At 65.2% G+C, this 57671-nt stretch carries 46 protein-coding genes and 1 pseudogene (2 of these 47 running past the window's edge); 23 read left to right on the forward strand and 24 right to left on the reverse strand.

The window, feature by feature from the left end; genetic code table 11:
- From HH302_RS01260 to HH302_RS01295, 8 genes are all read right to left on the reverse strand, one after another.
- Positions 1 to 259: the 5' end (the start) of a NarK/NasA family nitrate transporter gene (locus tag HH302_RS01260; protein ID WP_172197004.1), read on the reverse strand. The gene continues 956 nt to the left of window position 1, outside the view; the window shows 259 of its 1215 coding nt (coding positions 1–259); it begins with the start codon at positions 257 to 259; its stop codon lies beyond the left edge, outside the window.
- 4 nt (positions 260 to 263) lie between these two features.
- Positions 264 to 1073 carry a type IV pili methyl-accepting chemotaxis transducer N-terminal domain-containing protein gene (locus HH302_RS01265; protein ID WP_172197006.1) on the reverse strand — a complete coding sequence of 270 codons (810 nt, stop codon included), beginning with the start codon at positions 1071 to 1073 and terminating at the stop codon, positions 264 to 266.
- A gap of 21 nt (positions 1074 to 1094) precedes the next feature.
- Positions 1095 to 1403: a nitrite reductase small subunit NirD gene (gene nirD / locus HH302_RS01270; protein ID WP_343073499.1), complete on the reverse strand. Its 309-nt coding sequence runs from the start codon at positions 1401 to 1403 to the stop codon at positions 1095 to 1097.
- 189 nt (positions 1404 to 1592) lie between these two features.
- Entirely contained in the window at positions 1593 to 4037 is a 2445-nt protein-coding gene (gene nirB, locus HH302_RS01275; protein WP_172197010.1) for a nitrite reductase large subunit NirB, read from the reverse strand.
- 342 nt (positions 4038 to 4379) lie between these two features.
- Entirely contained in the window at positions 4380 to 5123 is a 744-nt protein-coding gene (locus HH302_RS01280; RefSeq protein ID WP_216661733.1) for a hypothetical protein, read from the reverse strand.
- 80 nt (positions 5124 to 5203) lie between these two features.
- Positions 5204 to 5716 carry a disulfide bond formation protein B gene (locus tag HH302_RS01285; protein ID WP_172197012.1) on the reverse strand — a complete coding sequence of 171 codons (513 nt, stop codon included), beginning with the start codon at positions 5714 to 5716 and terminating at the stop codon, positions 5204 to 5206.
- Positions 5717 to 5861: 145 nt separating this feature from the next.
- Positions 5862 to 6836 carry a DNA-binding protein YbiB gene (gene ybiB, locus HH302_RS01290; RefSeq protein ID WP_172197014.1) on the reverse strand — a complete coding sequence of 325 codons (975 nt, stop codon included), beginning with the start codon at positions 6834 to 6836 and terminating at the stop codon, positions 5862 to 5864.
- Between the two features lie 130 nt (positions 6837 to 6966).
- Entirely contained in the window at positions 6967 to 9702 is a 2736-nt protein-coding gene (locus HH302_RS01295) for a nitrate reductase (protein WP_172197016.1), read from the reverse strand.
- Positions 9703 to 9962: 260 nt separating this feature from the next.
- Here HH302_RS01295 and HH302_RS01300 point away from each other — a divergent pair, with 260 nt between their 5' ends.
- Positions 9963 to 11573: a methyl-accepting chemotaxis protein gene (locus HH302_RS01300; RefSeq protein WP_172197018.1), complete on the forward strand. Its 1611-nt coding sequence runs from the start codon at positions 9963 to 9965 to the stop codon at positions 11571 to 11573.
- 99 nt (positions 11574 to 11672) lie between these two features.
- On the opposite strand, the gene ybiB (HH302_RS01305) is transcribed toward HH302_RS01300, so the two are convergent.
- The gene (gene ybiB, locus HH302_RS01305) at positions 11673 to 12584 is read right to left on the reverse strand and encodes a DNA-binding protein YbiB (protein WP_172197020.1); all 912 of its coding nucleotides are present in this window, start codon (positions 12582 to 12584) and stop codon (positions 11673 to 11675) included.
- 88 nt (positions 12585 to 12672) lie between these two features.
- Here ybiB (HH302_RS01305) and HH302_RS01310 point away from each other — a divergent pair, with 88 nt between their 5' ends.
- Genes HH302_RS01310 through HH302_RS01320 form a run of 3 tightly spaced genes read left to right on the forward strand, consistent with a single transcriptional unit; the run spans position 12673 to position 14959 of the window.
- Entirely contained in the window at positions 12673 to 13560 is an 888-nt protein-coding gene (locus tag HH302_RS01310) for an NAD(P)-dependent oxidoreductase (RefSeq protein WP_172197022.1), read from the forward strand.
- A 2-nt stretch (positions 13561 to 13562) separates the two neighbouring features.
- Positions 13563 to 14069 (forward strand): LEA type 2 family protein, encoded by a 507-nt coding sequence (locus tag HH302_RS01315; RefSeq protein WP_172197024.1) that lies wholly within the window; start codon positions 13563 to 13565, stop codon positions 14067 to 14069.
- Between the two features lie 53 nt (positions 14070 to 14122).
- Positions 14123 to 14959, forward strand: coding sequence for a bile acid:sodium symporter family protein (locus HH302_RS01320; protein WP_172197027.1), 837 nt, complete (start codon positions 14123 to 14125; stop codon positions 14957 to 14959).
- A 106-nt stretch (positions 14960 to 15065) separates the two neighbouring features.
- On the opposite strand, the gene HH302_RS01325 is transcribed toward HH302_RS01320, so the two are convergent.
- The 4 genes from HH302_RS01325 to HH302_RS01340 form a co-directional block, all read right to left on the reverse strand.
- Positions 15066 to 16007 carry a prolyl oligopeptidase family serine peptidase gene (locus tag HH302_RS01325; protein ID WP_172197030.1) on the reverse strand — a complete coding sequence of 314 codons (942 nt, stop codon included), beginning with the start codon at positions 16005 to 16007 and terminating at the stop codon, positions 15066 to 15068.
- A 445-nt stretch (positions 16008 to 16452) separates the two neighbouring features.
- Positions 16453 to 17091: a class II aldolase/adducin family protein gene (locus HH302_RS01330; protein ID WP_172197033.1), complete on the reverse strand. Its 639-nt coding sequence runs from the start codon at positions 17089 to 17091 to the stop codon at positions 16453 to 16455.
- A complete protein-coding gene (gene mtnA / locus HH302_RS01335) occupies positions 17088 to 18128 on the reverse strand; it encodes an S-methyl-5-thioribose-1-phosphate isomerase (RefSeq protein ID WP_172197036.1) in 1041 nt (346 codons plus the stop codon). The genes HH302_RS01330 and mtnA overlap by 4 nt, the downstream gene beginning before the upstream one ends.
- Before the next feature lie 60 nt (positions 18129 to 18188).
- Complete coding sequence (locus tag HH302_RS01340; RefSeq protein ID WP_216661734.1) at positions 18189 to 20411, reverse strand: EAL domain-containing protein; 2223 nt, start codon at positions 20409 to 20411, stop codon at positions 18189 to 18191.
- A 144-nt stretch (positions 20412 to 20555) separates the two neighbouring features.
- On the opposite strand from HH302_RS01340, the gene HH302_RS01345 reads away from it, so the two are divergent.
- From HH302_RS01345 to HH302_RS01370, 6 genes are all read left to right on the forward strand, one after another.
- The gene (locus HH302_RS01345; RefSeq protein ID WP_172197039.1) at positions 20556 to 21710 is read left to right on the forward strand and encodes a methionine aminotransferase; all 1155 of its coding nucleotides are present in this window, start codon (positions 20556 to 20558) and stop codon (positions 21708 to 21710) included.
- A gap of 58 nt (positions 21711 to 21768) precedes the next feature.
- The gene (locus HH302_RS01350; protein WP_172197042.1) at positions 21769 to 22008 is read left to right on the forward strand and encodes a PP0621 family protein; all 240 of its coding nucleotides are present in this window, start codon (positions 21769 to 21771) and stop codon (positions 22006 to 22008) included.
- 11 nt (positions 22009 to 22019) lie between these two features.
- Positions 22020 to 23555, forward strand: coding sequence for a PAS domain-containing sensor histidine kinase (locus HH302_RS01355; RefSeq protein WP_253945976.1), 1536 nt, complete (start codon positions 22020 to 22022; stop codon positions 23553 to 23555).
- Positions 23552 to 24934, forward strand: a complete 1383-nt coding sequence (locus HH302_RS01360) for a sigma-54 dependent transcriptional regulator (protein ID WP_172197049.1) — start codon at positions 23552 to 23554, stop codon at positions 24932 to 24934. Before HH302_RS01355 ends, HH302_RS01360 begins: the two co-directional genes overlap by 4 nt.
- A gap of 75 nt (positions 24935 to 25009) precedes the next feature.
- Entirely contained in the window at positions 25010 to 25540 is a 531-nt protein-coding gene (ampD, locus tag HH302_RS01365; protein ID WP_206256520.1) for a 1,6-anhydro-N-acetylmuramyl-L-alanine amidase AmpD, read from the forward strand.
- A 245-nt stretch (positions 25541 to 25785) separates the two neighbouring features.
- Positions 25786 to 28641: a ribonucleoside-diphosphate reductase subunit alpha gene (locus HH302_RS01370; RefSeq protein ID WP_172197052.1), complete on the forward strand. Its 2856-nt coding sequence runs from the start codon at positions 25786 to 25788 to the stop codon at positions 28639 to 28641.
- On the opposite strand, the gene HH302_RS01375 is transcribed toward HH302_RS01370, so the two are convergent.
- Positions 28635 to 28877, reverse strand: coding sequence for a hypothetical protein (locus HH302_RS01375; protein ID WP_172197055.1), 243 nt, complete (start codon positions 28875 to 28877; stop codon positions 28635 to 28637). The genes HH302_RS01370 and HH302_RS01375 overlap by 7 nt on opposite strands.
- A gap of 136 nt (positions 28878 to 29013) precedes the next feature.
- On the opposite strand from HH302_RS01375, the gene HH302_RS01380 reads away from it, so the two are divergent.
- The 3 genes from HH302_RS01380 (at position 29014) to HH302_RS01390 (ending at position 32807) form a co-directional block, all read left to right on the forward strand.
- On the forward strand, positions 29014 to 30129 hold the full coding sequence (locus HH302_RS01380) for a ribonucleotide-diphosphate reductase subunit beta (RefSeq protein WP_172197058.1): 1116 nt from the start codon (positions 29014 to 29016) through the stop codon (positions 30127 to 30129).
- Between the two features lie 138 nt (positions 30130 to 30267).
- Positions 30268 to 31599, forward strand: coding sequence for a hypothetical protein (locus HH302_RS01385; protein WP_172197061.1), 1332 nt, complete (start codon positions 30268 to 30270; stop codon positions 31597 to 31599).
- Between the two features lie 470 nt (positions 31600 to 32069).
- Positions 32070 to 32807 (forward strand): transglycosylase SLT domain-containing protein, encoded by a 738-nt coding sequence (locus HH302_RS01390; RefSeq protein WP_172197064.1) that lies wholly within the window; start codon positions 32070 to 32072, stop codon positions 32805 to 32807.
- Positions 32808 to 32898: 91 nt separating this feature from the next.
- Here the strand turns inward: HH302_RS01390 and HH302_RS01395 are convergent, their stop codons facing one another.
- Positions 32899 to 34083, reverse strand: coding sequence for a pyridoxal phosphate-dependent aminotransferase (locus tag HH302_RS01395; RefSeq protein ID WP_172197067.1), 1185 nt, complete (start codon positions 34081 to 34083; stop codon positions 32899 to 32901).
- Between the two features lie 76 nt (positions 34084 to 34159).
- Complete coding sequence (locus HH302_RS01400) at positions 34160 to 35992, reverse strand: phosphoenolpyruvate carboxykinase (GTP) (RefSeq protein WP_172197070.1); 1833 nt, start codon at positions 35990 to 35992, stop codon at positions 34160 to 34162.
- 301 nt (positions 35993 to 36293) lie between these two features.
- On the opposite strand from HH302_RS01400, the gene HH302_RS01405 reads away from it, so the two are divergent.
- From HH302_RS01405 to pbpG, 3 genes are all read left to right on the forward strand, one after another.
- Positions 36294 to 38573 carry an NADP-dependent malic enzyme gene (locus HH302_RS01405; protein WP_172197073.1) on the forward strand — a complete coding sequence of 760 codons (2280 nt, stop codon included), beginning with the start codon at positions 36294 to 36296 and terminating at the stop codon, positions 38571 to 38573.
- Positions 38574 to 38663: 90 nt separating this feature from the next.
- Positions 38664 to 39902, forward strand: a complete 1239-nt coding sequence (locus tag HH302_RS01410) for a patatin-like phospholipase family protein (protein WP_172197076.1) — start codon at positions 38664 to 38666, stop codon at positions 39900 to 39902.
- 75 nt (positions 39903 to 39977) lie between these two features.
- Positions 39978 to 41015, forward strand: coding sequence for a D-alanyl-D-alanine endopeptidase (gene pbpG, locus HH302_RS01415; RefSeq protein ID WP_172197079.1), 1038 nt, complete (start codon positions 39978 to 39980; stop codon positions 41013 to 41015).
- Positions 41016 to 41080: 65 nt separating this feature from the next.
- On the opposite strand, the gene HH302_RS01420 is transcribed toward pbpG, so the two are convergent.
- Entirely contained in the window at positions 41081 to 41845 is a 765-nt protein-coding gene (locus HH302_RS01420; RefSeq protein ID WP_172200603.1) for an IclR family transcriptional regulator, read from the reverse strand.
- A 210-nt stretch (positions 41846 to 42055) separates the two neighbouring features.
- Here HH302_RS01420 and HH302_RS01425 point away from each other — a divergent pair, with 210 nt between their 5' ends.
- Genes HH302_RS01425 through HH302_RS01435 form a run of 3 tightly spaced genes read left to right on the forward strand, consistent with a single transcriptional unit; the run spans position 42056 to position 47042 of the window.
- On the forward strand, positions 42056 to 43009 hold the full coding sequence (locus HH302_RS01425) for a D-2-hydroxyacid dehydrogenase (protein ID WP_172197082.1): 954 nt from the start codon (positions 42056 to 42058) through the stop codon (positions 43007 to 43009).
- Positions 43009 to 45705: an HAD-IC family P-type ATPase gene (locus tag HH302_RS01430; protein WP_172197085.1), complete on the forward strand. Its 2697-nt coding sequence runs from the start codon at positions 43009 to 43011 to the stop codon at positions 45703 to 45705. Before HH302_RS01425 ends, HH302_RS01430 begins: the two co-directional genes overlap by 1 nt.
- Positions 45702 to 47042: a citrate transporter gene (locus tag HH302_RS01435; RefSeq protein ID WP_371814542.1), complete on the forward strand. Its 1341-nt coding sequence runs from the start codon at positions 45702 to 45704 to the stop codon at positions 47040 to 47042. The genes HH302_RS01430 and HH302_RS01435 overlap by 4 nt, the downstream gene beginning before the upstream one ends.
- Positions 47043 to 47077: 35 nt before the next feature.
- Here the strand turns inward: HH302_RS01435 and HH302_RS01440 are convergent, their stop codons facing one another.
- From HH302_RS01440 to HH302_RS01455, 4 genes are all read right to left on the reverse strand, one after another.
- The gene (locus HH302_RS01440; protein ID WP_172197088.1) at positions 47078 to 48250 is read right to left on the reverse strand and encodes a GGDEF domain-containing protein; all 1173 of its coding nucleotides are present in this window, start codon (positions 48248 to 48250) and stop codon (positions 47078 to 47080) included.
- On the reverse strand, positions 48247 to 49395 hold the full coding sequence (locus HH302_RS01445; RefSeq protein WP_172197091.1) for a diguanylate cyclase: 1149 nt from the start codon (positions 49393 to 49395) through the stop codon (positions 48247 to 48249). Before HH302_RS01445 ends, HH302_RS01440 begins: the two co-directional genes overlap by 4 nt.
- A gap of 36 nt (positions 49396 to 49431) precedes the next feature.
- Positions 49432 to 50448: an AI-2E family transporter gene (locus HH302_RS01450; RefSeq protein WP_172197094.1), complete on the reverse strand. Its 1017-nt coding sequence runs from the start codon at positions 50446 to 50448 to the stop codon at positions 49432 to 49434.
- A gap of 77 nt (positions 50449 to 50525) precedes the next feature.
- Positions 50526 to 50981 carry a ferritin family protein gene (locus HH302_RS01455; protein ID WP_172197097.1) on the reverse strand — a complete coding sequence of 152 codons (456 nt, stop codon included), beginning with the start codon at positions 50979 to 50981 and terminating at the stop codon, positions 50526 to 50528.
- Positions 50982 to 51239: 258 nt separating this feature from the next.
- On the opposite strand from HH302_RS01455, the pseudogene HH302_RS22260 reads away from it, so the two are divergent.
- From HH302_RS22260 to HH302_RS22400, 4 genes and pseudogenes are all read left to right on the forward strand, one after another.
- Positions 51240 to 51584: pseudogene (locus HH302_RS22260) on the forward strand (FKBP-type peptidyl-prolyl cis-trans isomerase); the annotation flags it as partial.
- A complete protein-coding gene (locus HH302_RS22265) occupies positions 51570 to 51911 on the forward strand; it encodes an FKBP-type peptidyl-prolyl cis-trans isomerase (RefSeq protein ID WP_206256517.1) in 342 nt (113 codons plus the stop codon). The pseudogene HH302_RS22260 and the gene HH302_RS22265, both read left to right, overlap by 15 nt.
- Entirely contained in the window at positions 51908 to 53923 is a 2016-nt protein-coding gene (locus tag HH302_RS22395; RefSeq protein ID WP_371814543.1) for a pseudouridine synthase, read from the forward strand. Before HH302_RS22265 ends, HH302_RS22395 begins: the two co-directional genes overlap by 4 nt.
- 177 nt (positions 53924 to 54100) lie before the next feature.
- Positions 54101 to 54583 (forward strand): glycine zipper domain-containing protein, encoded by a 483-nt coding sequence (locus HH302_RS22400; RefSeq protein WP_172197103.1) that lies wholly within the window; start codon positions 54101 to 54103, stop codon positions 54581 to 54583.
- 47 nt (positions 54584 to 54630) lie between these two features.
- On the opposite strand, the gene HH302_RS01475 is transcribed toward HH302_RS22400, so the two are convergent.
- The 3 genes in view from HH302_RS01475 to HH302_RS01485 are tightly spaced (at most 54 nt apart) and all read right to left on the reverse strand, a layout consistent with a single transcriptional unit that may run on beyond the window.
- Positions 54631 to 56334, reverse strand: a complete 1704-nt coding sequence (locus tag HH302_RS01475) for a TrkA family potassium uptake protein (RefSeq protein WP_172197106.1) — start codon at positions 56332 to 56334, stop codon at positions 54631 to 54633.
- Positions 56335 to 56347: 13 nt separating this feature from the next.
- A complete protein-coding gene (locus HH302_RS01480; RefSeq protein ID WP_172197109.1) occupies positions 56348 to 56731 on the reverse strand; it encodes a DUF6394 family protein in 384 nt (127 codons plus the stop codon).
- A gap of 54 nt (positions 56732 to 56785) precedes the next feature.
- A protein-coding gene (locus HH302_RS01485; protein ID WP_172197112.1) for a tetratricopeptide repeat-containing diguanylate cyclase crosses the window boundary here: on the reverse strand, positions 56786 to 57671 show its 3' end. The gene runs 986 nt beyond the window's last position; the window shows 886 of its 1872 coding nt (coding positions 987–1872); its start codon lies off the right edge, out of view; the stop codon is at positions 56786 to 56788.

Consider the following 57671-nt stretch of genomic DNA (forward strand, 5'->3'; position numbering starts at 1 on the left):
CAACCTGACCGATCGCGCCGGCCATCTTGGGCTTGAGTTGGTCCACCAGCACGCCCATCACGATGCGCAGGAAGGCGCCGGTCAGGAGCGGTGTGGCGACCATCAGACCTTTCTGCGCAGGCGTGAGCGCGAGGTCCTTGGCGATCTGCACGCCGAGCGGGCCGAGCAGTACCCACACCATGAAGGCGAGATCGAAGTAGAGGAAGGCGGCGAGCAGTGTCGGCGTGTGGCCGGCCTTGAGGAATGCAGTCTTGTTCATGATCTCAGCCCAGTTGGGTGTAGAGCGCGGTGAGTTTGTCCATCGCGTCCAGAATGTTCTCGGAGGTGGTCGCGACGTTCTGGTCGTGCTCGCGTGAGTCACCGGTTTGCGAAATCGCCTCGTCGAAGAACTGCCACTGCGTGTCCGCCAGCGCGAGCCAGTTGCGCACCTCGGCGCTGTTCTGCGGTGCGGCCTTCAATTGCGCAAAAGCGGCGATGAAATCGGCACGCGACTTCTTCAGGGCGGCGGTGGTCTCTGGCGCATTGAGGCCGGCGCGTTCGAAGAAGTAGAACTTCGCCATGCGCTGCGAGAGCATCCGCTGCCGCCCCGAGAGGTTCACCAGCGTGCCGATCGGCGTCGCCTGCAGCTTTTCAAGCTGCTGCGTGCCCTCATGCGCGGTGGCGAGCACCTGCTCGTTGAGCTTGGCGACGGTGGCGAGGCCTGCGGCGTTCGGTGCGGCGGTGACGGCCGCGCGGTAGCTGCCCCAAAGCGCGGCGAGCTTTTCGTAGGTGGCGGCCGCCTCGGCACGATCCTTGGCCGCGGTGAAGCGGCGCAGGTTCGCGAGTTGCTCATCGAAGCGGGTCGCCGACGCTGCGAGCAACTGCTGCGCTTGATCCACCTTCACGCCGAGCAGTTGCTGTGCGTAACACTTGGCCATGCGCTGCGACAGCATGCGCTGGCGCCCAGCCTGGTTGATGGCTTCGAGCATCGAGAGGCCGCTGTCCTTCGGGGGGGCGGCCATCGCGTTCGACAGGAGGGCGGCCGGCGCGAGGCTGGCCGCGGCGATGATCAAGTGGCGACGCGTGCGATCCATGTGCCGTGTCTCCGCTTTCGATCAGGCGTTGAGCCAGACCACGCCGTCTTCGAGTTTCGCGGCGAAGGGGCGGGTGCAGCCCACATCGGGCGCCACCGCTTCGCCACTGTCGAGCCCGATCTTCCAGCTGTGCAGCGGGCAGGTGACCGTCTTGCCATGCACGATGCCCTGCGACAGCGGGCCGCCCTTGTGCGGGCACTTGTCGTGCAGCGCGAAGACTTCGTCGTCCGAGGTGCGGAAGATCGCGATGTCGCCGTGCTTCGTGCCGCGCACCACGCGCGAGCCGAGCACCGGGATTTCGTCGAGCGTGCACACACGCTTCCAGTCGATTGCTGTGTCCATGACGGCTGTACTCATGAATGAAGATCCTCTCTGGCGCCACGGCCCGTGGGGCGCGAGGCGCGGTGCATTCGGGTGGGGACGGGCGCAGGCCTGCTCGGCTGCGTCGTCGCTCACGGGCTCACTCGCCCGTGTCGTCACATTCAAACCAGTCTTCCCATTCGCTCATGGCGGCTCTCCTTACGCGACGACGGCAATCGGGATGTAGGGGCGCTTGAGCGCACCCTCGGTACGTTCCTGCCACGGGTCCTTGTAACCCTGCAGGGCAAACAGCAGGCGCTCATGCAGCGCGCGGCGGTTGGCGGCGTCTTCGACGACCTTGCTCTTGACGTAATCCAGCCCCACGCGCTGCACGTAGTGCACCGTGCGCTCGAGGTAGTAGCCCTCTTCGCGGTAGAGCTGCAGGAAGGCGCCGGAGTACTCCATCACCTCCTCGTCGGTCTTCACCTTGGCGAAGAACTCGGCCACCTCGGTCTTGATGCCGCCGTTGCCGGCGACGTAGAGCTCGTAGCCGGAATCCACACCGATCACGCCGACGTCCTTGATGCCGGCTTCGGCGCAGTTGCGCGGACAGCCGGAGACAGCGAGCTTCACCTTGTGCGGGCTCCACATGCCGAACAGCATCTTCTCCAGCTTCACGCCCATGCTCATCGAGAGCTGCGTGCCAAAGCGGCAGTGCTCGGCGCCGACACAGGTCTTCACCGTGCGGATCGACTTGCCGTAGGCGTGGCCGGAGACCATGCCGGCCTTGGCGAAGTCCGCCCACATCAGCGGCAGGTCTTCCTTCTTCACGCCGAGCAGGTCGATACGCTGGCCGCCGGTGACCTTCACCGTGGGCACCTTGTACTTGTCGGCGGCGTCGGCGATGGCGCGCAGTTCGTCCGGCGTGGTGATGCCGCCCAACATCCGTGGCACGACCGAGTAGGTGCCGTCCTTCTGGATGTTGGCGTGAGCGCGTTCGTTGATGAAGCGGCTCTGCGGGTCGTCCTGCGCTTCGTGCGGCCAGGTCGAGATCAGGTAGTAGTTGAGTGCCGGACGGCAGCTTGCGCAGCCGTTCGGCGTCTTCCACTCCATGAAGTGCATCGCCTGCGGAATCGTCAGCAGCTTGTTGTCGCGGATCGCCTTGCGCACTTCGCCGTGGGACAGATCGGTACAGCCGCAGACCGCCTTGTTGTTCGAGTCGGCCGGCGTGTAGGCGCCACCCACGGTGGAGGCCAGGATCTGCTCGACCAGACCGGTGCAGGAGCCACAGGAGCTTGATGCCTTGGTGTGCTTGCGCACTTCGTCCAGCGTGAAGAGGCCCTGCGTCTTGATCGCCTTGACGATGGTGCCCTTGCACACGCCGTTGCAGCCACACACCTCCGCCGTGTCCGGCAGGCTGGCGGCGCTGTTGGCGCCCTTGTGGCCCACGTCACCCAGATGCGATTTGCCGAACAGCAGGTGGTCGCGGATGTCATGCACATCCTGCGCATCCTTCATCAGCTGGAAGTACCAGGCGCCGTCGGCGGTGTCGCCGTACATCACCGCGCCGACAATCCTGTTCTCCTTGATCACCACCTTCTTGTAGATGCCCATGCCGGGGTCGTGCAGCACGATGTCCTCGGTGCCTTCGCCGCCCATGAAATCGCCAGCCGAGAACAGGTCGATGCCGGTGACCTTCAGCTTGGTGGAGGTCACCGAGCCCTGGTAGCGGCCGATGCCGAACATCGCGAGGTGGTTCGCGCAGACCTTGGCCTGCTCGAACAGCGGCGCGACGAGGCCGTAGGCGGTGCCGCGGTGGTTCGCGCATTCGCCCACCGCGTAGATGCGTGGGTCGTAGGTCTGCAGCGTGTCGTTGACGACGATGCCGCGGTTGCAGTGCAGGCCCGCCTTCTCGGCCAGTGCGGTATTCGGGCGGATGCCGGCGGCCATCACGACCAGATCGGCCGGGATCGTCTCGCCATCCTTGAACTTCACCGCCGCGACGCGGCCCGACTCCCCGGCGATCAGCTCGGCCGTGCTGGCGGCAAGGCGGAACTGCATGTTCTTCGCCTCCAGCGCCTTCTGCAGCATGCGCGCCGAGGTCGGGTCCATCTGGCGTTCCATGATCCATTCGCCGATGTGCACCACGGTCACGTCCATGCCGCGTAGCGCGAGGCCGTTGGCCGCCTCCAGGCCGAGCAGGCCGGCGCCGATCACCACCGCGTGCTTGTGTTTCGCCGCGGCGTCGATCATCTCGTCGGTGTCCTTGATGTCGCGATACGCGATCACGCCCGGCAGATCCTTGCCCGGCACCGGCAGGATGAAAGGCGTCGAGCCGGTTGCGAGGAGCAGGCGGTCGTACTCGGCTTCGGTGCCGTCGTCCGCGATCACCTTGCGGTTGATGCGATCGATGGTGACGACGGTCTTGCCGGTGTGCAGGGTGATGCCGTTGTCGCGGTACCAGTCCCAGTCGTTGAGGATGATGTCCTGCACGGTCATCTCGCCGGCGAGCACCGGCGAGAGCAGGATGCGGTTGTAGTTCGGGTGCGGCTCGGCCCCGAACACGGTGATGTCGTACATGTCCGGTGCGAGCTTGATCAGCTCTTCGAGCGTGCGGCAGCCGGCCATGCCGTTGCCCACCATCACCAGTTTGAGTTTGCGCATGTTGCATCCCTCGACGAAACGCGCACGGCCAGCGGCCATGCAGAAAGTGTTTGCGTTCGTGGGGATCTACGCTGATCCGTGCGGCGGCCGTCGTTGGCCGCGCTTGCCACCCGGAAGGCCATCGTGGCCCTGCGGTGGATCATCGCGAAACTGCAGCGGCGGCCTTCGGTGGCGCCCGGCATGCGGCGGATGATCCGGTCGGTACTTCCCTAGCAATGCGCGTGCCTGACGCACGGCGCCCGCCGGATCGGGCTTTCCGTCCAGCCAACGGAATGTCAGCGGGCCGCCACGGCGCACTTGCGGTGCGCCGTGGTCGATTGTGGTGCAGCGCGGTTGCGGCGATCAGCGCGGGGGATCTGCGACAAATCCGGGGAAGGCCTGCGGCGTCGTTGGCGTGACATACGCGCGCCGGATCACGCCGGCGGCAAGCAGGTTGGCGTAGCTGTCGTAGCGGATCTGCACGATCTCGTCGGGTGTGCTGCGCGCGCGTACGAACTCGGTGTAGCTGCTCGGTGCGTATTCACGCTCACCGTGTCCGGTGCCGAGGCTTTCGGCCTTTTGCGCGCCCATGTCGCTCGCCGCTGGGGCGGCGGATTCGGCGCTGCGGGCGGTTGCGGAGGGCATCGCCAGCGGCGGTGGCGCGACGCGCTCGCGGAACACGGCCGCACCGATCACACCCACGTTGTCCGGGCGGCCGGTGCGGGCTGCGTACGATTCCGGCAGGGCCGAGAAATAGAACGCCGCCGTCTCGGCCATGTTCTTGCGCCAGCCGACAATCTCTGCGCTTGCCCAGGGTTCCAGCACATAGCCGGTCTGGGCGACTGCGGCGGTCTCGCCGCTGATCGCGTTGACGCCATCGACCGACAGCACGACCAGCACCCGGTTGCCGCTCTGATTGATCAGGCGTAGCGCATAGCGCTGGCCGGGCGTGCCGGCAACGTAGCGCACGCCGCGGTGAGTGTGGGTCTGGATCGGTGTGGCCCGCTCGCGGTCGATGACTTCAAGTTCGACCAGCGAAGCAGTGGCGCTGTGGCACCCGAGAAGGGCCCACAGCAACAGGGTGGGGGTGAGGCGTGGGATGGTCATGATGCAGCTCCGGTGGGTGGTGACACCCACTTGAACGGAGCTGCATCGGAATTCGGGTTAGCGCGTGTGCTGCGTTCGCGTCAGTTTGCGAAGCGGCTGCGTTCGCGGCGCTGCAGCAGCACCGTCAGCGCCATCACGAAGATGGCGGCAAACCACAGGCCTGCCCAGTTCGCGATCGACAAACCGAGGAAGGTCCAGTCCACCTTGGCGCAGTCGCCGCTGCCCTGGAAGATCATCGGCAGTGCCTGCCCGAGCGGGAAGCTGTTCATCATGAACTCGAGATCCGGCCCGCACTCCACATACTTGGGCGGAAACCATTGCAGCCAGCTCTGCCGCGCGGCGATGCCGAAGCCGGTCGCAGCGGCGAGCCCAATCAAGCCGGCATACAGCTGCCCGCCACGGCCACGTGGGTTATGCAGCGCGGCGATGAGCGCGAACAGCCCGACTACGACAAAGGCGTAGCGCTGCATGATGCACATCGGGCAGGGCGCCACGTGTTTGAGCGTTTGCAGCACCAGACCGGTGCCGAGCAGGCCGAAGCAGAGGAGCGCGATAGCGGAAAAGCGCTGGCGTTGCGAGAAGCGGGTGATCATGGCGGGGGTGGTTTGTACGGTTTGGCCGAAGCAAACCGTGGATTGTACGACGCCTTGCGCAACGGCGCGGATTTGTCATATTCGGCAAATCCGCGCCGTTGTCGGGGCGTGTCGGGCCTGGCGACGGGGTCGCCGGGTGACCGGCTCAGGTCAGGCCGATGCCTACGGCGACCATGGCGCGCGCGTGCATCAGGTCGCGTGCATGGCCGGTGGCATACAGGCAGGCCGCCAGCTGGTTCGAGAGCGGCGTCGGCGTTGCGCGCCGGCCTTCCATGATCTCCCGGATCAACTGCGCAACTGCGTCCGGATCGTTCGGGTCGCAGCGCAGCGGCAGCGGTGCCCAGCCTGTCGGCTCCTCGTCGTAAAGCACGTTGGCTTCACCGTGCCGCAGCCAGGCGATGCGGGGGCGGCGCTCGGCGCTGGCGCAGGACTCTCCGTCCGGCGCGTGCATCAGCATCGCCTCGGCGCCCATATCGAGCAGCAGGTCGTGCAGCGACGAGATCGCTTCAGGCTGGCTGGCGCAGATCAGGCGCAGGCTGTGGTCCGGCATCGGATCGATCAGCTTGGCGACCAGGTGGCCGACGTGGCGGGCGCCCAGCTCGTCCCGCAGCAACAGCAGCGCGTCGAGTTCCGGCGCGAGCAGGCGGGTCGGCACGACCGCGAGGTTGTGCAGCGCAAGCGATTCGGCCGCTTCGGCGAGCGTGGTGGCATGCGGCCGCCCGAGCCTGCGCAGCACATCGAAGCTGGGCGGCAGGCGCCCCTCGCCGAGCGAGCCATGAACCAGCACCGGCACGCCGGTTTGCGCGAGTCGCAAGGCGAGCGCGGGCATCAGGTTGGGCTGGCTGTGGCGGCTGGCGTAGGTCGGGATGATCGCGACGCGGCGCGAGCCATGCGGCGCCTGCATCGAAATCGTGTGTTCGCCGAGTGCTTCGGCGAAACCGAGCAGTTCGTCGATCGTTTCGCCCTTCCAGCGCAGCGCCATCAACAGGGCGCCGAGCCGCACCGGCGACACGGTGCCGGACAGCATGCGTTTGAACAGGGCGTAGGCTTCGTCGCGTGCGAGGTCTTCGCACAGCGTTGGACCGCGCCCGATTTTCGTGAGCGCGTTGGCAACATCCATCACGCGAACCTCCAGGGGTAGAGAGTGCTTGGCGAGCGTTCTTGTTGTTGTCGATGCGGACTGCCGGGATCGCCGGCAGCCGCACCGGGGAACGGCGTCGTCCGGGGTAACCGTGCGACGCCGCGGCATTTCATTCGGGCTGCCCCATCGAGGCCAGCCGCTTGAGTTCGGGTACGCACGAGCCGCAGTTGGTGCCGCAGCGTGTGCGCGTCTGCAAGGCTTCGAGCGATTCGCCGGCCTTGAAGGCCGCAACGATGTCGCGCTCGGCTACGTCGAAACAGTTGCACACCACCTTGCCGCGCTGCTGCTGCCCGGCGGGCGGTTGCGTCAGCGGCGCGAGCAGCCACTTGCGCGCTTCGCCGGCCGGCGTGCCCTGGGCCATCATGTCCTGCAGCCAGCCGGCGGCTTTCGCTTCGCCGACCAGGCGCACGGCACTGAGCGTATCGCCATCGATGCGCGCGCGTTTGGTGATGTCGCGGCGCGTGTCGCGGTAGATCAGCGCGAGCGGATCGTCCAGCGTGGTGGCGGCATCCAGTGCGGCCATCGCCGCGTCTCGGGTCTCCGGCACACGGGCTTTCAGCACTACCACCGGCGCGTCGCGGCCCGCGAGCGTGAGGCTCGCGTAGCTGGCTTCCGGCATCTCGCGCTGCAGGGCGTCGCGCATGCGCGCCATCACCGCCATCGCACCATGCTCGGCATCGGCGTCCGCCTCGACACGACGCAGCGCCACGACCTCGCGCCCTTCGGCGTATTTCTCGACCTGCACCGCCGCGTGCTTGAGCTCCGGCTGCTTCGAGTAAGGATCGAAGGCTGCCACCGTGAGCACGTTCACGCCGTGGCCGCCCATCGTGTTTGCGCCCCAATGCATCGGCAGGAAGGCTTGGCCCGGCCGCACCGAATCGCTCGCGGCGACCTTCACGATCACCGCGCCGCGCCGGCTGGACACGCGAACCAGATCACCCTCGGCGAGCCCGCGGCGTTCCAGATCGGCCTGGTTCAGATGCAGCAGCGGTTCTGCCTCATGGGCGAACAGGCGCGCCAGCGTGCCGGTGCGGCTCATGCCGTGCCACTGATCGCGTAGCCGGCCGGTGGTCAGCGCGATCGGGTATTTGGCCGACACCGGTTCGGCGACGGGCAGGTGTTCGGCGGCGACAAACTTCGCGCGGCCGGAATCGGTGGGGAACACGCCGTCTTCGTAGAGCCGCGTCTTGCCGCTGCGGGCGCCGCTCGGGAAGGGCCATTGTTGCGGACCCTCGGTTTCAAGCGTCGCGTACGACAGGCCGGTGATGTCCAGGTCGCGGCCGCGTGTGGTCTCGCGATGTTCGTTCCAGATCGCCTCTTCGTCCGCATAGGGAAACAGGGCGTCGGTGAGCGGGTTGCCGAGTGAGTGGCCGAGGCGGCGCGCGAAGTCGACAGCGATTGCCCAGTCATGGCGGGCTTCGCCCGGCGCCGCGACGGCAGGGCGTACGCGCGAGATGCGCCGCTCGGAGTTGGTTACGGTGCCGGTCTTCTCGCCCCAGGTGGTGGCGGGCAGCAGCAGGTCGGCGTAAGCGGCGGTTTCGGTCGTCGCATAGGCTTCCTGCACCACGACGAACTCGGCCTTGGCCAGCGCGCGGGCAATCTGCGCCGCGTCCGGCATCGACTGCGCGGGGTTCGTGCAGGCGATCCAGACGGCCTTGATTTCACCCGATTCCAGCGCGCGAAACAGTTCGACGGCGCTCTTGCCGGGGGCGGCGGGCACGTCCGGCACGCCCCACAGGGCGGCGACTTCTGCGCGGTGCTGCGGGTTGGCCAGATCGCGGTGTGCGGAGAGCAGGTTGGCAAGGCCGCCCACCTCCCGCCCGCCCATTGCGTTGGGCTGGCCAGTCAATGAAAAGGGGCCAGCGCCAGGCCGGCCCAAGTGCCCAGAGGCGAGGTGGAGGTTGATCAGCGCGGCATTGTTGTGGGTGCCGTGCGAAGACTGGTTGAGGCCCTGGCAGTACATCGACAGGGTCGCTTTCGAGGTGGCGAACCATTGCGCGGCGCGCTCGATGTCCGCCGCCGGTACGCCGCAGATGCCCGCCGCCATCTGCGGCGTGTAGGCACGGACCACCTTGCGCAGCGCATCGAAGCCCTCTGTGTGCGCGGCGATGTAGGCCTCGTCCACCCAACCTTCCCACAGCATCACATGCAGCATCGCGTTGTAGAGCGCGATGTCGGTGCCGGGCAGGATCGCCAGGTGCAGGTCGGCCGCCTCGGCGGTGTCGGTGCGGCGTGGATCGACCACGATCAGCTTCATCGCCGGGTTGGCCTTGCGCGCGTCTTCGATGCGGCGGAACACGATCGGATGCGCGAATGCGGTGTTGCTGCCACTGATGAAGAGGCAGTCGGTGTGGTCGATGTCTTCGTAGCTGGCCGGCGGCGCGTCGGCGCCGAGCGTCTGCTTGTAGCCTGCCACCGCGCTGCTCATGCACAGGCGCGAGTTGGTATCGACGTTGTTGGTGCCGATCAGGCCCTTGGCCAGCTTGTTGAAGACGTAGTAGTCCTCGGTCAGCAGCTGGCCCGAAATGTAGAAGGCGACGGCGTCTGGGCCGTGTTCGCGGACGATTGCGGCAAAGCGTTCGGCCGCATGGTCCAGTGCGCCATCCCAACTGATGCGGCTGCGCGCTTCGTTGCGCGTGGCGCGTAGTTCCGGGTACAGGGCACGCGCAACGCGGGTGTTCGGCGCCGCCGTCAGGTGAAGGGTCGAGCCCTTCGTGCACAGGCGGCCGAAATTCGCTGGATGTTGGGGGTCGCCACGCACGCCGGTAATGACGCCTTCATCGTGTTCGATGATCACGCCGCAGCCGACGCCGCAATAGCAGCAGGTGGATTTTGTTTCAGCCATTTTTTCCTCGTCTCCGGGGACGGGTTAGCAATGCCTGTGCCATGACGGTGCGCGCCTTGCGGGCGGCGACTTCGACAGCCAGACTGAACGAAGCACGCCGGCCGCAGGCACCAGATTGATGCGGCGGGGCGCCGCCTTGGGGCGGATTCGGCATGGCTGCTTGAGCTGTTTCGTGATGCACCGCAATAGGGCGAAAGCGGGGGCTCAAGCCTTGCTTGGCGCTGCCGTAGTCCTGATGTCGTTCCGACCGGAGGAAAGCCATGCCAAGACGTAGGCTGTCGATACAGATGCTGCTGCTGATGCTGGCAGCGGCCGGCATCCTCGCGGTGTTGCTCAATGCCTTGCTCGCGCAAACGGGGGTGCGACAAGTTGCCGGCGGCATCGACGCGATCCTGCGCACCCAGCAACAGGTATTGCGACAGACCGACGTCGACATGATGCACGACGCGATTCGCGGTGATGTGCTGCGCGCGCTGCTGGCGTCGAGCGGAGGTGGTGACGACAAGGCCGCGGTGCAGAAGGACTTCGCTGAGCACGCCAAGCGACTGCGCGAGAACTTCGATCGGAATCGACAGAGTCTGCCCGTCGACGCGCGGGCGGCCGCGGATGCGGCGGCGCCGGTGGTCGATCGCTATCTGAAGGCTGCGGAGGCGCTGCTGGCCAACCCCTCGCCGCAGTCGGCGGAACTCACCGGGTTTACCCAGGACTTTGAAGCGCTCGAGGGCAGCCTTGAGAAGCTCACCGACCTGATTGCGGCCGCCGCGGAGCAGGAGCGCGTCGCGGCAGCCGCCGCCGTGCAGGCCAGCGTGTGGCGTAGCGCCGCGGTAGGTGTGCTGGCGGCCATCGTGCTGATCGCCACCGCATTGTTCGTCTATCGGCGCATAGGCCCGCCCTTGCGCCGCGTGGCCCGCGAGGCCGCTGCGATTGCAGCATCCGGCGATCTTTCAAGGCGTATCGACGGCGCCGTGGGGGACGAAATCGGCGATGCGATCGCGGCCTTCGATCGCCTGCTCGCGGTGCAGCAGGGCGTGGTGCGCGATGCCCTGCTCGCGACGCAGGAAACCGCGTCGGCGGTGGAGGCGTTGCAGGCGGTGGGGGCTTCGGTACGAGAGGAGGCTGGCTCGCAACAGCTCATGGCCGAACGCGCGAGCAGCGACTTCGCCGCGGTACGCGACAACATCGCCACCGTCGCCTTGAGTGCAGGGCAGGCGCTGGACCGCGCACGTGTGTCGGGTGAATGCGCGCGCGATGGCGCGCAGCAGGTGCGCGAGGTGGCGGGCGACATCCGGGCGATTGCCGAGTCGGTACATGAAACCGCTCGTGTGGTGTCCTCACTCTCTGACGAGGCGGTGCAGATCGCCACCGTCGTGGGCGAGATCAAGGCGATCGCGGATCAGACCAACCTTCTCGCGCTCAACGCCGCGATCGAAGCGGCGCGCGCTGGCGAGCAGGGGCGTGGTTTTGCGGTGGTGGCCGACGAGGTGCGCAAGTTGGCCGAGCGCACTGCGCATTCGACCGAATTGATCGTAGGCACGGTGGGCCGTATCCGTAACACCATCGATACCGCGGTCGGCGCGATCGACCAGAGCGTGTCGGGCGTGCAGGCGAGCGTGGCGCGAGCCGAACAGGCGGGCGCCGCGGTGGATGAGATCCCGCGCGCAGCCGGCGAGGTGGAATGCGGCATGACGGGGATCCAGCAAGCGCTCGCCGAGCAGCAGGCCGCGACGCAGCGGCTCGATGCGCTGATCGGCGATATCGCTGCTGCGGCGGGGCGCAACGCCGCCAGCGCCGCACGTGCGGCTGCGCTGGCAGAGGATGCGGGCGGCGCAATGAGCCGGCTGGCCGGGTCGGTCGGGCGTTTCACCGTTTAAGCGAATCGCCGCGATTTAGCGGCGGGGCCCGTTGCAAGCTGTTTTCCCCTGCAAGGGGCGCGTGCCACGCGCGTTCAGCGGTCTCCAGCGCGTGCTGCTTCAGGCCCGTGCCAGTTGGGCCAGCGCGCTGACCTGATCGAGGATCGGTTGTGGCACCGCTTGCGCGCCGTCGAGCATTGCGCGGATCTGCGCCGCATTGTCGGCCACCGCGCAGCCTTCGCCGGGCTCGCGCGTCGGATCGCCATCTTCTTGATCGAACAGCACGCGCGCCGCACCATCGACATAACCCAGCAGGCGGGGCCGACGCCGCGGGTGCGCGTAGGCCTCACCCTCGGTCGCCCGCATCAGCAGCGCGCAGGCGTGTTCCCGGTCGAGCTGCTCGGCCATGCGCTCAAGGTATTCCGGATGGGTCACCGCGATCACGCGCACGCTGTGGCCGCGGCAGGGGTCCAGCAGCTTGGCAAGCGTGTGCCCGCTGTTGCGCAGGCCGACGCGGCGCCGCAGGGCGAGCAGCGCATCCAGCCCGGGGCACAGTGTCGCGACCGGCAGGCACGCGAGGCGACGATCAGCCAGTTGGCGCGCGGCGTCGTCGGTGTCCGCCGCCGGGGTGATACCGAGGGCGCCCAACAGCTCGAAGGGGCTCACGCGGCTCTCGAAGTCGTGCCGCCCCTGGATCAGCACCGGCACGCCTTCGCGCGCGAGCAGCAGCGCCACCAGCGGCATCAGGTTGGCCTGCTTGCGCCCTCCGTTGTAAGTCGGCAGCACCACGCAGCGCGGCCCGGCAGGCACCGCGACCTGTGCGGTGCGCGCGTCCATCGCGCGTTTGAAGCCAGCAAGCTCGTCGGCATCTTCGCCTTTGATCCGCATCGAAAGCAGGATCGCGCCAAGCTCGAGGTCGGGCACGCGCTGGTCTAGGATGTCGCCGAACAGGCTTTCGGCCTGCGCTTCGGTCATTGGCCGTGCGCCCTTGGCGCCTCGTCCGATTTCCTTGATGATCGGGGCGTATTGCATGGAGCGTATCTTTCGTTCCGTGGCTTGGATTTTCTCGCCGGCGGCGCACGCAAGCGCCATGCCGGTGGCGGCATTCTACGGAGGAATCATGAGAGTCGGATTTGTCGGTTTGGGGATCATGGGGCGGCCGATGGCGCTCAACCTGCTCAAGGGCGGGCATGAGGTGGCGGTATGGACCCGCCGCGCAGAGTCGATGCAGCCGCTCCTGATCGCCGGCGCCAAACCCGCCGAATCGCCCGCCGCGCTGGCGCGCGACTGCGACGTGGTGATCAGCATGGTGGCCGACGCGCCGGATGTTGAAGAGGTGGCGCTGGGCGCGCGTGGTGTCGCCGAAGGGGCGGAGGCCGCCAACCGGGTCGATCTGGTGTTCATCGACATGAGCACCATCGCGCCCTCTGCCGCGCGCTCGATCGCCGCCCGAATGGCCGAACGCGGCGTGACGATGCTCGATGCACCGGTGTCGGGCGGCGAGGTCGGTGCGATCGCCGGCAGCCTGACGATCATGGTCGGCGGCCATCAGGCCGCGTTCGAGCGGGCGCGGCCAGTGCTGGAAGGCATGGGCAAGACGGTTACCTGGATTGGCGAGAGCGGTGCCGGGCAGGTGGCCAAGGCGTGCAACCAGATCCTTACCGGCGCGGGCGTGGCAATCGTGGCCGAGGCGCTGCATTTTGCGCGCGCCTCCGGCGTTGATCCGGCGCGGGTCCGCGAAGCGATGCTGGGCGGCTTTGCCTACAGCCGCATCCTGGAGAACCACGGCCAGCGCATGCTCGACCGCAACTTCAAGCCTGGCTTCAAGGCCTGGATGCACCAGAAAGACCTGCGCATCGTGCTCGACGAAGCGCACAAGATGGGTGTCTCGCTGCCCAACAGCGCGGCCACTGCGCAAATGCTCAACGGCGCGGTGGGCTGTGGCATGGGCGAGGACGATTCGATCTCGCTGTTGCGTCTGCTCGAAAAACTCTCGGGGCGGGAGTGATCATGCGTGCGATCGCCCGCCTGCTGGCCCTCGGCTGGCTGTTGCTCGCGGCCGGCTGCGCGATCATGGCGCTTGGCCTGCAGAAGCCTGAGGTCAGCGTCGAGGATGTATCGCTGCTGCCCGGCGGCGGCATGCTGCAGCAGCGCATGCATCTGACGCTGCGCGTCAGCAATCCGAACGAAAAGGACATCACCGTTGATGGAATGACCTTCGGTTTCGAGATCAATGGACAGAAGGTCGCCACCGGCATGACTGGCCAGTCCGTGGTGCTGCCACGCCTCGGTGAGACGACTGTCGGCGTGGACGTGTCGGCCTCGCTGATCGAATTGCTGGCCAAGCTGCCCAAGGTGTTCGAGGGGGGCAAGGCTTTTGGCTACCGGGTGCACGGCGAAGTGCTGACGCGCGACTACGGTCGCCTGCCGTTCGACCGCAAGGGGGAACTGTCGCTCGACAAACTCGCCGAGAAGGCTGGCACCACCGCGCCGGCTGGCCAGCGCGGGCAGTTCTGAACCTTGACGCGCCGGCACGTGGCGTCGGCATGTTTGGCTGACTGGAGGCCGCCTTGCTGGCGATCTTTTTCGGTTTGCTGAAGGGCGCCGTGGCGGTCATGTTGCTGGCCATCGGCGCAGCCTCGTCCGTGCGGCAAGTCGCTTACCTGTGGCAGCGGCCGGCACTGCTGTCGCGGGCATTGCTCGCGATGTATGTGCTGGTGCCGGCTGCGGCGGTGCTGATCGACGAGTTCGTGCCGCTCGGCAAGGTCGCGCGCGCAGCGCTGCTGGTGCTCGCGGTGTCGGCCGGTGCGCCGATGCTGCCGCGCAAGCTCGGCGCCATCGGGCGCTCGCCTTACGTCTTCAGCCTCGTCGTGACCTCGTCGTTCCTGGCCGTCGCATTCGTGCCCGTTTGGGTGATGGTGCTCGGCCCGCATTTCGAGCTCGATCGGCAGGTCGAGCCGCTTCAGATCGCGATGTCGGTCGCGCAGACCATTCTTTTGCCCTTGCTCGCGGGCATGGCGCTGCGCGCGATCTGGCCGGCGATCTGCGAGCGCTGGGCGGATCGCCTGATTGCTGCGCTGGGGTCCTTGCTGATGCTGATGGGCCTGGCGATGCTGCTGATGTTTGGCCACATGCTTCTGGATGTGCCGCCGCGGTCCTTCGTCGCCATGACCGGCTTGCTGCTGATCGCACTCGTGATCGGCCATCTGTTGGGCGGCCCGGATCCGCACGAGCGCACCGCCTTGGCCATCACCTGCTCGACGCGGCATGTCGGCCTCGCGGTACTGGTTGCAGCCTCAATGCCCGGCCCCTACGCGGTGCTGCTGATCACCGCCTACCTGCTGTGTTCACTGATCGTGACCGTGCCCTACCTGATGTGGCGTCGGCGAAGCGCCGCGCCAGGCTGACGCGATGGCGGCCGGGCGGTAAGCGGTGGGGGCTCTGTCGCCCGGCAGCGTATGCAGGCGGCACACCCGGGCTTGCCTGCCCCAAGTTGCCGCCATGCGTGATGCGTCAGTTCTGCGGCCCGTATCCGCAAGTGGCCGCGTGTTCGGCGTCGGTGTAGATCGGCGCGCCCCAGAACGTCCCGATCCAGTACATGCAGCTCATGCGCCCGTCCGCATTTCGAACCATGCGGTAGAACATTGAATTGCTGACATACCGGTCGTCACCGATCGGGTAGTAGGCCGTCGTGGTTGCGAAGGTCTCGTTTTCGACAATCAGTCGCCCTTGCGTGTCGACGCTCAGGTGCAGCACTTGCGGGCTCCCCGACGTGCTTGCGAACTCGTAGCGTCCTACGAGTCGGTCTGCATGGTGAATGTGATTAGTCTCGTCGTCGAGACGTTCACCGCGTTGCTTGATCAGCGCGCCGAGACTCTCCGCGTTGAAGGCGTAGTTCGTGCTGCCGAGATGATCGACGCCTGGCATTCGGTCATATGTCACTGTCACCTCTGCGTTGCGCAGAGCCTTGACGGCGTTGTCGGCGACCGCGACAGGCACGTTCATGTCGGCGTCACCGTGCACGACATGGAACGGCGTGTTTTGCAGGTGGCGTAGCCCGTTTCCGTATTCAGTTATTGCTTGTGGGCCGAAGAACAGGTCGTCCGTGAAGCCTCCGCCGGCGGCGAGGACGGCCGAGAAGCGGTGAGGAAATGCCAGCGCCACAGGGTAGGCGCCGAGGCCGCCCAAGCTGAAGCCGGCAAGGCTTACGCGCGATCGATCGACCGGGTACTTTGCCTGCGCATCGCGTATGACGGCGTCCACGAAGGCTTCATCATGGAAATAAGAGGCCTCAAGTGGCGACACGACGATCGCCGGAAAGTCCTGGCCGCCATGTTCGATGTAGTAGTTGATGCCGTCACCACGGAGCTGCTCCATGGTTTTCGGCGAGCCGTCTGGCGAAGAACCGTGCAGGTAAACGACCATTGGCCACAGGCGTCCGCGCATGTCGCTCATGCCCGGGCCTGAAGTCCGGAAGCCCTTCGGCAGGTATACAAGGTATTGCGATGCGCCGCCGACCGGCAACGCCAAGGATTGAACGACGAACTCACCCGGCGATTCGACCGTCGCGATTCGCTCTGCGGTGCGAACCTCTGCGGCCGTGGTCGGCTGGTTGCTTGTTGACGCTGACTCGCCATTGCCGCCGCATCCGCTCAGCGCGGCTAACGATACGATAAGACCTAGCGAAGCAAGGATTGCCGGAAAGCTCTTCTTACAGGCACTCATTCCACTCCTCCTATATTGGCTGGTAACCGACGATGCGACGGGGGGTAATTCGCATGCCAGTCGTCGCCGGCCATGAATGGTATGAGCGCCTAAATGATGATTGCATTAAATGAGCGTATCGCCGTGACTCATTGCACGACGGTGAGAGCGCGCGCAACTCGGGCCGAGAGGCGCGTCAGCGCACCCCGTAGCCCTTGAACTTTTCGCGGACGCGGGCGATTTCGTCTTCCGGCAGCAGCACCGGGTCGCCGAGCTGGCAGGCTCGCCAGTACTGTTCGGCGAGGCTTTCGAGTTCGACCGCCAAGGCCTGGGCGTGGCGCAGGTCGCGGCCGGCGACCACCATGCCGTGGTTGCCCAGCAGGCAGCCATTGCGATCGGCCATCGCAATCAGCGTAGCCTCGGACAGCGCGGCCGTGCCGTAGGTGGCATAGGCAGCGCAGCGCACGTCGTGGCCGCCGAAACGGGCGACCATGTAGTGAAAGGGCGGAATCGTGCGGTGCAGGCAGGCCAGTGCGGTACAGAAAGGCGAGTGGGTATGGATCACTGCGCCGAAGTCGGGGCGCGACAGATAGAGGTCGCGATGCAGTTGCCATTCGGATGACGGCGCGCGCGGGCCGGTGTAGCTGCCGTCAGCGGCGACGGTGACGAAGTCGATGCGCGTCAGTTCTTCCCACGGCAGGCCCGATGGCGTGATCAGCATGCCATCGCCGTGGCGCACGCTGAGGTTGCCCGCGGCGCCGGGGTTGAGCCCAAGGGCTGCGATGTGGCGTGCGCTGGCGAGCAGGGCGTCGCGTTGGGCTTCGATGCTATTCATGCAAGCGCCTCCGTAATGTGGGCTGCATCGAAGCGGCCGCGTTCGGTGAGAATGCCCGCGATCAGCGCGGCAGGCGTGACGTCGAAGGCCGGGTTGGCGCAAGGGCCATTGAACATGCGAACCTGCGCCGCCTCGCCGGCGCCATCGATGCCATGCAGCACGCAGATTTCGTCGTCGCTGCGGGATTCGATCGGGATCGCGTCACCATCCGGGCAGGCTGCGTCGATCGTGCTGGTGGGCGCCGCGATGTAGAAGGGCACGCCGTGTTCGCGGGCGGCAAGCGCCTTCAGGTAGGTACCGACCTTGTTGGCGGTATCGCCATTGGCGGCAATGCGGTCGGCGCCTGTGATCACGACATCGACCAGGCCTTGGCGCATCAGCAGCCCGGCCGCGTTGTCGGCGATCAGGGTGTGCGGCACACCGCCTTCAGACAGCTCCCACGCGGTGAGCAGGCCCTGGTTGCGGGGCCGCGTTTCGCTGACCCAGACTTCGATCGACAGACCTGCTTGATGCGCGAGATAGATTGGCGCGAGGGCCGTGCCCCAGCCGCAGGTGGCAAGCGCTCCGGCGTTGCAGTGGGTCATGACCCGCAGCGGGCGATCGAGCCCTTCGGCGTGGCGGGCGAGCAGCGAGCGGCCATATTCGCCCAGCGCGCGGTTGGCGGCGATGTCTTCGGCGTGAACCGCGAGCGCTTCGCGCCAGGCTGCTGCGCTTCGTAGGTCCGGATTGAGCGGACGAAGCTTGGTTGCCATGCGGGCGAGCGCCCAGTGCAAGTTGACGGCTGTTGGGCGGGTGCCCCCAAGGCGCGTCAGCGCAGATTCGAGCGCGTCGTTGCTGGTGTCGTGCCGCATTGCGATGGCGACGCCGAACGCGGCCGTGGCGCCAATCAGCGGCGCGCCGCGGACCACCATGGTCTCGATGGCTAGCGCGCAGGCTTCCAGATTGGCAAGCGTGCGGGTGGTTCGGGCGAAAGGCAGACGGGTCTGGTCGATGACGGCAATCGCGCCGTCGAGCGGTATCAGGGGAGCGAGTTCCATGCGCCGATGATGGCCGCTCGCGCCAAGCGGGGCAAGCCGTCAGGTCAAACCGCCAGCGGTTCAGCCGCGTGCGCGGCGCTCTGCGAGCCAGTCGTGCAGCGCCTCGGGCTCCATCGGGCGGGCGTACAGGTAGCCTTGTGCATCCGGGCAGCCCAGCCCCAGCAGTACCTTGGCCTGGTCGGCCTCTTCAACGCCCTCGGCGATGACCCCCAGGCCGAGCTTCTGGCTGAGCTGGATCACCATTTCCGCGACCTGGCGGCACCGCTGGTTCGTGCACAAGTCCTTCACGAAGGAGCGGTCGATCTTCAGTCGATCGACGCGTAGTCGTTGCAGGTAGGAAAGCGAAGAGAAGCCCGTGCCGAAGTCGTCGATGGCGACCTTGACGCCGAGCTGTGCCAGCTCGTTGAGCTTGCCGGCGACAAAATCTGCGTCCTCCATGGCCATCGACTCGGTGATCTCAAGTTCGATCTGGTGGGCGACCGCGCCGGTATCGGCCAGTGCCGATCTGACCTGATTGATGAAGTCCTGATGACGGAACTGCGCCAGCGATACGTTGACCGCCATCTGCACGTTCGGGAAGCCGGCAGCGGCGATCTTGACCTGTTCGTAGCACGCCAGGCGCATGACCCAGTTGCCGATATTGACGATCAGACCCGAGTGTTCGGCGAGCGGGATGAAGCGATCGGGCGGGATGAAGCGGCCATCGTCACCGCGCCAGCGGATCAGCGCTTCGACGCCGACCGGCTCGCCGCTCTCGATACGAACCTGCGGCTGGTACATCAGGAACAGGCGTTCGTTGTCGAATGCGCTGCGCAGGCCGTGGAGCAGCTTGACCCGCTCCTCGATCTCGACGTTCATGTCGCGCGTGAAGAAGCTGTGTTCCCCACGGTGCCGGCTCTTTGCCCGCTTGAGAGCGAGGTTGGTGTTCTTCAAGGCGTCCGCGCTGCTGCCGTCTGCCTCGCGCAGCAGCAGGTAACCTTGCGTTGCGGAGATCACGATCTCCTGCTCATCGACGATAAACGGGTCGGCGAAGACAGCGGAGAGTGCTGCCGGTGTGACCACCGATACTTCGCCGAGGATGCCGAAGGTATCGCCGGCGATCCGCGCGACGATGGCACCGGGCATCCGGTCGCGCAGACGAAGGGCGACGGCCAGCAGCAGCTTGTCACCGAACTTGTGCCCGAGAGCGTCGTTGGTCTCGGCAAACTCGTCGATGTCGACCAGCGCGACGGTCGATTCGTTCTTGCGGTTGCCCTGCAGGCGCTCGTCAATGCACTGAAGGAAGCGCACCCGGTTGGGCAGGCTGGTAAGGGCGTCGACGTAGGCGATGTTCTGCAGGCGGCTGAACAGGGCGGTGTTCTCGAAACCGGCGGCAATGTTGGTGCAGAACACCTCAAGCAGGTGGCGGTCGATTTCCTCGATCGCGTGCGTGCTTTCCAGATAAACGGCGATTCGGCGACCCGAGCCGTTGAGCAACAGCGTCGTGGAGCCCTGGTCGTATTGGTTCTTGCCCGATGCGAGGGCGCGGTTGAGGTGCTCCCGCACCACACGATCCGGGATGTCGCGGATCGATTGGTTGATCAGCCCGCTGAACTTGCCTCCGGCTGCAACGACCTGAACACCGTCGTCGCCGCTGCCGTTTTCCTGCGCACAGATCAGCCCCTCGGGCGGTAGCCGCAGCAGGGCCGCAAGTTGCGTGATGACACCGGCGGCGAAGCCCTGGATGCCACGCAGCTCCATTAGCTCGCCGCTGGCACGCACGATCATGTCCAGCCCGCGGCGGTTCGCGTTGATCGCGCGGATCTGGTCGTAGGACCGGATCGCAACCGTCAGCGTGGTGTAGAGCCGCGTGTGGGTGAGTTCGGACTTGGTCTTGTAGTCGTTGATGTCGTAATCGCGGATCGCCTGGATTTCCGGCGCATAGCCCGGCTGCCCGGTGCGCAGCACGATGCGCGTTTCCTGCAGGCCCAGTTCTTCGCGGATGATGTGCACGAGGTTCAGGCCGGCGTTCTCGCTTTCCATCACCACATCAAGCAGGATCACCGAAATGTCTTGCTCGCGCCGCAGGAACTGCACCGTTTCGGCGGCGCTGTAGGTGTGCAGGAACTCCAGCGGGCGCCCGAGGATCGGTGTGCCCTTGAGTGCGAGCTCCGTCGATGCGTGAACATCCTGGTCATCGTCGACGATCAGAACGCGCCATACCGCAGCCGCGCCATGTTCGACATCGTCATCGCCTTCCGGCGCAAAGACCAGCTCGTCATCCGCCGCCAAAAGATCGGTCACCGCTATCTCCCCGGTGTGGTAGGGCTCTTTGCCGATTCAGAGCCTCTCTTCTCACGTCTACGGACGCGTAGCCCGCGACTTGAGGCTCCTGCGCAAGCTTACGCCGGAATAGACTTGCGGCTCTAGCGTGCGAGGAGAGTTGGTTTGGATACTCCAGTTCCGATCGATAGCCGGCTGCCCGATGTGGGCACCACCATCTTTACCGTGATGTCGAGGCTCGCTCAGGCTTGCGGCGCGATCAACCTGTCGCAAGGCTTTCCGGACTTTTCGCCCGATCCCGCGCTCGCCGCCGCGGTGTCAGAGGCCATTGCTGCCGGCCATAACCAGTACCCGCCGATGGCCGGCTTGCCGGCGCTGCGCGAAGCGATCGCGCACAAGCTGGAGGGCGAATACGGCGCGCGGTATGAGCCCGAGTCCGAGATCACGGTGACGGCGGGCGCGACACAGGCCCTGTTCACTGCCATTGCCGCGCTGGTGCAGCCGGGCGACGAGGTCATCGTGTTCGAGCCGGCGTATGACGCGTACGGCCCGGCAGTGCGGTTGCAGGGCGCGCAATTGCGGGGAATCCCGCTGCGTGCACCGGACTGGCGTCCGGACTGGGACGCCTTCAAGGCAGCACTGAGCCCGCGCACGCGGCTGGTGATCGTGAATACACCGCACAACCCGACGGGCTCGATCTGGCCGCGGGAAGACATGCTGCAGCTGGCTGCGCTACTCGATGGGTCGCGCGTCTGTGTGCTGTCCGACGAGGTCTATGAGCATATGGTCTTCGACGGTGCCGAACACCAGAGTGTTGCTCGGCATCCAGCGCTCGCGTGCCGGGCGATCGGCGTTTCGAGCTTTGGCAAGACCTATCACGTCACCGGTTGGAAAGTCGGCTACGTCTTTGGCCCGGCAGCGCTGATGGCCGAATTCCGCAAGGTGCACCAGTTCAACGTCTTCACCGTGAACAGTCCGGCTCAAGCCGCCTTTGCGACGGTTGCGGGGCGGCCAGAGACCTGGCGGGGGCTGGCCGCGTTTTACCAGACGAAGCGCGATCGCCTGCGCGCACAGTTGGCCACAAGCAGGCTGCGCCTGCTGCCGTGCGCTGGCACCTACTTTCAGCTGGTCGACTACCGTGCGATCTCCGATCTGCCGGACGTTGCGTTCGCCGAATGGCTCACGCGCGAAGCCGGCGTAGCGGCCATTCCGGTTTCGGTGTTTTCGCGCGAGCCCCGCGACGAACGCATCGTGCGGCTATGCTTCGCCAAGCAGGACGCGACACTGGATGCTGCGGCCGCGCGCCTTGCAGCCCTCTGAGCGCCCATGCACCGGGTGGTAAACTCGGCGGCTTCTGCATCGCGATGGGGCGCCTGACGTGGGCAAAATACTCCTCTTCCTGCTGGGCATCCTTGCTATCTGGTTGCTGCGCCGCAAATTCGATGGTGGCGCATCGCGTCCCCGCCGCGGCAATCCGGCCCCACAGCCACCGGCCGAACCCGAACGCATCACGGCTTGCGCACAGTGCGGCCTGCATGTGCCGGAAAGCGAGGGTGTGATGGAGGGCGGCCACTTCTACTGCAGCGACGCGCACCGCCAACTCGGCCCGCGCGCCTGATGGGGGCCGGCATGCCACATGCCTGGCAGCCCGCTGAATCGCGCTGGGAATCGCTGCGCTACTACAGCTTCTACCGGCTCATCGTTGCCAGCGGCCTCGCCTTCGTCGGGCGGATGTTCCTTCTCGAGGGCTCGTCCAGCGCAACGGATTGGAGCTATGTCGTCGCGGCGTATTTCTTTGCCGCGGTAGCCTTGTTGTATTTCCTGCGCGCCACACGGGCACCCTTCGAGTGGGTGGTAAACACCCACATAACAATTGATATCGTGGCGCTCAGTGCGCTGATGTACCTAGGCGGAGGCCACAAGGGTGGCCTGCCCTACATGATGATGGTGGTGGTTGCTGCCGGCGGACTGCTCGGCGAAGGGCGCCTGGTCTTCTTCTACGCGTCCTTGGCCTCTGTGGCGGTGCTCGCGGTGCAAGGCCTGCGTTCGCTGACTCTCGACAGCGAGGCGGTTGCCGACATCACCGCGGTGGGTTTTGTCTGCATTGGCTTTTTTGCAGTTGCGACCGTGGCGCGCCTGCTGGCGACCCGCGCGCTGGCCAACGAAGCGCTTGCCCATCAGCGCGGTGCTGCGCTGCGTCGTCAGGAGCGCGTGAACGAGCAGATCATTGCCGATCTGCACGATGGTGTGCTCGTGCTCGGCGCCGATGGCGTGGTGATGCAGGCCAATCGCAAGGCGGCCGAGCTGTTGGGGGATTTGCCCCATATTGGCCTACCGATTGACGTACTGTCCCCCGAGCTTGCGGCTGCGGTGGTGAGTGGCGACGCGGAGGTTCGCGTTGGCGAGGCCGGCAGCCAGGTGCGCGTGCGCACCCTGCGATTGGGCGAGCAAGGCGATACGATCGTCTATCTTGAAGATCTTGAGCGCATCGAGCGTGAGGCACAGCAAATCAAGCTTGCGGCACTCGGGCGCCTGACCGGAGGGATCGCGCACGAGATCCGCAACCCCTTGGCTGCGATCAGCCACGCCAGCGAACTCCTTGGCGAAGAGAAGCGCGCCGAGATGCAGCAGCGCCTGACGCGCATCATCCACGACAACACGCGGCGCATCGATCGCATGGTGCGCGACGTGCTGGAACTTGGGCGCCGCGATCGCGCGACCCCGGAGACCATTCCACTGCTTGCTTTCGCCCACACCTTTCTGGATGAGCAGGTCAGCTACGAGGGGCTCGATCCGGCGCTTGTCGAATTGGAGGGTGATGCGGCGTTGCGCGTGCGCTTCGACCGTATTCACCTGCAGCAGATTCTTTGGAACCTGCTTGGCAACGCTCGCCGTTTTGCGAGCGGCGCGCCGGGCAGCGTGAGAATCCAGGTGCTCGCGGGCGGTGAAGACCAGGTCATGCTCGATGTCGTGGACGATGGTGCCGGCGTGCCGCCGGAGTCGCGCTCACGGGTGTTTGAACCCTTCTTTACGTCCGATCCACGCGGTACCGGGCTTGGGCTCTATATTGCGCGAGAGTTGGCGCAGGCCAATGCGGCCGAACTTCAGCTCTGCGAATCTCGCGGTGGCGCGCATTTCCGATTGATGGCCAAGGGGGTTGCATGAGCAGTGCAAGTGAGCGACGCAGCCACATCGATGCAGCGGTACTGATAGTCGATGACGAGGCTGATATCCGTGAATTGCTGGAGCTGACGCTTCTGCGCATGGGGCTTGGTGCCGACGCGGCCGGAACGCTGGCCGAGGCGCGCGCATTGCTGGCGGAGCACCGCTACAAGCTGTGCTTGACCGACATGCGCCTGCCGGACGGCGATGGCCTTACGCTGGTGCGCGAGATTGCGCAGCACCATCCAGAATTGCCAGTGGCGGTGATCACGGCCTACGGCAGCATGGAGAACGCAGTCACCGCGTTGAAGGAGGGGGCCTTCGACTACCTCTCCAAACCCGTTTCGCTCGAACAACTGCGCGCCCTGGTCAAATCGGTCTTCGATCTGCCGAAGCGCGCCAGTGAATCGCGCCCGGTCGGCGCCAGTTCGTTAACCGGCGAGTCGCCAACTATGCTGCAAGTGCGCAGCATGATCGAACGTTTGGCGCGCAGTCAGGCGCCGGTCTATATCAGCGGTGAGTCGGGCAGCGGCAAGGAGCGCGCGGCGCGCCTGATTCATGAGTACGGCCCGCGTGCCGCGAAGCCCTTCGTTGCGGTCAACTGCGGAGCGATTCCCGAGAATCTCATGGAGAGCGAGTTCTTCGGCTATCGCAAGGGGGCATTTACCGGCGCGGATGCTGACCGCGATGGTTTCTTCCAGGCTGCCAACGGGGGCACCTTGTTCCTCGATGAAGTGGGTGACCTGCCGTTACCCATGCAGGTAAAGCTTCTGCGGGCAATCCAGGAAAAGCGTGTGCGCCGTGTCGGCGACACGGCCGAGCAGCCGGTGGACCTGCGCATCATCAGCGCGACCCACCGCAATCTGAAGGAGCTCGTGGATCAAGGGCGGTTCCGGCAGGATCTGTTCTACCGCCTCAATGTCATCGAGCTGCGCATGCCAGCGCTGCGCGAGCGGCGTGAGGACATCCCGGCCCTGGTCGAGGCCTTGCTTGGGCGATTGGCCCAGGAGGCGGGCTTGCCCGTGCCGCGTGTTGACGCCGCCGCGAACGCCGCCCTGTTGGCCTATGCATTCCCGGGCAACGTGCGCGAACTGGAGAACATTCTTGAACGCGCGTTGGCCTTGCATGGCGGCCAATGCATTACGGTGGAGGATCTTCACCTCGAACCGCGCGAGGAGGAGGCCGGTCCGCACGACATTCCGGGTGGCGGCGTTGCCCTGGAGCGGGAATCCCTGCAGGACTATCTCGACCGCGTCGAGCGCCAGGCCATCAACGAAGCCATCGCCAAGACCGATGGCAACCGCACGGCCGCGGCGCGGCTTCTGGGCGTGACCTTCCGTTCGCTGCGCTACCGCATGGAGCGGCTAGGGATGAAGGAGTAATCGGCGGTGTTCCTGAAGCTGCGCGGTGAGCCGATCGCGTGTTCACCGACCCCCGCCAAGCCGACGCTGAAGGGCATCGATGCGGAGGGTTTTCTTCCCGATGCGCGCTTCGTCGCGTCGCCCAATTTTGACGCCCGCCCGGCGGGCTGCACCATCGATCTGATCGTCATCCATGCGATCAGCCTGCCCCCGGAGTGCTTCGGTGGTCCGGGCGTAGAGCAGTTGTTCACCAACTGCCTCGACCCACTCGCCCATCCGTACTATGCGGGCATTCACCATCTCCGCGTGTCATCACATTTCCTGATTCGGCGAGACGGCTGCATCGAGCAGTTCGTGCCGACCATCCAGCGCGCATGGCACGCAGGTGTATCGAGCTGGGGTGGCCGCGAACGCTGTAATGATTTTTCGATCGGTATCGAGCTTGAAGGCAGCGACACGCAGCCCTTCGACGCAGCGCAGTACCCCGCCTTGGCAGAGCTGATCCGTGCCATCGTACGGCGCCATCCGATCAGCGACATCGCCGGGCATTGCGACATTGCCCCTGGGCGCAAGACAGACCCCGGTCCCTTCTTCGACTGGCCGTTGCTCGCCACGCTTCTGCGCTGATTACCCATTTTGTTCGCCGTTTTATCGCGCCGCGCGAGGGCTTTACACGCCTCATGGCTGCAGCGTTTGAGGCCCGCACGGTGCTGGTTCTTGTCGCATCGCGACAATTTTGTTTCTTGCATGAAATGGGGTGAGGTAACTAGAATTAGTCGCGTATATGGATCGTCATACTAGATCTAGTAGGTCAATAACCGAGTGCGCTGCCGGAGCAGTTTTCCAGGCAACCCCGACAACAGGAGAGATCGATGCAGGTCATCGCCAACGAAGCGGTCGCCAACCCGGCGCTATCCGCGCTGCCGCATGATGCCGCCAGCGAGGCGGAACGCTATGCCGATTACAAGATCATTCGCCGTAACGGAGCGGTGGTCGGATTCGAGCCGTCCAAGATTGCGGTTGCGGTCACCAAGGCCTTCCTCGCCGTCGAGGGTTCTCATGGCGCCGTCTCGGCACGGGTGCGCGAGGTGGTCGGCAGCCTCACCGAACAGGTCGTGCGTGCACTGGTGCGTCGCCAGCCGCACGGCGGCACCTTCCACATCGAAGACATCCAGGATCAGGTCGAACTTGCGCTGATGCGCTCGGGCGAGCACGACGTCGCGCGCGCCTATGTGCTGTACCGCGAAAAGCGCGCTGCCGAGCGTGCGCAGAAGGCGAAGGCAACGCCGCCGGCCGCGGCGTTGCATGTCACGCACCGCGGCGAACGCAGGCCGCTGGACCGCGCCGAGCTGGCCGATCTGGTTGCGGCCGCCTGCGCCGGCCTAGGCGAGCAGGTGCAGCCCGAGGCGATCCTCGAAGGCGCACTGCGCAACCTTTACGACGGCGTGCCTTTGGACGAAGTGCGCAAGGCGCTGATCCTCGCCGCCCGCACGCTGATCGAGAAGGAACCGGCCTACGACTACGTCACCGCACGGCTGCAACTGCATGTGATTCGCGACGAGGTGCTGGGCGAGGAAGTTGCCCACGCTGCAATGGCCACGCGCTACGCGGAGTATTTCCCGCGCTACGTGAAGCTGGGTATCGAGGCTGAACTGCTCGACCCGAAGCTCGCGCAGTTCGACCTCGCGCGCTTGGGCGCAGCGATCGTCGCCGACCGTGACCTGAAGTTCGGCTACCTCGGCCTGCAGACGCTCTACGACCGCTACTTCCTGCATATCGAAGAGCGTCGTATCGAGCTGCCGCAGGTCTTCTTCATGCGTGTCGCGATGGGCCTGGCGCTGGGCGAGATCGACCGTGAGGCGCGTGCGATCGAGTTCTACAACGTGCTCTCGCAGTTCGACTTCATGAGCTCGACGCCCACGCTGTTCAACGCTGGCACGCTGCACTCCCAGCTCTCGTCCTGCTACCTGACCACCGTGGATGACAGCCTCGACGACATCTACCAGGCCATCAAGGAAAACGCGCTGCTGCAGAAGTTCGCAGGAGGCCTCGGCAACGACTGGACGCCGGTGCGCGCACTCGGTGCACGTATCAAGGGCACCAACGGCAAGAGCCAGGGCGTGATCCCCTTCCTCAAGGTGGTGAACGACACTGCAGTCGCGGTCAACCAGGGCGGCAAGCGCAAGGGCGCGGTCTGCGCGTATCTCGAAACCTGGCACCTCGATATTGAGGAGTTCCTCGAGCTGCGCAAGAACACCGGCGACGACCGCCGCCGCACGCACGACATGAACACTGCGAACTGGATTCCGGATCTGTTCATGAAGCGGGTCATGGAAGGTGCCGAGTGGACGCTGTTCTCGCCCTCTGATGTGCCCGATCTGCACGACAAGTTCGGCCGTGCCTTTGAAGAAGCCTACGTCGAGTACGAGCGCCGTGCGGACCGTGGCGACATCAAGCTGTTCCGTCGCATGCCGGCGCTGCAGCTGTGGCGCAAGATGCTGACGATGCTGTTCGAGACCGGGCATCCGTGGATCACCTTCAAGGACCCGTGCAACATCCGCTCGCCGCAGCAGCATGTCGGCGTGGTGCATTCGAGCAACCTCTGCACCGAGATCACGCTGAACACCTCGGACACCGAGATCGCAGTCTGCAACCTCGGCTCGGTGAACCTGCTCGCGCACCTGGGCAAGGATGGCGAGCTCGATCACGACAAGCTGCGCCGCACCATCCGCACCGCGATGCGGATGCTCGACAACGTGGTCGACATCAACTACTACGCGGTTGGCAAGGCGCGTAACTCGAACCTTAAGCACCGCCCGGTCGGCCTCGGCATCATGGGCTTCCAAGACTGCCTGCACGCCAAGCGCATCCCGTATGCGTCTGAAGATGCCATCGCGTTCGCCGATCGTTCGATGGAAGCGGTGTGCTACTACGCCTACTGGGCATCGACCGATCTGGCCGAGGAGCGGGGCCGTTATTCGAGCTTCCGTGGCTCGCTGTGGGACCGTGGCATCCTGCCGCTCGACAGCCTCAAGCTGCTGGCCGAAGAACGGGGCGGCTACCTGGAAGTCGACACCTCCAGCACGCTCGACTGGGATGCGCTGCGGCGCCGCATTGGCGAGGTGGGCATGCGCAACTCCAACTGCGTGGCGATCGCGCCCACGGCGACGATCTCAAACATCATCGGCGTCGACGCCTGCATCGAGCCGACCTACCAGAACCTCTACGTCAAATCGAACCTCTCGGGCGAGTTCACGATCGCCAACGAGTCACTGGTCCGCGACCTGAAGAAGCTCGGCCTGTGGGATGAGGTGATGGTCGCCGACCTCAAGTACTTCGACGGTTCGCTCGCGAAGATCGATCGCATTCCGGACGAGCTGCGCCGGCTCTACGCCACCGCGTTCGAGGTCGAGCCGAAGTGGATCGTCGAATGCGCCGCGCGGCGCGCGAAATGGATCGATCAGGCGCAGTCACTCAACATCTACATGGCCGGCGCATCGGGCCGCAAGCTCGATGAAACCTACAAGCTCGCCTGGTTGCGTGGCCTGAAGACGACCTACTACCTGCGCGCATTGGGTGCCACGTCGGCGGAGAAATCGACCGGTCGTGGCGGCGAGTTGAATGCCGTGCCAGTGAGCGGTGGTGTGAGCGCCGCAGCAGCCGAGGCGGTGTCGGAGCCCGCCAAGTTCTGCAGCATCGACAACCCTGATTGCGAAGCCTGTCAGTAACGACGCATTGCGGTGATTGAGGCACGCCGCGCGACCGACATGTCGCGCGGCGCATCACCGGATCGTTGCGCATTGCCGTGCATCTGCATCGAGGTTTTGTCGCGAGTGAACTTTCGTCGCGCTGTCGAAAAAATCGTGCGATTGCTGCGCAGTGTGTTTGCTCTTTGCAACAACGCTTCTTGGAGAGGCGCACGCAGCAAGGCTTTCAGGGCGTCGTCCGGAGAGCGAGCATTCATGCGGGTTTCCGCGGAGCGATCTGTTTCGGGTGACGCACGACTTCGCGGAAAGCCGCGCCAGCCGGGCTTCTCCGCGAATCATCTGCTTGCAGAATTTTGTTGATCGAATCGGAAAATTGAACTAAAGGATATTGGCATGCTGAATTTTGACGACGACCTCATTTCTGCAAATCGCACCCAGCCCCGCGTGGCTGAGGCAGGGGTATCGTCTTCGGTGGCAACGCATGACGAAGCGCGTCGGATTAACGTCGCAGACAAGCGCGTCATCAACGGTGCGACCGACGTCAATCAACTCGTTCCGTTCAAGTACAAGTGGGCGTGGGAGAAGTACCTCGCGACCTGCGCGAATCACTGGATGCCGCAAGAGGTGAACATGGCGCGCGACATCGCGCTATGGAAGGACCCGAACGGTCTCACCGAGGACGAGCGGCGTATCGTCAAGCGCAACCTCGGGTTCTTTGTCACTGCCGATTCGCTTGCCGCCAACAACATCGTGCTGGGCACCTATCGCCACATCACCGCACCGGAGTGCCGCCAGTTTCTGCTGCGCCAGGCCTTCGAAGAGGCGATCCACACGCATGCTTACCAATACATCGTCGAGTCGCTCGGACTCGACGAGGGCGAGATCTTCAACGCCTATCACGAGATCCCGACGATCCGTGCGAAGGACGAGTTCCTGATCCCGTTCATCGAGACACTCACCGATCCGAATTTCAAGACCGGCACGCCTGAAGCAGATCAGCAGTTGTTGCGTTCGCTGATCGTCTTCGCCTGCATCATGGAAGGGCTCTTCTTCTACGTTGGCTTTGCGCAGATTCTTGCGCTGGGCCGCCAGAACAAGATGACCGGCGCTGCCGAGCAGTACCAGTACATTCTTCGTGACGAGTCGATGCACTGCAATTTCGGCATCGACCTCATCAACACCATCAAACTCGAGAATCCACACTTGTGGACGCCGGCGTTTCGCGACGAGATCCGCACGCTCATGCAGCGTGGCGTCGAGCTCGAATACCGCTATGCCGAAGACACCATGCCGCGCGGCGTGCTGGGTCTGAACGCGTCGATGTTCAAGGAGTACCTGCGATTCATCGCTAATCGCCGTTGCCAGCAGATTGGCCTCGATGCGATCTATCCGGGCGCGGAAAATCCGTTCCCCTGGATGAGCGAAATGATCGACTTGAAGAAGGAGCGCAACTTCTTCGAGACGCGGGTGATCGAGTACCAGACGGGAGGGGCGCTGAGTTGGGATTAAGTCGCCAGGTGTCCTCCTCCGTTCCGGATTGGCTGTACGGTTTTTTCCAAACGCCGCACTTCAGTGCGGCAGCGGCGCGCCACACACGCGTGGTGACGTGCGCAATGACTGACCCACGACGCTACGATGGAGGGTGACATGGCAACAGCAAAAAGCAGTGACAAGACCAAGAAGGCGGCGGCCCCGAAGGCCGCCGCAAAGCCGGCGGCGAAAAAAGCTGCCGCCAAACCCGCAGCCAAGCCGGCGGTGAAGAAGGCAGCGGCCCCCAAGGCCGCCGCCAAGCCCGCCGCAAAGAAAGTTGCTACCAAAGCCGCGGCAAAACCGGCTGCGAAAGCTGCGGGCAAGCCCGCTGCAAAGGCTGCCGCCAAGCCCGCCGCCAAGAAGGCGACTGCTGCCAAGCCGGCGGCAAAGCCTGCGGCCAAGAAAGCTGTTGCGGCGAAGCCGGCTGCCAAGAAGGCCGCTGTCGCCAAGCCGGCAGCGAAGAAGACTGCGGTCGCTAAGCCCGCAGCCAAGAAGACCGCAGCGGCAAAGCCCGCCGCGAAGGTCACCGAGCGCAAGACCACGATCAAGCGTCCGGTCGCGACCAAGGCCGCGCCTAAGGCTGCAGCCAAGCCCGCCGCTAAGAAGGCGACTGTCGCCAAGGCTGCCGCTAAACCGGCTGCGAAGAAGGTTGCTGCGAAGCCGGCTCCGAAGGCCGCGCCGAAGGCGGCTGCGAAGGCCACCAAGCCCGCAGCCAAGCCCGCAGCGAAGAAGGCTGCGCCCAAGGCCGCCCCCAAGGCTGCGGCGAAACCGGCAGCGAAGCCCGCGGCCAAGAAGGTTGCAGCCAAGCCGGCAGCCAAGCCTGTCAAGAAGGCTGCAGGCGCCGCCGCGACCGTGAAGAAGGCTGTAGCGAAGGCCGAGAAAGCGGTCAAGAAAACCGCCGCCAAGAAAGTGACCGCCGCAAAAAAAGTGGTCGCGAAGGCTGAGAAGGCCGTCGAGAAAGTCGCCAAGAAGGCGGCCAGCAAGGCAACAGAAGTGAAGAAGGCTGTCACCAAGGTCGTCGCCAAGGCAGAAAAGGCCGTAGCGAAGGCGGTTGAAGGTGCTGCCAAGCCGGCAGCCAAGAAAGCGGCAGCGAAGCCCGCAGCGAAGAAGGCTGCAGCGGCCAAGCCCGCCGCGCCGAAGGCTGAGGCTGCAAAGCCTGAGGCTGCCAAGCCGGCCGCAGAGAAGAAGCCCGCTGAGAAAAAACCGGCGGTGAAAAAGCCGGCAGCGAAGAAAGCCGCCAAGCCGGTGGCGCCAGCGCCTGCCACTGAGGCTGCGAAGCCGGCCGAACCGGCGAAAGCCGCCGAGGCCTCGTCGGCCGACGCAGCCAAGCCTGCCGAGGCGCAGCCCGCAGCCGAAGCCAAGCCCTCCACGGCAGCGACGCCGGGGCTGAAGTCTTCGTTGAATCCGACAGCTGCCTGGCCGTTCCCGACTGGTTCGCGTCCGTCCTGATACGGGCTGTTTGTGTTGCAAGAAGGCACGTGCTTGCACGTGCCTTTTTTATTGGTTCTTACCGTGACGTGTGTCCAGGACACGCGCTTGCCAATGGTTTACGATTAGTCGGATGTCATTGTCCTTGCTGGGCGCGGATCGGCGCAGGATTGACAAAATCGAATCGAATCAATAGACTGCGCTTCGTCTGGTTGCGATCGATATATCGCAGTAGTTCTTTCAGCGAAGCGAACAGACCGCCAGCTTCTGTTTCGTTCCAAGCAGTTCTTCGCGTTTTTTAGTCGGTGAGTCGTCTGGTTGCGGCGGTTCACCTCGATCGACCCTTGACCACTTTGCGCGGTGTCGCCCGCGCGCTGACAACACGGAATCACCGGAATCACACCGAGCCAGACGAGCTTGGGTGCCGGCGTGTCTGCGTGTCCGTCAGACCGAACGGGCGAGTTTGCCGACAGAGCCTCAGAGGAGGAATGATGATCTACGCAACTCGCGTCGCGGTAGCAGCCCGGCACGTCGGTACATTTGTTCTGCACTTCGCCCATGGCAGCCTGCTCGTAGCGGGCTTGGTGGTGACAGTCGTGTTTGGCATGCGCGTATTCGATCAGGGTTTGAGTGGTTTGCCGCTCAACAACCTGTTCGGCCATGCCGAGGCGAGCGTCGCTGCGGAAGATTCGCTGTCGCCAGCTGATCTTGTTGCAGTGGAGCAGGACCAGGTTGTCGTCGATCCTGAGCATCCGGATCGTCTGTCGCCTGAAATGGAACGCGTGACCGAGTATCTCGCCCGTCGTTACAAAGTGGCACGTGCGGCCGTTGAGCCGCTGATCGTGTCGGCACAGAAGGTTGGGCAGTCTGTCGGGCTTGACCCGCTGCTGATCGTCGCGGTGATGGGTATTGAGTCGAGCTTCAACCCGTTTGCCGAGAGTCCGTTCGGTGCGCAGGGACTGATGCAGATCGTGCCGCGTTTCCATCAGGACAAGTTCGATGAGAAGGCGGGCGACGCTCCACTGCTTGATCCGACCGAGAACATTCGCGTCGGCGCCCAAGTGCTCAAGGAGTACATCCGCCGCAACGGTTCGCTGACCGCGGGGTTGCAACAGTACGGTGGTGCGGCCGATGATCCGGCCGAGGGCTACGCCAACAAGGTGATCGCCGAAAAGCAACGCCTGCAACTGGCGATGCGGCAGGGCGCCAAGCTTGCGCTAGCGAAGTAATGTCTGCTCGGCAAGACCCCACACAGAACGCCGGCCTTGTGCCGGCGTTCTGCTTTATGGCCTCCTGATCACGGTCGGCAGTGTTCTCCGCTCAGGCCAGAACCTGGCGCATGCGTGCGAGCGCCTCCTCGATGCGTGCTTCATCCGTGGTGTAGGCGAAGCGCAGCCAGCGTTCAGGCGATTGCTGGCCGAAATCGATGCCAGGGGTAGCGGCAACGCCCGTCGTTTCGAGCAGGTGGTGCGCGAACGCCGTGCTGTCTTGCGCGTGTGCGCTCACGTCGGCATACACATAGAACGCGCCGGCGGGATCTGCGGGCACGACAAAACCGAGCTCCCGAAGACCCGAGCAGAGCACATCGCGTCGGCTGGCGAACGCCATCCGCCGTTGCTCAAGGATCTCGATCGTCTCCGGGGAGAACGCGGCGAGCGCGGCGTGCTGCGCCGGCGTGGATGGGCTGATGAAAAAGTGCTGCGCGAGCTTCTCCAGGTCGCGCACATACGCCTCGGGCGCGACGAGCCAGCCGAGCCGCCAGCCGGTCATTCCGAAGTACTTCGAGAAGCTGTTGATGACGAAGCACGGGTGACGGCTTGCGAGCGCAGTGGTCGGCGCAATACCGTAGCTCAAACCTTGGTAGATCTCATCGACGATCAGCGCACCCTGGCGTTCCGCAACAAAGCCGGCAAGCTGTTCGAGCGCTGCGGGCGATATCAGCGTCCCTGTGGGGTTGGATGGGCTCGCGACCATCAGGCCTCGCGTCGTGGGGCCCCAGGCTTGATTGACCTGCGCCAGCGTTGGCTGGAACGCGTCGCGTGCGAGTACCGGCAGCGCCTGTGCGACACCTTCGAAGGCGCGCACGAAATGGCGGTTACAGGGGTAGCCGGGATCTGGCACCAGCCAGCTGTCGCCCGGTTGGGTCAGTGCGGCCACGGCGAGCAGCAGCGCGCCGGATGCCCCTGCGGTGACGATGATGCGCGACGCGGGGACGGTGACGCCGAATCGCGTGGCGTAGTAAGTGGAAATCGCGTTGCGCAACGCTGGCAGGCCGAGCGCGGGCGTGTAGCGAACCTGTCCTTGCGTAAGGAAGCGTTGCGCTGCCTCGATTACGGGCGCCGGCGTGGGGAAGTCCGGCTCTCCGACCTCCATGTGGATGATGTCTCGCCCGCTGGCTTCAAGCGTTTGCGCGCGCGCAAGAAGCTCCATGACATGGAAGGGCTCGATTTCGCGCGCGCGTGCCGCAAGCGGGCCGGCGCACAGGGGCTGAGTGTATTCGGACATGGCCGTACTTTACGCCGCCCGCCAAGACAATGAAAAAGCGCCGCCCAAGGGCGGCGCTTTTATCGACAAGTCCGATTCAGCTTCCGATGGCTTCCTCGAACAATTCGCGCTGCAGCGCCAGTGTGCGCGGCAGGCGTGCGCCAAGCTTGTCGAACCATTCCTTGTGCAGGCCGAGTTCGCTGCGCCAGGCACGCGCATCGATTGCTGTGAGTGCCTCGAACTCTTCGCGTTTGATGCCCAGGCCGGACCACTGGATGTCTTCGAACTTCGGCATCCAGCCGAGCGCCGTTTCGCGTGCACCCACCGCGCCTTTGGAGCGATCGACGATCCACTTGAGGACCCGCATGTTGTCGCCGAAGCCTGGCCACATGAAGTCGCCGTTTTCGTTCATGCGGAACCAGTTGACGCAGAAGATGTGCGGCGTGTGTTCGACCGTGTGGCCGATCTTCAGCCAATGGTTGAAGTAGTCGCCCATGTGGTAGCCGCAGAACGGCAGCATCGCGAATGGATCGCGTCGCACCACGCCTTGCTGGCCAAACGCGGCTGCGGTGGTCTCGGAGCCCAGCGTCGCAGCCATGTAGACACCGAAGTTCCAGTTGAAGGCCTGGTACACCAGCGGCACCGTTGTTGCGCGGCGGCCACCAAACACGAAGGCCGAGATCGGCACGCCTTTGGGGTTCTCCCAGTCAGCATCAATTGAGGGGCATTGTCCGGCGGGCGCGGTGAAGCGCGAGTTCGGATGCGCTGCCTTGCGGCCGCAATCGGGCGTCCAGTCCTGACCCGTCCAGTCGATCAGGTGCTGCGGCACTTCCTTGCTCATGCCTTCCCACCACACGTCGCCATCGTCGGTGAGTGCCACGTTCGTGAAGATCACGTTCGCGTGCAGGGTCGCCATTGCGTTGCGATTGGTCTTCTCGTTGGTGCCGGGTGCGACGCCGAAGTAGCCGGCCTCCGGGTTGATCGCATAGAGCCGGCCATCGGGCCCGGGCTTGATCCATGCGATGTCGTCGCCCACCGTGGTCACCTTCCAGCCGTCGAAACCTTCTGGCGGGATCAGCATGGCGAAGTTGGTCTTGCCGCAGGCGGACGGGAAGGCCGCCGCCACGTAGGTCTTCTCGCCTTGCGGGTTCTCGACGCCAAGAATCAGCATGTGCTCGGCCAGCCAGCCTTCGTCACGCGCCATCGTCGATGCGATACGCAGTGCAAAGCACTTCTTGCCGAGCAGCGCATTGCCGCCGTAGCCGGAACCGTACGACCAGATCTCGCGCGTTTCCGGGAAGTGGCAGATGTACTTCGTGGTCGGGTTGCACGGCCAGCGAGAATCCTTCTGGCTGGGTTCGAGCGGTGCGCCGATTGAATGCAGGCACGGCACGAAATCGCCGTTGTCGCCGAGTACGTCGTAAACCGCGCGCCCCATGCGGGTCATGATCCGCATGTTCACCACCACGTAGGGGGAGTCGGAGATCTCGACGCCAATCTGCGCAATCGGGCTGCCGAGCGGCCCCATCGAGAAAGGAATCACGTACAGCGTGCGGCCACGCATGCAACCGCTGAAGAGGCCCTTGAGCGTCGCCTTCATCTTCTCCGGCGATTCCCAGTTGTTGGTCGGGCCTGCGTCGTGCGGGTCGGAGCTGCAGATGTAGGTGCGGTCTTCAACCCGCGCCACGTCGGACGGGTCGGACCACGCGAGGAAGGAATTCGGCCGCTTGGCGGGATTCAGCCGGATCATCTGGCCCGCTTCGACCATCTCGTCGCACAGGCGGGCGGACTCCTCTTCGGAGCCATCGCACCACATGATCCGATCGGGTTGGGTAAGGGCGGCAACTTCGGCCACCCATTGTTTGAGGCGGGCATGGCGGACGAAGGCAGGCGCTGAACTGAGCGCCGCTTCGGGAAGGCGTGTAGTCATGAGTCTCTCCTGGTTACCACGTGTTCGATGACACGCTCGGCCCCCTCGGAGGGGATCCGACCGTGGCCCGGCGTCGGTGGGAGGAGAGAAACGACGCTGGAGCACCCGCACGAAAACTATTGTTTTTCGGGTGTGCGGGTTGGAAGTTCTGCTTGAACAGTTGTTTGAAGTCTACGCCGCGGGTCTGATCAGCACAACTACGTACTTCACCCAGTGTCGCTGGCAACTAGAATCCTGCCGCGAACTCGAACAACCCGGATTTTGTCGCCGGCGCGACTCAATCCTGCCCAGGGAGAACCCGATGGACGACCGCCTGAAAGCCGCTGCACTCGAATATCACCGCGCCGGACGCCCCGGCAAGATTGCAGTGACGCCGACCAAGGCGCTGACCAACCAGCAGGATTTGTCGCTTGCCTATTCGCCCGGTGTTGCGGCCGCCTGTGATGCGATCGTCGCCGATCCGGCGGAGGCGAGCACGCTGACGGCGCGTGGCAACCTGATCGGTGTGGTGACCAATGGCACCGCGGTGCTCGGGCTCGGCAACATCGGGCCACTCGCCGCAAAGCCGGTGATGGAAGGCAAGGCGGTGCTGTTCAAGAAGTTCGCCGGCATTGATGTATTCGATCTCGAGTTTTCACAGCCGGATCCGGACAAGCTGATCGAGACCATCGCATCGCTGGAGCCGACTTTCGGCGGTATCAATCTCGAAGACATCAAGGCGCCCGAGTGCTTCTACATCGAGCGCGAACTGCGCAAGCGAATGAACATTCCGGTCTTCCATGATGACCAGCACGGCACTGCAATCGTCGTGGGTGCCGCGCTGCTCAACGGGCTGCACCTGCTTGGCAAGGATTTGTCGAAGATCAAGCTGGTGACCTCGGGTGCGGGCGCTGCCGCCCTCGCGTGCCTCGATCTGCTGGTGATGTTGGGGATCCCGGTGGAGCACATCTGGGTGACCGACATCGAAGGGGTGGTCTACGAGGGACGCCCGGTTCTGATGGACCCGGTGAAGGACCGCTTTGCGAAGAAGACGGATGCCCGGACCCTCGCCGAGGTGATCGAAGGCGCTGACGTATTTCTGGGCCTGTCGGCGGGCGGTGTGCTCAAGCCGGAGATGGTGGCGAAGATGGCGCCCAACCCGGTGATCCTGGCGTTGGCGAATCCGACGCCCGAGATCTTGCCGGAGCAGGTCAAGTCGGTGCGTGACGACGCAATCATCGCGACCGGCCGTTCGGACTATCCGAACCAGGTGAACAACGTTCTCTGCTTCCCGTTCATCTTCCGCGGCGCGCTCGATGTCGGCGCGACAACGATCACCGACGAGATGAAACTCGCCGCGGTGCGGGCGATTGCCGAACTGACGCGCGCCGAGCAGAGCGATATCGTCGCCGCTGCCTACGGTGAGAAGGTGGCGGGTTTCGGCCCCGAATACATCATCCCGAAGCCTTTCGATCCGCGGCTGATCGTGAAGATTGCGCCCGCGGTGGCTCAGGCGGCGATGGACTCGGGTGTCGCGACCCGGCCGATCACCGATTGGGAGGCCTACCGGCAGAGCCTGAACAATTTCGTGTGGCAGTCCGGCCTGATCATGAAGCCGGTATTCGCCGCCGCGAAACTCGCGCCGAAACGCATTATCTTTGCCGAAGGCGAGTCGGAACGTGTGCTGCGTGCCGTGCAGACCGTGGTGGATGAAGGGCTTGCGCGGCCGATTCTGATCGGGCGCCCCGAGGTCATTGCGCGTTACATCGAGCGTTTCGGGCTGCGCCTGCGGCCGGAACTCGACTTCGAGATGGTCAATCAGGACGATGACCCGCGCTATCGCGAGTTGTGGACGCACTACCACGCGCTGATGGAGCGGCGTGGCGTCTCGGTTGAGTACGCGAAGCGCGAAGTGCGCCGCCGCGCGACATTGATTGGCGCCCTTATGCTCAAGTTTGGCTATGCGGATGGCCTGATCTGCGGTACCTCGGGGCTGCACCAGGTGCACCTGAAATTCGTCGAGACGGTGCTTGGCCGCGCCGAAGGCGTTGGCAGTTGCTATGCGATGAACCTGCTCGCGCTGCCGGGGCGAACGGTTTTCCTGTGCGACACCTACATCAACTACGACCCGAGCGTCGAACAGCTCGTCGAGATGACTTGTCTGGCGGCGGAAGAAGTGCGGCGCTTCGGTATCCAGCCGCGCGTCGCGTTGTTGTCGCATTCGAGTTTCGGCACGGACGACACGCCGACGGCCGAGAAGATGCGCCGTGCGCTGGCGCTGCTGCACGAGCGCCATCCCGGTCTCGCGGTGGAGGGGGAGATGCATGGCGATGCGGCGCTGGATGCGGGTATCCGCTTGCAGGTGTTTCCCAACGCGAGGATGCGCGAGGATGCCAACCTGCTGATCTTCCCGACCCTGGATGCCGCGAACATCGCCTTCAACCTGCTGAAGACAGCCGCGGGCGATGGCATGACCGTGGGCCCGATCCTGTTGGGCTCGGCGAAACCGGTGCACATCCTTACGCCAACGGCGACGGTGCGCCGCATCGTCAACATGACGGCACTGACTGTAGTGGAGGCGGGGCAGCACCGAAGCCGCTAACTTTGCCGCACTGGGTGGCACGACGGCGCTAAAGCTCGCGCCACCCAATGCCGCAAATCCTCTCAGAGGCCATGGGGCCAGGGAGGTGGCATGGAAGACCGGGCGGCTCTGGTTCTGACGGGAGGTGGCGCGCGCGCGGCTTACCAGGTCGGCGTGCTGTGGGCGATTCGCGAACTGACCGGGCGCAGCAAGGCCAATCCGTTTCCGATTCTCTGCGGCACTTCCGCCGGTGCTATCAACGCGGCGGCGCTGGCTTCATATGCCGACAACTTCGACGCCAGCGTGCGCCGGCTTGCGTGGATCTGGCGCAATTTCCATGCGCACCATGTGTATCGCGCCGACGCGCTGGCGGTCACCAAGTCTGCCCTGGCATGGGGCGGCACCTTGCTGTGGGGCTGGTTGTTGCGGCGAGGCCCCAAGTCCATGCTGGACAACCAACCGCTGCGCGAACTGCTCTCGTCACGGCTTGATTTCGCCGGCATTGGCCGGGCAATCGACAGCGGCGCCTTGTATGCGCTCAGCGTGACCTGCTCGGGCTATGCGACCGGCGAGAGCCTGACGTTTTACGAGGCTGCCCGCGAAGTGTCGCCCTGGCGGCGCGCTGCGCGTGTCGGGGTGCCGGCGCGGCTGGGTGTCGAGCACCTGATGGCTTCCAGCGCGATTCCGTTCGTGTTCCCGGCAATCAAGATCAACCGCGAATTCTTTGGCGATGGTTCGATGCGCCAGCTCGCGCCGGTGTCACCCGCGGTGCATCTGGGCGCGACTCGCATTCTTGTTGTGGGTGCGGGGCGCGCGAAGGACGAAACCCGCCGCGCGCGCGGTGACCGCTATCCAACGCCGGCGCAGATCGCGGGCCATGCCTTGTCGTCGATCTTCCTCGACGGACTCGCGGTGGATCTCGAACGACTCGATCGCATCAACGCTACGGTCGGCAAGATCCCGCCGGGTTTGCGGGAGGAACTCGGGATTCCGCTCAAACCGATCGAAACGCTCGTGATCTCTCCTTCGGAGCGGCTCGACTATCTGGCCGCCCGGCATTTCCGTGCCCTGCCGCGCCCGATGAGGATCATGCTGCGCGGGGTGGGGGCTGGCGGCCGGTCCGGTTCGACGGTGTTGTCCTATCTGCTGTTCGAGCGGTCCTACACGCGCGCACTGATTGACCTCGGCTATCGCGATGCGATGATGCGGCGGGCCGATCTGATCCGCTTCCTGCGCTTGGATCCATCGGCGGTGAAGCTGGAGACGCGCCAGCGCGCGAGTGGTTTTGGCGCCATGACGCCCGAACAGAATCTTGAGATTCAGTCTGAAATGAGTGAGCTATCGTCTTAATCTGCTGGAGAAATTGTTAGAATCCGGCTATCTAGAAGTGAGTCCGGCCAGCCTGCCGCCGGATGGGGAGAAGTAATGAAGAAGATCAAGCTGATTACCGCGCTGTTATTGGCGGCAGCAATCGCGGCGATGCCCGCGCAGGCGAAAGAATCCCAGTCGAAGACGCACGCCAAGAAATCGGCGACCAAGGCGTCGTCGAGCCATCGCAGCCATACCGTCAAAGCATCGGTCAGCAGCAAGAAGGGGAAACGCGTCAGTCCGGCGAAAGCGTTGTATCGCGACATGAAATCGGCGCGGACGGCGCCGGTGCGTGCGGTGTCGGTCAGCGTGGATCGCGAAGGCAATCCGTTGCTGCAATCCAACGCGTTCATGGTGCAGGACCTCGGCACCGGCAAAGTCCTGCTCGAACGCAACGCCGAGTCCGTTGTGCCGATCGCTTCGATCACGAAGCTGATGACGGCGATGGTCGTGCTGGATGCAAAGTTGTCGTTGTCGGAAACCCTCACCGTGACGGACGAGGACACCGACAAGCTGAAGAACACCACGTCGCGCCTGGTGGTCGGAACCGAACTCACCCGCGAGGAGATGATCCACCTCGCGCTGATGTCGTCGGAGAACCGCGCCGCCGCCTCGCTCGGTCGCAACTATCCGGGCGGTATCAATGCCTTCGTGTTCGCGATGAATCGCAAGGCGCAGGCGCTGGGGCTCTCGGAAACCGTCTTCCACGATTCCACCGGCCTCAACCCGCAGAACGTGTCGTCGGCGCGCGACCTGGCGAAGATGGTGACGGCCGCATCGCACTATCCGCTGATTCGCCAGTTCTCGACGGACGACGAAGAGACCCTGCCGATCCGTGGGCGCGAGCAGACTTTCCGCAACACCAATGCGCTGGTGCGCAGTCCGGATTGGCAGATTGGTGTTTCGAAGACCGGTTTCATCAACGAGGCGGGCCGTTGCCTGGTGATGCAGGCTTGGCTGGCGGAGAAGCCGATGGTGATCGTGCTGCTCGACTCGGTTGGCAAGTTCACCCGTGTCGCCGATGCCCAGCGGATCAAGCGCTGGGTCGAAAGTGCCATCGCGCATCAGGGCGTTGCCCGTATTCCCGCCGGTTGATCGACACCTTCGCAAAAGAAAAAGCGCGCCGAGGCGCGCTTTTTTGTTGTGCAGCCTGACGATGCTCAGCGACGCTGTTCGCGTGTTGCACGGGCGGCCGGCGTGCTGTCGATCTTCAGATAACCGAGCGTAGCCGAGATTTCTTCCGCGGTATCGCGGACCAGCGGCGCCCAGTCGGGGTTGAAACGGTCGGCAGGGGTAGAGAGCGAAAGGCCCGCGATCAGCTCACCCGAATCGTCGCGAATGCCCGCGGCGATACAGCGGACGCCGTTCTCCACTTCGTCCATGTCATACGCGACGCCATGACGGCGCACGCGCTCAAGTTCCTTTTCAAGCGCCGGCAGTGTCGTGATCGATGCCGGCGTGGAAGGCGGCAAGCCGGTGCGGCGTGCGTATTCGGCAACACGGCTGGCGCTCTCTTCCGCGAGGAAGAGCTTGCCGGTGGCGGTGGTGTGCAGGGGCGCGCGCGCGCCAACGATATGCACCACGCGCACGGCGGAGCGGCCGCTTGAGGTGCGCTCCACGTAGACGATGTCGTCACCGTCGCGCATGCCGAGGTTCACGCTCTCGCCCGTGGCGAGATGGAGTCGTTGCATTGCATCGACCGCCGTTTCTCGAACCGAGATGCGCGATTTGACCACGTTGCCCAGTTGCAGCAGACGGATGCCGAGCCGGTAGACCCCGGCGTCCACCCGCTCCACGAAACCGCGCGCCGTCATCGCGGCGAGGATGCGATGTGCGGTGGACGGGTGCAGCCCGGTCTCGGCCGCGAGTTGCTTCAGCGCGATCGGGTCGGGGTGTTTCGCCAGCGTATCGAGCAGATTCATCATCCGTTCGATGACCTGGATCGAGGAGGCTTTAGGTTCTTCGGCAGCCACGGTGCATTGGATCTTTGTTCTGGAATACGGTTGATCATATCGCAATGCGGGATGTTTCGCCCTGTGAAATCGCATTGGAGTAAAGTTCGAACTGATCTGCTCGGCGCGTCGAACGCCCGGCGCATGCGCCGCGACGCGCTGTTGCCACCAAGGACGTTCGCCATGCCGCTACCTATCGTTGTCTCCCTCGAGTCCGCCTCGTTGCCGGTCGTGATCCCGCGACCCAACACACCGCATGAGTGGCGCGACCACGCGCGTACCGCTGCGACCGAGGTCGTCGAACGCCTGGCCGGTGCTCAGGTGGCGCTGATCAACAAGACCGTGCTCAGCGCTGCGGTACTGGCCCAACTGCCGGATCTGCGGATGATTTCCGTTTCCGCCACCGGCACCGATAACGTCGATCTGGCTGCCTGCCGCGCGCAGGGCGTTGTCGTCAGCAATGTGCGCGACTATGCCGCTGACACGGTGCCCGAGCATGCCTTGCTGTTGATGATGGCGCTGCGGCGCAATCTGCTCGCGTACGTCGAGGATGTTCGCAGCGGGCGTTGGTCGCGTGGCGCAAGCTTCGGGCTCTTCGACCGTCCGGTGGCCGACCTGAACGGCGCCGTGCTCGCAATTCTTGGCCACGGCTCCCTTGGTGAGGGGCTGGCACGGCGCGCTGCGGCGCTTGGCATGCGGGTCCTGCAGGTGGAGCGCAAAGGGGCTGTCGATGTGCGGCCCGGTTATACCGCTTTCAACGAAGCGCTGGCGATCGCGGATGTCGTGTCGCTGCACTGCCCGTTGAACGAGCAGACCCGCAAGCTGTTCGGCGCCGCAGAGTTCGCGCGCATGAAGCCATCGGCGGTGCTGATCAACACCGCACGCGGCGGGCTGGTCGATGAGCTGGCCTTGGCCACCGCGCTTCGAGAGGGCCGGATTGCCGGCGCGGCTACCGACGTGCTGTCGCAGGAGCCACCGCCCGCGGATCACCCCTTGCTCGCGCCCGATATCCCGAATCTGATCGTCACGCCGCATATGGCCTGGGCTTCGGCCGACGCAATGCAGCGCCTCGCGAACACCGCCGTGGCCCATGTGGATGCTTTCCTGCGCGGCGAGCCGGTGAGCCGGGTTGCGTGATGACCCGCCTGTGGCACGCCATTTCGCCGGACGAATGCGTTGCTGCACTGGGCGCCGACACTGCTAATGGCTTGTCGTCCGACGAGGTGGTGCGCCGCCTTGCCGCGGACGGCCCGAACCAGTTGCGCGGGAAACCGCCCAAGCGTTTCATCGAGCGTTTCCTGTCGCAACTGCGCGAGCCGCTGATCTACATCCTGCTCGGCTCCGGCGTGCTGGCCCTCCTGCTGCGCGAGTGGGTGGACGCGAGCGTGATCTTCCTCGTGGTGCTGATCAACGCGGTGGTTGGTGCGGTGCAGGAGGCGCGCGCGCATTCGGCGATTGCAGCGCTGGCACGGCAGGTCTCGGCGCTCGCCGGCGTGCTGCGCGGGGGCGAGCGGCTGCGCATTGACTCGTCCGGGCTGGTAGCCGGTGACATTGTGCTGCTGGAGGCGGGCGATCGCGTACCGGCCGATCTGCGGCTGCTGAAAGTGCGCGATCTGGTCGTGGATGAGGCAATGCTGACGGGCGAATCGCTGCCGGTCGCGAAGGCAGCGATCGCGGTGGCCGAAGATGCCGCGCTGGTCGAGCGTCATTGCATGGCCTACGCCGGCACGCTGGTGCTCCAGGGCACCGCGACCGGCCTGGTGGTCGCCACCGCCGGCCGCACCGAACTTGGCCGCATCGCCGCTTTGATCGATGCAGCGCCGCTGATCGCAACACCGCTCACGCGCCGCTTGGCCGTGTTCTCCAACGTCATGCTGTGGATCATCCTCGCGCTCGCAGCGCTGACGTTCGCCGTAGGCCTGCTGCGTGGCGAGTCGGTGCAGGACATGCTGATGGCCGCCGTGGCGCTCGCCGTCGGTGCGATTCCGGAGGGCTTGCCCGCCGCGCTGACGATCACGCTCGCGATCGGGGTGGGCCGCATGGCTCGGCGTGCGGCGGTGATTCGTCGCCTGCCGGCGGTGGAAACGCTCGGCAGCGTCACGGTGATCTGTTCGGACAAGACGGGCACGCTGACGCAGAACCGCATGACGGTCACCGAGTTGCTGGTCGGCGGCTTTGGCTACACCCTGCATGGGGCAGGCGGAGCGGAGGAGGGGGAGATTCGCCCGTCCGGCGCGGCGCCCACCGAGAACCGCGCGCTGCATCCGCTGCTACTCGCCGGCGTGCTGTGCAACGACGCGCAGATGCGGCGCGAAGACGGCCAGTGGGTATTCAGCGGCGACCCGACCGAGTGGGCCTTGCTGCTCGCTGCGCTGCGCGGTGGGCTCGACGTCGATGCCCAGCGCGCGCGACACGAAAGGCTCGATGAACTGCCCTTCGATGCGCGCTATCAGTACATGGCGACCCTCAACACCGGCCCGGAAGGCGTACGGCTGTGGGTCAAGGGCGCACTGGAGCGTGTCCTGGCGCACTGCCGCCTCGCGCTGGACGCACACGGCGTGCCGGTGCCGCTGGACAGCGTAGCGATTCATGCGGCGGCCGATGAGATGGCCTCGCGCGGTATGCGTGTGCTGGCCTTCGCCTACCGCCCGGGCGGTGCGGCGCCGCTGATGCGCGATTCACTTGGCGATGATTGGGTGTTCCTTGGGTTGCAGGGCATGGTGGACCCCCCACGTGGCGAAGCCGAGCAGGCGGTGGCGCGTTGCAAGGCGGCTGGCATCCGTGTCGTGATGATCACGGGCGACCATGCCGCGACCGCCGCCGGCATCGCCGGCGCAATCGGTATCGGCGCAAAGACGCCGCGGGTGATGACCGGGCGAGAGCTGGCAGCGCTGGATGCAGAAGCCTTGCGCGCCGTCGCGGGTGAGGTGTCGGTATTCGCCCGTGTCGAACCGGAACAGAAGCTGCGGCTGGTTGAGGCCTTGCAGGCGCGCGGCGATGTAGTCGCGATGACGGGCGATGGCGTGAACGATGCGCCGGCCCTGCGGCAGGCCGACATTGGCGTGGCGATGGGGCGGGGTGGCACGGACGTTGCAAAAGAGTCGTCCGACATGGTGCTGACCGACGACAACTTCGCATCCATCGAGGCCGCAGTCGAAGAAGGCCGTGGGGTTTACGACAATCTTCTCAAATTCATTGTCTGGACCCTGCCAACCAACTTCGCCGAGGGCGTCATCGTTCTGGTCGCCGTGCTGGCCGGCGTCACGCTGCCGATCACGCCGCTGCAGATCCTGTGGATCAACATGAGTACTGCGCTGCTCCTTGGGCTTACGCTTGCATTTGAGCCGATCGAGAGCGACGTGATGGCGCGAGCACCGAGGCCGCCCGGCGAGCCCATCCTGACGCGTGCGTTGACGGCGCGCATTGTCCTGGTTGGCTCTCTGCTTGTGGCTGCCGCGTTCTGGCAATTTGAGCGGGAGTTGGCGTTCGGGCGAAGTGTCGAGTATGCGCGGACCACTGCGGTTAACGTCTTCGTCCTCGGTGAGATGGTCTATGTGCTTAATTGCCGTTCGTTGAGACAGGCATGGTGGCGCGTTGGTGTGTTTTCGAATCCGTGGGTGTGGGTTGGCATCCTCACCATGGCCGCCTTGCAGCTCATATTTACGCACACGGCGCCGATGCAGTCGGCCTTTGGCAGTGTCGCGATCGACGCCAGGAGTTGGGGGGAGATCTCACTAGCGGCGCTGAGCATCAGTGCGGTCGTAGGCATTGAAAAGGCGATCAGCCGCGGCATCGCCGGACGAAGAACAATATCAAAAGGGAGTAAGTCGTGAATCACGCCACCACAGGCCGACGCCTGCTGAAACTATCAGCCCCCCTGACCCTGCTCGCAGCGCCTGCCGCGGCGTTTGCCGCAGACGGCGTTCTGTTCGGGCCGATTCCGCTGGATTTCGTACTCTTCGCGCTCACGCTGCTGGGCGTCGCGCTGTTTCACGATCACACCCTGAAAGTCGCGCTGACCGGCCTCGTCACGATCGTGGCGTACAAGCTGCTCTTCACCGGTTTCAAGTTTGGTGACGGCATGCCGGGCCTCGGCATGCACTTCGCGCATGAGTGGGTGACGCTCGCCAACCTGTTCCTGCTGCTGATGGGCTTCGCGCTGCTGGCGCGCCACTTCGAGAAGACGCGGGTACCGGTGGTGTTGCCGGCGATCCTGCCCGACGACTGGAAGGGCGGCTTCGTGATGCTGATCATGGTGTTCGTGATCTCCAGCTTTCTCGACAATATCGCCGCCGCTTTGATCGGTGGTGCGATGGCGCACCAGCTTTTCCGCGGGCGTGTGCATGTGGGCTACCTGGCGGCCATCGTCGCGGCTTCGAACGCGGGTGGTTCCGGCTCGGTGGTTGGTGACACGACCACGACGATGATGTGGATCGACGGCGTGGCGCCGTACGATGTGCTGCATGCCTACACGGCGGCAGGCGTGGCCTTGGTCGTGTGCGGCATCCCGGCTGCGATCCAGCAACAACGTTATTCGCCGATCATCAAGAATGCGCACGAGCACACGCATATTGACTGGATTCGTACGGCGATCGTGTCGGCGATCCTGGCCGCGGCGATCATCGCCAACATCATCGCAAACGTCAGTCTCCCCGGCCTCGCGGATCAATTGCCGGTGATCGGCCTCGCGGTGTGGATCGTGCTGCTGCTCACGGCAGGCCTGCGGCGACCGGATTGGGAAATCATGCCCGAGACCTTCAAAGGCACGATCTTCCTGCTCTCGCTCGTCAGCTGCGCGTCGCTGATGCCGGTCGAAAAGCTGCCGCTCGCCTCGTGGCAAACGGCGTTCGGCCTCGGCTTCGTGTCTGCGGTGTTCGACAACATTCCGCTCACCGCGCTGGCCTTGCGTCAGGGTGGCTACGATTGGGGCGTGCTCGCGTACGCGGTCGGCTTTGGCGGTTCGATGCTGTGGTTTGGTTCATCGGCCGGCGTGGCCTTATCGAGCCAGTTTCCGCAGGCCCGCTCAGTGGGCAACTGGCTGCGCCACGGCTGGTTTGTGGCGGCGGCCTATGTTGTCGGATTTGCTGTGATGCTGACGGTGGTGGGCTGGCACCCGCATCCGCCGCACAAGGCGGTGAGCACACCTGCGGCTGCGGTCGCAACGCACTGACCCTCAGCGCATGAGCGGGTTGGCGGCGAGGGCCGTCAGCCCGTCGTGAAGCTCACGTTTGCCCGGGTCATCGGGGCGCCGTCGTGTGCATCGACGATCTGGTTCGGCGCGTTGGCGCCGTGCAGCGAAGCGTCGGCCCGCGCCGAGAGCTGCAGGAAGGACAACTCGTTGGGCAGCCGCTCAGCGGCGCTCAACGTGAGCGTGTAAGGCACACCGCATTCGGTGCCGGAAACCGTCTCGGCGCGAATCCGCAGGCGTTCCGCCACTTGGTGGGCGCCGTCGAGCGCCGTATCCGGCAGTACGGCACAGAATTCCGCACTGCCGAAACGCCCAAAGAGATCCTGGCGTTGCAGGGTGCCGGCCACCAGTTCTGCCAGGTGCAGTACGGTGCGCTCGTCGTCCTGTGGGCTGCGGGTGGGTTGTCCGCCAGCGGGGTCATCCACCTTCATCATCAGCACGCTCAGCGGGCGCTCGCGGCGCTGCGCGCGTGCCAGTTCGCGCTGCCCAAGCTGCAGCAGGGTGTGGCGGTTGTAACTGCCGGTCTGTGGATCGAGTGTCGCGAGGCGATGGCTCTGCTCGCCCTCGCGTTCGAGGTGAACCAGCACCATTGCGAAGCTGCTTGCGAGCAGGCAGGCAATCAGGAACAAGCCGTGGCTTACGTCCAACGTGATCGACGGGTCGCCTGCCAGCATCGGGCGCAATACCGCGACGATGCGCATCGCGAACGCGATGGCGCCGAGCAGCAGGCTGGCCGCCAGCACCGCACGGGTGCGCCGTGAAGCGCCGGGAACCGGTTGCAGCGCGACGACTGCGCCGGCCAGGAACAGCGCCACGCCGACGATTGCGCTGAGCAGGCGACGCGAGTCCGCGTCGTCCGGTTGCAGCACCTGCGCGGCGGTGAGCGCGACGATCGGCAAACCCAGCAACACGATTGGCGCGCGTCGCCCGCTGAGCGAAAGCAGGGCGGCAAGCAGCGTCGCGATGCCACCGTAGGTCAGCAGGTTGGCCAGTGCGATGCCCGGCAGCGTCGGCAGGGCTGGCTGCAGCGTGAAAGCCGTCAGGCCGAGGCCCAAGGCGACGCAGCCGATCAGCCACTGCCGAAGCGCTTCGTCGCGGCGCAGGCTGTCACGCAAGAAGAGCAGCGCGATGACGATGCCGGCAACCGTGGTGATGTTCGCGATCAGAAGAGTCAGGGCGTGGAGCTTCATACTGCCACCTCTGCGCGTGCAACGCGGTTGCGGCCGGCCTGCTTGGCCTGTGCAAGGGCCGTTTGCGCACGCGCCAGCAACGGCGCCGGGTCGCGTTCGCCCAGCAGCGCTTCGGCAACGCCGATGCTGACGGTGAAATGCACCAGGTCCGGCCCCACCGGCTGCGCGCCGCACTGCACTCGCATGCGCTCGGCCAGTACGGCCGCGCCTTCTAGCGATGTATCCGGCAGCAGCACCGCGAATTCGTCGGCGCTGATGCGTGCGCAGAGATCCTGGCCGCGCAGCGTCGTGGTGATGTCATGCGCGAGCTGGCACAACACCCGGTCACCGGCCAGTGGGCCAAAGCGTGCATTGATCTGGCGGAAGTGATCGGGGTCGACCACCAGCACCGAGACAGGCTGGCCGCCGCGCTCCGCGCGCAGTAATTCGCGCGCAGCCTGCTGCGTGAAACTGCGTCGGTTGAAAAGTTCGGTCAGCGCATCCCGCGCAACCAGCCGTTCGGCATTGGCGCGGCTCCGCTCACGGTGCATCAGCGCGATGCCGAGGTTGCCGACGATCAGATTCACATGGTTAAGCAGGAAGCTCATCGCGTTGATCGGTTCGCCCACGCTCAGGTCGGGCAGCCGCTCCGGCGCCACCAACAGCTCGGCCAGACGCAGCAGCGTCGATACGCTGCCGAGCACAAAGCTGCCGAGCACCATCCAGCGGTAGCGGGCCGATCCGGTGTCGCTGGTGCGCATCAGCGGCCATGCGCAAAGGGCCAGCTGAAACGCCAGCACGGCGTTCGAGGCCAGCGCACGCGTGATGAAATCGTCGGCGTAGATGGCGTGCTGGATGCCCAGCAACACCGGCGGCAGCACCAGCAGGAGCCTTGGCAGCGGCCGCTCGGCAAAGGCGGCCATCGACGCGGCGAACAGGGAAAGACTCGCCGAGAGCAGCACCATGTTGGCGACGATCGTCGCCATGCCGGGCGGTGTCAGCGCCATTGCAATGAACAGCAACATGGCCGCGGATTGCGTCAGCAGTGCAAGGACCCAACTCGCTTGTCCGTGCTGCATGCGGCCGACACGCGTCGCGAAGACGGTCGCCGCGATCACCAGGCAATCGAGTGACAGCACGGCAAGCAGGGTTGGAACGTCGATCATGCGTTAGCGCGTTTCGTTGGCATGGTGCTGATGGGCTCAGATCTGTCCGTGGCGGCGCAGTTCGTCCTTTACGTACGCATAGTAAACCGGCGCGGCCACCAGCCCGGCAAGTCCGAAGGCGGACTCGAACGCCAGCATTGCAATCAGCAACTCCCAGGCGCGGGCGTTGATGTGGCCGCCGACGATCCGCGCATTGAGGAAGTATTCCAGCTTGTGGATCAAGATCAGGTAGAGCAGCGCCGCTGCACCGACCTTGACCGAAATCGACAGGCCGATGAAAGTGATCAGCGAGTTGGAAATCAGGTTGCCGATCACAGGCAGCAAGCCGGCGAGGAAGGTGATTGCCAACATCGTCTTGAGCAGGGGTAGGTGAATGCCGCAGAGCGGTAGCACGACTATCAGGAAGATGCCGGTGAAGGTGGTGTTGATCGCCGAGATCCACACCTGGGCGAACACCACGCGGCGAAATGCGGTCGCGAGGTGGGTGGCGCATTCACGCAGCGCACGGGACAGTGGGCCGCCCGGCTGGTTGGGCTGCACCTCATGCAACGCCAGCATCGCGCCGATCACCATGCCTACCAGGGCTTTGACGAAGCCGCGGCCAAACGCCGTGCCGGCGCTTTGCAGTTGCGTGGCGTGGGCGGCGAGCCACTTGCCGGTGGCGTGTTCCAGCGCATCCGGGTCGGCCGGCAGGTAGGCGAGCAGCCACGGCGGGAACACGCCGCGCACATCTTCGAGCAAGGTGGCGAGCTTGCGGAACAAGCCGGCAGCACTGCCAACCTCCTGCCCCAGTACTCTCGCCAAAGCAAAGCCGCTGCCGACCAGCGCCGCGACGACGACGACGGAAAGCAGGGTGACGGCCACCAGCTTGGCCTTCTGGTTCGGAATCGCGCGCGCCAGCACCGGTGTGAGCAGCGCGACAAGTTCAAAGACGAGCAGGCCAGCGAAAAGCGCGGGCAAGAGGTGCAGCAGCAGCACTGCAAGCAGGGCACCGCCGGTCAGTAGCCAGGCGGCGATTTGGACGCCTCGGGCGCCACGGGGGGATTCGGACATCAAGGGCCAGGCAAGGATACGGTGCGGCGACTATCTCGCGTAAGCGTTGCCGCCGCAAGTCGCAGCCACGCGCCGGCTCAGCCGCCCAGCCGCGCCGAGAGCCTTTCGAGCAGCCGCAGGTGCTCGAATTCTTCAAGGATCATGCCTTCGGCCAGCTCACGCACGACCGGGTCGGGCGAGGTCAGGCTGACGTTCTGATAGAAGCTCACGGCACGCCGTTCGGCCCCCATTGCGATCTGCAGCGCGCCAAGCGGGTTCAGTACGGCGCCGTTGGCCGCGTTGGCGTCGACAAAGGCGGTACGTGGCTCCCGCGATGCGGATGAGGGCATCTGGCAGCCATCGGCGCATCGCTCCAGCTCGCTCGCATGCCCTTCCTCCTGGCGCGCGATTTCACGGAACAACTCGGCTGTCTCGGCATTGCCGAGCGCCTCCATACGTTGGGCGAACTCGGTGTAGCAGGCGATCGCATCATGTTCGATGGCGATGGCGCTGGCATAGAACTCCGGCACCGAGCGAATCGGACGCAAGCTCATGAACGTTCTCCTCCGGCGCAATCTGGCGTGCGCTCATGGCTCAATCTAGACCGCTGTCTGCACCGCGGGAAGCGATTTGGATCAAATGCGGCGGCAGCAATCGGCCGACCTAGGGAATACCCTTGGTCGCGGGGCATGCCGTGCGGTAAGGCGGCCCCTGTCCGCGCGATCGCCAAGCGTGAGATAATCCGCGCGTAGCACGCCGGGCCGCCTTCTTGGGCAGTGCCCGGCGTTTCCCTTTTCTGCAGGAGATTTCCCATGAGCGAACCGATCACCACCGACAGCGGCCTGGTCTTTGAAGACAGCGTGACCGGCACCGGCGCCGAGGCCCAGAAGGGTCGTACCGTCGTCGTGCATTACACGGGCTGGCTGACCGATGGCACCAAGTTCGATTCGAGCAAGGATCGCGATGATCCGTTCAGCTTCGACCTCGGGCGTGGCCAGGTGATCCGTGGCTGGGACGAAGGCGTTGCCGGCATGAAGGTCGGCGGCACCCGCAAGCTGACGATTCCGGCCGAGCTCGGCTATGGCGCCCGTGGTGCGGGCGGCGTGATTCCGCCGAACGCGACGCTGGTGTTCGAGGTTGAGCTGCTCGATGTGTTGTCGAACGAGGTCGTGATCGAGGACAGCGTCGTTGGCGAAGGCGCCGAAGCGGTGGCAGGCCGCCAGGTGGTCGTGCATTACACCGGCTGGCTGACCAACGGCACCAAGTTCGATTCGAGCAAGGACCGCAACGACCCCTTCAAATTCCCGCTTGGCGCCGGCCGCGTGATCCGCGGTTGGGACGACGGCGTGGTCGGCATGAAGGTCGGTGGCACCCGCAAGCTGACGATCCCGCCGCAGCTTGGCTACGGTGCACGGGGCGCGGGCGGTGTGATTCCGCCCAACGCAACCCTGGTGTTCGAAGTTGAACTGCTGGATGTGCTGTGAACAAGCCCGGCAAACCGAAGGCTGAGCGCCCGTCGCTGACCGGTACGCGTACCGGTCCGCGTGCCAGGGCCGCCATGGAGCGCGCAATCGCTGCGCGCCGTGATGCCCCGCCGCGCGACGAGACGCGTCGCAATCCGCGCGAAGACGAAGGTCGCCGCGAAGGCGGCTGGAACGATCGCCCGCGCAATCCGCAGGGCGCCCCCCGCGGCGATGAGCGAGACCGCCCGCAGCGTTGGGGCGATGCCCCGCGCGGCGGCCGTGACGAGCGTGATGCGCCGCGGCGCAGCTACCGCGACGACGATGTTCGGCGCCGTACCGGCGACGATTTCTCCCGCGGCAAGCCGGCGCCGCGCCGCGACGATGAGCGCCCGCGTTTTGAGCGCGACGATCGTGCGCCGCGTGGTGATAACCGCGGTGAAGGCCCGCGTGGTCCGCGCGATGGCGAACGCCCGCGCTACCAGGGCGACCGCCCCCGCTACGAGGGGGACCGTTCGCGTGCACCGTCGGATCGTCCGCGTCATGAAGGTGACCGTCCTCGCGAGGGCGGCGATCGGCCGCGTTACCAGGGTGATCGCCCGCGCAACGACGGCCGTTTTGAAGGCAATTCGCAGGGCGACCGCGGTGGCCGTGATGAGAGCCGTCCGCGCGATCAGCGCCAGTGGGGTGATCGCCCGCCGCGCGGCGAAGGTGGCTTCCCGCGCGATGAGCGTCCGCGCCGCGAAGGCAGCTATCCGCGCGACGAGCGTCCGCGTGGCCAAGGTGGTTTCAACCGTGAGCAGGCCCCGCGCCGCGAGGGTTCGTTCAACCGTGATGAACGCCCCCGCGGCCCCGGCGGCTTTAACCGGGACGACGCACCGCGCCGTGACGGTGCTTACAGCCGCGACGAGCGGCCGCGCAGCGGCGGCTTCGAGCGCGATGAACGGCCGCGCCGCGAAGGTGGTGGATTCAATCGCGACGAGCGTCCGCGCGAGGGGGGCTACAACCGCGACGGACAGGCCCGCCGCGAAGGCGGCTATTCGCGTGACGGCGGCGGTGCTTACGCCCGTGATGAGCGCCCGCGCCGCAGCGAAGGCCCGGCCGGCGACGCCCGTGGCCCGGCGCGCGACGATCGCGGTGGACCGCGTACCGATCGTCCGGCACGCCCGAGCTGGGGCGATAGGCCGCCGCGGCCGAGCGGCGAACGTGGTCGTTACCCGCAGCCGCCGCGCGACCCCGGCTTTGCGCCGCGTACCCGGCGCCACGAAGTCGAGGAAGACGACGAGGATGAAGAGGACGATCTGCCGCAGGGCGTGCGTGTCTCCAAGCTGATGGCCGCTCGCGGCATCTGCTCGCGCCGCGAGGCGGACGAGTACATCGAGCGCGGCTGGGTCTTCGTCAACGGTGAGCGCGTCAAGGAACTGGGCCGGCGCACCGAGCCCGACGCAAAGATCACGCTCGCACCCGAGGCGGCCAAGCTGCAGGGCACGCGCATGACGATCCTGCTGCACAAGCCGATCGGATTCGTTTCCGGCCAGCCGGAAGATGACTACCCGCCGGCGGCATCGCTGATTACGCAGTCCAGCCAGTACCGGCCGGATGGCGGCCCGGAGCTCAAGCCGGCGCACTTCCATGGTCTGGCTCCGGCGGGCCGGCTCGATATCGATTCGACCGGGCTGCTGGTGCTGACGCAGGATGGCCGTGTCGCGCGCCAGCTGATCGGTGAGGATTCGACGGTCGAGAAGGAATATCTCGTTCGCGTCGAAGGCGAGCTGAGCGCCGAGGGGCTGGCACTGCTCAATCACGGACTGGAGCTGGATGGCAAAGAACTGCGCCCGGCCAAGGTCGAGTGGTTGAACGAAGACCAGCTGCGCTTCGTGCTGCGTGAGGGCCGCAAGCGTCAGATCCGCCGCATGTGCGAATTGGTCGGCCTGAAGGTGACTGGCCTCAAGCGCATCCGCATCGGCCGTGTGGTGCTTGGCGATCTGCCGCAAGGGCAATGGCGATTCCTGCGTGAGGATGAATCCTTCGAGTAATCGAAGCATTTGATGGATCGCACCGCGGCCCGGCGGCAATTGCCCCGGGCCGCGTCTTTTGGTGCGTACGCCACGCGATCGGCGGCGCATTGCAAATTGCAACAATCAGTCATGGATGTTTCCGTCATAGAGATGGGAAAATGTTCCATGTTCCGTTTGAATTGGCAGGAGTCTCGGATGTACAGCAAGGTCATGGTCAAGCTGGCGTTTGCGCTGGCGTGTGTGGGCGTGGCCCAGGCGAACGATGGGCAAACCGCGATTGGCGGTGGGCTCGGCGCCGCCGCGGGGACCGCGATTGGCCATACGGTTGGCGGGAAGTCCGGCGAGCTGATTGGTGGTGCGCTCGGTGGCGCGCTGGGCGCCGGCGTGATGTCGGACAAGCGCGGCAAGAATGGCGCGATGATTGGCGGCGCGATCGGCGGCGCCTCGGGCGCAGCGGTCGGGCGCGCCAGCGGCGGGAAGACGGGCGCCATCGTGGGGGCTGGCGTGGGCGGTGCTGCCGGGTCGGTGCTGGGCAAGAACATCAGTGAGCCGAGCCACAGCCGCTACGATTCGCGGCGCGTGCGCTACGACGACTACGATCATCGCCCGCCGGGTCACTACAAGCACAAACACCATCACGGTCATGGCCACGGCCACGACCACGACTGGGACGATTGAGTCGGTTTCTGCTGCAACGAAAAAGGCCCGCGATATGCGGGCCTTTTTCATCGTGGGCGCGCCCTCCGCGCACCACGCGCGCGCCAGATCCATCCGCCCGGGGCGCTGCGCCCGTGCAGCACATAGTCGAACGCGTTGGCGTTCTGCAGTGACAGCTGCAGGCGCGTGAGCGCAGTGCGAGGCCCGGCGATCAACAACGCGTCGCCCGCCTTCAGGCGCGTGTGTGCCGGCGGCAGCAGGATCAATGCCTGATCGCGGCGCAGCATCAGTGGCACAAGCGGCAGGCGGGTATCGCGGTCGGTGTTGTCGCGCATCGCGTCGGCCAGCACGAGCGGTGCGTCGGCCATCAGATGCAGATAGGCGGCGCGCGCCTCGGTGATGGTCAAGGTGATGCCGCGGATGTCCGGCACCTGCCCGGGGCACACGGATTCAAGCTGCGCGATCACTTCTGCCGCCCAGTGGTTTTCCTGCAGGCGCACTCGGCCGAGGAATTCCGACAGCAGCGGTGTCGTGAGCGTGGCAATGCATTCCTGGGCGATCAGGCGGCTTGGCACCAGTGCGAAGTCGCCGACGAAGGCGTCGAACAGGGCACTGTTGGACGCATGGTTCTGCCGCATCACGACGAAGATCGACGGGTTGAGTTCGCGCGCCGTGACGGCGATCGAGAGGTTATTCACGTCGTTGTCGGTGCCGGCGACGATACCCACCGCCGTGCGCACGCCGGCCGCCACCAGCGGTTCGGCCTCGGTACCGACCCCGGTGATGCAACGCCGATCCGGCAGCGTCAGCGGCTCTGGCGTGATCAGGGTGACTGGCTGTGCCTCACTGTCGAGCGCCGCCACGATGGCGTGCCCAAAGCGGCCATAACCGCACACGATCCAGTCACCGCGCGGTGGGCGATGCGGCTCTGGCGCAGGTTCGTCCGGAATGCCGGTGAGCAGTTGTTCAAGGCGGAACACATCGGGCGCGCGCACCGCCAGCGCAAGCTGATCGGCGAAGCGGCGGAACGGATTGATGATATGGTCGGTGCCGAACGAGGCCATGTTCGCGTTGACCGAATCGGAGCGCGCGCGAGCGAGCACCGGCACATCGGGCCTTAGCAGGCGTACGGCGATGGCGACGGCGAGGTTGGCCTCCTCGTTGCTGGTCACCGCCAGCACGCCGCGACACTTTGGATGCAGCAGGCCGGCCAGCTTGAGTAGTTCAGGCTCCCGCGCGTCACCCGCGAGTGCGGGGGCGTCGGCACGCCATTCAAGCAAGTCGAGCTCCTGCACACGATGCTCAGAGAGCTCCAGTACCACGAAGCGGGTGCCGATGCGGTCCAGGGCGCTGCCGATCAAGGTGCCGGTCTCGCCGCAACCGCAGATCAGGTAGAAGGGCTCGCCAAGGCGCCGCACCGAGCGGGCGAAGCGGATCTTCGCGAATGCGGCCTGGAAACCCTTGTCCTGCAGCAGCCCGAGCAGGGTGACGATCGAGTAGGTCCAGCCGACCACCGTGAGGTAGATGCACAGCACGGTCCACATCCGCTGCGCGTCGGAAAACGCGCTGGGGATTTCGCCAAAGCCGATGGTGGTGGCGGTGTAGCTGACGAAGTAGAAGGCGTGGAAAAAGCTCATCGGCGGCGCTGGCCGGCCGTTTGCGTCCACGCCGGGGATCAGCGCGAGACCGAGCATCGAGATCGCGTAGATCGCGATCAGCACGATCAGCGGCGCACGCATGCGCCGCAACATCAGGAAGATGACGCTGTCCATCGCGGGTCGCCGCTCAGCGACGCATCATCACCGTTTCGGCAATCAGGATCACAACCGACACCACATTGGCGAGCATCGCGCCGGCTGCCAGCGATACGACGCTGGCGGTAACGCCGGGCGTCATGCCGACGCCGGAGACGTGCACCGAGTAGGCCCAGTAGATGGCTGCCGCGATCAGCTGCAGATCGGCGACAAGGCTTGTTGCGAGATGGATGGCGCCGATCTGTGTGCGGTCACCGAATTTCAGAACCGTCGCAATCAGATTCACGACGATCGCCACGAAGAGCTCGAACACATCGTGGTGTACGGGATTGTCGATGTCACCGATGAAGAAGCCGAAGTTCATCGTCGCAGCCAGCACGATGAAGAAACCGAAGACCACTTTCTCGAGGTTCACAGTCCGCTCCCGCAGTGTCGATCGCGCGGATTATGCGGCTGCCGCCCGCGGTGGTCACGCGCAGTGCGCGGTCACCCGGTTACGGCCTGCGTCCTTCGCTTCGTAGAGCGCTTCGTCGGCGCGTCGGAGCATCGTGCTGACCGTGTCGCCCGCGACCGCCGTGGTAAGGCCGAAGCTCGCGGTGATCGGGCGATCGGCGAACCAGCGTGTGGCATCGATCGCCATGATCTGCTCGCGCAACCGTTCGGCGACGATGATGGCGTCGCTGAGCGCCGTGTCGGGCAGCAGGATCAGGAATTCTTCCCCACCGATACGGCCGACGCAGGCTGGCGCGCGCACGGTCGCGTTGAGGGCTTGTGCGACGACCTTGAGGATCTCGTCGCCGATCAGGTGGCCATACTGGTCGTTGATCGGCTTGAAGTGATCGAGGTCGGCGATCAGCACCGCGCAGGGCTGCGGCTCGGCGGCGCGCAGCAGCGTGCCGAGGCGGTTCAGGATGTCGCGCCGGTTGGGCAGGCCGGTCAGCTCGTCGGTGTGCGCGAGCGCTTCCATGTGGCGGCTGGTGCGGCGATGGCGCAGCAGCAAGGTGGCGAGGATCAGCGTCAGCACGGTGGCCAGCGCGATCACCGCGGCCTGCAGGCGGCCAACGGTGCGCTCCTGCGCCAGGGCACGTTCGGCGACCGCCTTTTCGCGCGTCAGCAGCGCGTTTTCCTGATCCTTGGAGGCGGTGTCGAACTCCACCTTCAGGGTGGCGAAACGTTGATCGAGCTGGCGCAGCAGCAGCGTGTCGGAGGTGTTCTTGAATTCCACCAGGCGCTCGTAAGCGGCGCGCCAATCGCTCGATTCCGCATAGCTGGCGGCCAGCGCGCGGTAGGTGTCGCGCAACTCCGCGAGCGAGTCGCCGCTTGCGAAGGTTTCGGCAGCGGCGAGCAGCACCGCG

The organism is Niveibacterium sp. COAC-50 (assembly GCF_013184235.1).
Classification (GTDB): domain Bacteria; phylum Pseudomonadota; class Gammaproteobacteria; order Burkholderiales; family Rhodocyclaceae; genus Niveibacterium; species Niveibacterium microcysteis.

Bases quoted from the DNA above. Each gene is read 5' to 3' on its own strand.
- HH302_RS01475 (WP_172197106.1), bottom strand. From the start codon at position 56,334: ATGGACAGCGTCATCTTCCTGATGTTGCGGCGCATGCGTGCGCCGCTG.
- HH302_RS01380 (WP_172197058.1), top strand. From the start codon at position 29,014: ATGCTGAATTTTGACGACGACCTCATTTCTGCAAATCGCACCCAGCCC.
- HH302_RS01430 (WP_172197085.1), top strand. From the start codon at position 43,009: ATGACCCGCCTGTGGCACGCCATTTCGCCGGACGAATGCGTTGCTGCA.
- HH302_RS01440 (WP_172197088.1), bottom strand. From the start codon at position 48,250: ATGAAGCTCCACGCCCTGACTCTTCTGATCGCGAACATCACCACGGTT.
- HH302_RS01385 (WP_172197061.1), top strand. From the start codon at position 30,268: ATGGCAACAGCAAAAAGCAGTGACAAGACCAAGAAGGCGGCGGCCCCG.
- HH302_RS01395 (WP_172197067.1), bottom strand. From the start codon at position 34,083: ATGTCCGAATACACTCAGCCCCTGTGCGCCGGCCCGCTTGCGGCACGC.
- ybiB (WP_172197014.1), bottom strand. From the start codon at position 6,836: ATGGATGTTGCCAACGCGCTCACGAAAATCGGGCGCGGTCCAACGCTG.
- HH302_RS01315 (WP_172197024.1), top strand. From the start codon at position 13,563: ATGCGTGCGATCGCCCGCCTGCTGGCCCTCGGCTGGCTGTTGCTCGCG.
- pbpG (WP_172197079.1), top strand. From the start codon at position 39,978: ATGAAGAAGATCAAGCTGATTACCGCGCTGTTATTGGCGGCAGCAATC.
- HH302_RS01355 (WP_253945976.1), top strand. From the start codon at position 22,020: ATGCCACATGCCTGGCAGCCCGCTGAATCGCGCTGGGAATCGCTGCGC.
- HH302_RS01310 (WP_172197022.1), top strand. From the start codon at position 12,673: ATGAGAGTCGGATTTGTCGGTTTGGGGATCATGGGGCGGCCGATGGCG.
- HH302_RS01265 (WP_172197006.1), bottom strand. From the start codon at position 1,073: ATGGATCGCACGCGTCGCCACTTGATCATCGCCGCGGCCAGCCTCGCG.
- HH302_RS01445 (WP_172197091.1), bottom strand. From the start codon at position 49,395: ATGATCGACGTTCCAACCCTGCTTGCCGTGCTGTCACTCGATTGCCTG.
- HH302_RS01420 (WP_172200603.1), bottom strand. From the start codon at position 41,845: ATGATGAATCTGCTCGATACGCTGGCGAAACACCCCGACCCGATCGCG.
- HH302_RS01450 (WP_172197094.1), bottom strand. From the start codon at position 50,448: ATGTCCGAATCCCCCCGTGGCGCCCGAGGCGTCCAAATCGCCGCCTGG.
- HH302_RS01390 (WP_172197064.1), top strand. From the start codon at position 32,070: ATGATCTACGCAACTCGCGTCGCGGTAGCAGCCCGGCACGTCGGTACA.
- HH302_RS01295 (WP_172197016.1), bottom strand. From the start codon at position 9,702: ATGGCTGAAACAAAATCCACCTGCTGCTATTGCGGCGTCGGCTGCGGC.
- HH302_RS01455 (WP_172197097.1), bottom strand. From the start codon at position 50,981: ATGAGCTTGCGTCCGATTCGCTCGGTGCCGGAGTTCTATGCCAGCGCC.
- HH302_RS01330 (WP_172197033.1), bottom strand. From the start codon at position 17,091: ATGAATAGCATCGAAGCCCAACGCGACGCCCTGCTCGCCAGCGCACGC.
- HH302_RS01425 (WP_172197082.1), top strand. From the start codon at position 42,056: ATGCCGCTACCTATCGTTGTCTCCCTCGAGTCCGCCTCGTTGCCGGTC.
- HH302_RS22400 (WP_172197103.1), top strand. From the start codon at position 54,101: ATGTACAGCAAGGTCATGGTCAAGCTGGCGTTTGCGCTGGCGTGTGTG.
- ybiB (WP_172197020.1), bottom strand. From the start codon at position 12,584: ATGCAATACGCCCCGATCATCAAGGAAATCGGACGAGGCGCCAAGGGC.
- HH302_RS01370 (WP_172197052.1), top strand. From the start codon at position 25,786: ATGCAGGTCATCGCCAACGAAGCGGTCGCCAACCCGGCGCTATCCGCG.
- HH302_RS01285 (WP_172197012.1), bottom strand. From the start codon at position 5,716: ATGATCACCCGCTTCTCGCAACGCCAGCGCTTTTCCGCTATCGCGCTC.
- HH302_RS01300 (WP_172197018.1), top strand. From the start codon at position 9,963: ATGCCAAGACGTAGGCTGTCGATACAGATGCTGCTGCTGATGCTGGCA.
- HH302_RS01360 (WP_172197049.1), top strand. From the start codon at position 23,552: ATGAGCAGTGCAAGTGAGCGACGCAGCCACATCGATGCAGCGGTACTG.
- HH302_RS01405 (WP_172197073.1), top strand. From the start codon at position 36,294: ATGGACGACCGCCTGAAAGCCGCTGCACTCGAATATCACCGCGCCGGA.
- HH302_RS01280 (WP_216661733.1), bottom strand. From the start codon at position 5,123: ATGACCATCCCACGCCTCACCCCCACCCTGTTGCTGTGGGCCCTTCTC.
- HH302_RS01410 (WP_172197076.1), top strand. From the start codon at position 38,664: ATGGAAGACCGGGCGGCTCTGGTTCTGACGGGAGGTGGCGCGCGCGCG.
- HH302_RS01400 (WP_172197070.1), bottom strand. From the start codon at position 35,992: ATGACTACACGCCTTCCCGAAGCGGCGCTCAGTTCAGCGCCTGCCTTC.
- HH302_RS01375 (WP_172197055.1), bottom strand. From the start codon at position 28,877: ATGAATGCTCGCTCTCCGGACGACGCCCTGAAAGCCTTGCTGCGTGCG.
- mtnA (WP_172197036.1), bottom strand. From the start codon at position 18,128: ATGGAACTCGCTCCCCTGATACCGCTCGACGGCGCGATTGCCGTCATC.
- HH302_RS01325 (WP_172197030.1), bottom strand. From the start codon at position 16,007: ATGAGCGACATGCGCGGACGCCTGTGGCCAATGGTCGTTTACCTGCAC.
- nirB (WP_172197010.1), bottom strand. From the start codon at position 4,037: ATGCGCAAACTCAAACTGGTGATGGTGGGCAACGGCATGGCCGGCTGC.